This is a genomic window from methane-oxidizing endosymbiont of Gigantopelta aegis, assembly GCF_016097405.1.
Classification (GTDB): Bacteria; Pseudomonadota; Gammaproteobacteria; order Methylococcales; family Methylomonadaceae; genus Methylomarinum.
This window is the reverse complement of sequence record NZ_JAEHGD010000002.1, coordinates 419,903-477,573: the sequence shown is the minus strand read 5'-3', so window position 1 is coordinate 477,573 and position 57,671 is coordinate 419,903. Positions and strand designations below refer to the sequence as shown.

The 57,671-nt window shown below is 44.5% G+C and carries 58 protein-coding genes and 4 pseudogenes (2 of these 62 running past the window's edge); 25 read left to right on the top strand and 37 right to left on the bottom strand.

Features of this window, described 5'->3' with window-relative positions; translation table 11 throughout:
- On the bottom strand, nucleotides 1-136 hold the 5' portion of the coding sequence (locus JEU20_RS13190) for a TIGR02647 family protein (RefSeq protein ID WP_198246730.1). 95 nt of this gene lie to the left of the window's left edge; the window shows 136 of its 231 coding nt (coding positions 1-136); the start codon lies at nucleotides 134-136; its stop codon lies beyond the left edge, outside the window.
- 177 nt (nucleotides 137-313) lie between these two features.
- Here JEU20_RS13190 and JEU20_RS13185 point away from each other — a divergent pair, with 177 nt between their 5' ends.
- The 3 genes from JEU20_RS13185 to olsF all read left to right on the top strand — a co-directional run bounded on the left by JEU20_RS13185 (nucleotide 314) and on the right by olsF (nucleotide 3,848).
- A complete protein-coding gene (locus JEU20_RS13185; RefSeq protein ID WP_245395258.1) occupies nucleotides 314-1,333 on the top strand; it encodes a M14 family zinc carboxypeptidase in 1,020 nt (339 codons plus the stop codon).
- Nucleotides 1,323-2,072, top strand: coding sequence for an alpha/beta fold hydrolase (locus tag JEU20_RS13180; RefSeq protein WP_198246602.1), 750 nt, complete (start codon nucleotides 1,323-1,325; stop codon nucleotides 2,070-2,072). Before JEU20_RS13185 ends, JEU20_RS13180 begins: the two co-directional genes overlap by 11 nt.
- Nucleotides 2,073-2,141: 69 nt before the next feature.
- Nucleotides 2,142-3,848, top strand: a complete 1,707-nt coding sequence (olsF, locus tag JEU20_RS13175; protein WP_198246601.1) for a bifunctional ornithine lipid synthase OlsF — start codon at nucleotides 2,142-2,144, stop codon at nucleotides 3,846-3,848.
- 86 nt (nucleotides 3,849-3,934) lie between these two features.
- Here olsF and JEU20_RS13170 read toward each other — a convergent pair whose 3' ends face one another.
- Together JEU20_RS13170 and JEU20_RS13165 are read right to left on the bottom strand one after the other, a co-directional pair.
- Nucleotides 3,935-4,687, bottom strand: a complete 753-nt coding sequence (locus tag JEU20_RS13170; RefSeq protein WP_198246600.1) for a ParA family protein — start codon at nucleotides 4,685-4,687, stop codon at nucleotides 3,935-3,937.
- Entirely contained in the window at nucleotides 4,684-5,793 is a 1,110-nt protein-coding gene (locus JEU20_RS13165; RefSeq protein WP_198246599.1) for a CHAD domain-containing protein, read from the bottom strand. Before JEU20_RS13165 ends, JEU20_RS13170 begins: the two co-directional genes overlap by 4 nt.
- Nucleotides 5,794-5,941: 148 nt before the next feature.
- On the opposite strand from JEU20_RS13165, the gene JEU20_RS13160 reads away from it, so the two are divergent.
- A protein-coding gene (locus JEU20_RS13160) for an IS5 family transposase (RefSeq protein ID WP_198243554.1) occupies nucleotides 5,942-6,690 on the top strand; the annotation gives its coding sequence in 2 pieces (ribosomal slippage) (nucleotides 5,942-6,509 and nucleotides 6,509-6,690; 750 coding nt in all).
- On the opposite strand, the gene JEU20_RS13155 is transcribed toward JEU20_RS13160, so the two are convergent.
- Both JEU20_RS13155 and JEU20_RS13150 read right to left on the bottom strand, forming a co-directional pair.
- Entirely contained in the window at nucleotides 6,683-7,078 is a 396-nt protein-coding gene (locus tag JEU20_RS13155) for a hypothetical protein (RefSeq protein ID WP_198246598.1), read from the bottom strand. The genes JEU20_RS13160 and JEU20_RS13155 overlap by 8 nt on opposite strands.
- A gap of 299 nt (nucleotides 7,079-7,377) precedes the next feature.
- Nucleotides 7,378-7,578 (bottom strand): hypothetical protein, encoded by a 201-nt coding sequence (locus JEU20_RS13150; RefSeq protein WP_198246597.1) that lies wholly within the window; start codon nucleotides 7,576-7,578, stop codon nucleotides 7,378-7,380.
- A 218-nt stretch (nucleotides 7,579-7,796) separates the two neighbouring features.
- Between JEU20_RS13150 and JEU20_RS13145 the strand changes: the two genes are divergently transcribed.
- Both JEU20_RS13145 and JEU20_RS13140 read left to right on the top strand, forming a co-directional pair.
- Nucleotides 7,797-8,084 (top strand): hypothetical protein, encoded by a 288-nt coding sequence (locus tag JEU20_RS13145; RefSeq protein ID WP_198246596.1) that lies wholly within the window; start codon nucleotides 7,797-7,799, stop codon nucleotides 8,082-8,084.
- A gap of 127 nt (nucleotides 8,085-8,211) precedes the next feature.
- Complete coding sequence (locus JEU20_RS13140) at nucleotides 8,212-10,014, top strand: GGDEF domain-containing protein (protein WP_198246595.1); 1,803 nt, start codon at nucleotides 8,212-8,214, stop codon at nucleotides 10,012-10,014.
- 185 nt (nucleotides 10,015-10,199) lie between these two features.
- Here the strand turns inward: JEU20_RS13140 and JEU20_RS13135 are convergent, their stop codons facing one another.
- From JEU20_RS13135 to JEU20_RS13050, 21 genes are all read right to left on the bottom strand, one after another.
- A complete protein-coding gene (locus JEU20_RS13135; protein WP_198246594.1) occupies nucleotides 10,200-10,961 on the bottom strand; it encodes a DUF3530 family protein in 762 nt (253 codons plus the stop codon).
- Nucleotides 10,958-12,037: an AI-2E family transporter gene (locus tag JEU20_RS13130; RefSeq protein WP_198246593.1), complete on the bottom strand. Its 1,080-nt coding sequence runs from the start codon at nucleotides 12,035-12,037 to the stop codon at nucleotides 10,958-10,960. Before JEU20_RS13130 ends, JEU20_RS13135 begins: the two co-directional genes overlap by 4 nt.
- Before the next feature lie 56 nt (nucleotides 12,038-12,093).
- Nucleotides 12,094-12,420 (bottom strand): cold shock domain-containing protein, encoded by a 327-nt coding sequence (locus tag JEU20_RS13125; protein WP_198246592.1) that lies wholly within the window; start codon nucleotides 12,418-12,420, stop codon nucleotides 12,094-12,096.
- Nucleotides 12,421-12,577: 157 nt separating this feature from the next.
- On the bottom strand, nucleotides 12,578-12,916 hold the full coding sequence (locus JEU20_RS13120) for a (2Fe-2S) ferredoxin domain-containing protein (protein ID WP_198246591.1): 339 nt from the start codon (nucleotides 12,914-12,916) through the stop codon (nucleotides 12,578-12,580).
- 4 nt (nucleotides 12,917-12,920) lie between these two features.
- Nucleotides 12,921-13,685: a ChuX/HutX family heme-like substrate-binding protein gene (locus JEU20_RS15680; protein WP_342590520.1), complete on the bottom strand. Its 765-nt coding sequence runs from the start codon at nucleotides 13,683-13,685 to the stop codon at nucleotides 12,921-12,923.
- A complete protein-coding gene (cobJ, locus tag JEU20_RS15675) occupies nucleotides 13,643-14,233 on the bottom strand; it encodes a precorrin-3B C(17)-methyltransferase (RefSeq protein WP_342590519.1) in 591 nt (196 codons plus the stop codon). Before cobJ ends, JEU20_RS15680 begins: the two co-directional genes overlap by 43 nt.
- A 10-nt stretch (nucleotides 14,234-14,243) precedes the next feature.
- Nucleotides 14,244-14,636 carry a cobalamin biosynthesis protein gene (locus JEU20_RS13110; protein ID WP_342590518.1) on the bottom strand — a complete coding sequence of 131 codons (393 nt, stop codon included), beginning with the start codon at nucleotides 14,634-14,636 and terminating at the stop codon, nucleotides 14,244-14,246.
- Nucleotides 14,633-15,355, bottom strand: coding sequence for a cobalamin biosynthesis central domain-containing protein (locus JEU20_RS13105; RefSeq protein ID WP_198246590.1), 723 nt, complete (start codon nucleotides 15,353-15,355; stop codon nucleotides 14,633-14,635). Before JEU20_RS13105 ends, JEU20_RS13110 begins: the two co-directional genes overlap by 4 nt.
- Nucleotides 15,356-15,452: 97 nt before the next feature.
- Nucleotides 15,453-15,815 carry a hypothetical protein gene (locus JEU20_RS13100; RefSeq protein ID WP_198246589.1) on the bottom strand — a complete coding sequence of 121 codons (363 nt, stop codon included), beginning with the start codon at nucleotides 15,813-15,815 and terminating at the stop codon, nucleotides 15,453-15,455.
- 33 nt (nucleotides 15,816-15,848) lie between these two features.
- Nucleotides 15,849-16,601: a precorrin-2 C(20)-methyltransferase gene (gene cobI / locus JEU20_RS13095; RefSeq protein ID WP_245395257.1), complete on the bottom strand. Its 753-nt coding sequence runs from the start codon at nucleotides 16,599-16,601 to the stop codon at nucleotides 15,849-15,851.
- Nucleotides 16,601-17,881 carry a precorrin-6y C5,15-methyltransferase (decarboxylating) subunit CbiE gene (cbiE, locus tag JEU20_RS13090; RefSeq protein ID WP_198246587.1) on the bottom strand — a complete coding sequence of 427 codons (1,281 nt, stop codon included), beginning with the start codon at nucleotides 17,879-17,881 and terminating at the stop codon, nucleotides 16,601-16,603. Before cbiE ends, cobI begins: the two co-directional genes overlap by 1 nt.
- Complete coding sequence (locus JEU20_RS13085; protein WP_198246586.1) at nucleotides 17,874-18,971, bottom strand: cobalt-precorrin-5B (C(1))-methyltransferase; 1,098 nt, start codon at nucleotides 18,969-18,971, stop codon at nucleotides 17,874-17,876. The genes cbiE and JEU20_RS13085 overlap by 8 nt, the downstream gene beginning before the upstream one ends.
- Nucleotides 18,971-19,645, bottom strand: a complete 675-nt coding sequence (locus JEU20_RS13080; RefSeq protein WP_198246585.1) for a precorrin-8X methylmutase — start codon at nucleotides 19,643-19,645, stop codon at nucleotides 18,971-18,973. Before JEU20_RS13080 ends, JEU20_RS13085 begins: the two co-directional genes overlap by 1 nt.
- A 9-nt stretch (nucleotides 19,646-19,654) precedes the next feature.
- Nucleotides 19,655-20,500, bottom strand: a complete 846-nt coding sequence (locus JEU20_RS13075; protein ID WP_198246584.1) for a sirohydrochlorin chelatase — start codon at nucleotides 20,498-20,500, stop codon at nucleotides 19,655-19,657.
- Nucleotides 20,501-20,573: 73 nt separating this feature from the next.
- The gene (locus JEU20_RS13070; protein WP_281066863.1) at nucleotides 20,574-21,482 is read right to left on the bottom strand and encodes a sensor domain-containing diguanylate cyclase; all 909 of its coding nucleotides are present in this window, start codon (nucleotides 21,480-21,482) and stop codon (nucleotides 20,574-20,576) included.
- 11 nt (nucleotides 21,483-21,493) lie between these two features.
- Nucleotides 21,494-21,874 carry an ISAs1 family transposase gene (locus JEU20_RS15980; protein ID WP_245395068.1) on the bottom strand — a complete coding sequence of 127 codons (381 nt, stop codon included), beginning with the start codon at nucleotides 21,872-21,874 and terminating at the stop codon, nucleotides 21,494-21,496.
- Between the two features lie 48 nt (nucleotides 21,875-21,922).
- Nucleotides 21,923-22,075, bottom strand: coding sequence for a hypothetical protein (locus tag JEU20_RS15975; RefSeq protein ID WP_425356718.1), 153 nt, complete (start codon nucleotides 22,073-22,075; stop codon nucleotides 21,923-21,925).
- A 19-nt stretch (nucleotides 22,076-22,094) separates the two neighbouring features.
- Nucleotides 22,095-22,607 (bottom strand): ISAs1 family transposase, encoded by a 513-nt coding sequence (locus JEU20_RS15970; protein WP_425356717.1) that lies wholly within the window; start codon nucleotides 22,605-22,607, stop codon nucleotides 22,095-22,097.
- Between the two features lie 45 nt (nucleotides 22,608-22,652).
- A complete protein-coding gene (locus JEU20_RS13060) occupies nucleotides 22,653-22,985 on the bottom strand; it encodes a hypothetical protein (RefSeq protein WP_198246582.1) in 333 nt (110 codons plus the stop codon).
- Between the two features lie 4 nt (nucleotides 22,986-22,989).
- The gene (locus JEU20_RS13055) at nucleotides 22,990-23,850 is read right to left on the bottom strand and encodes an HDOD domain-containing protein (protein WP_198246581.1); all 861 of its coding nucleotides are present in this window, start codon (nucleotides 23,848-23,850) and stop codon (nucleotides 22,990-22,992) included.
- A gap of 9 nt (nucleotides 23,851-23,859) precedes the next feature.
- Entirely contained in the window at nucleotides 23,860-24,276 is a 417-nt protein-coding gene (locus JEU20_RS13050; RefSeq protein ID WP_198246580.1) for a protein YgfX, read from the bottom strand.
- A 77-nt stretch (nucleotides 24,277-24,353) separates the two neighbouring features.
- Here JEU20_RS13050 and ygfZ point away from each other — a divergent pair, with 77 nt between their 5' ends.
- The 13 genes and pseudogenes from ygfZ (at nucleotide 24,354) to JEU20_RS15525 (ending at nucleotide 35,145) form a co-directional block, all read left to right on the top strand.
- On the top strand, nucleotides 24,354-25,373 hold the full coding sequence (gene ygfZ / locus JEU20_RS13045; RefSeq protein WP_198246579.1) for a CAF17-like 4Fe-4S cluster assembly/insertion protein YgfZ: 1,020 nt from the start codon (nucleotides 24,354-24,356) through the stop codon (nucleotides 25,371-25,373).
- Between the two features lie 15 nt (nucleotides 25,374-25,388).
- Entirely contained in the window at nucleotides 25,389-26,231 is an 843-nt protein-coding gene (locus JEU20_RS13040) for an HDOD domain-containing protein (RefSeq protein ID WP_198246578.1), read from the top strand.
- A gap of 255 nt (nucleotides 26,232-26,486) precedes the next feature.
- Nucleotides 26,487-27,467 (top strand): COX15/CtaA family protein, encoded by a 981-nt coding sequence (locus JEU20_RS13035; RefSeq protein WP_198246577.1) that lies wholly within the window; start codon nucleotides 26,487-26,489, stop codon nucleotides 27,465-27,467.
- A gap of 95 nt (nucleotides 27,468-27,562) precedes the next feature.
- A complete protein-coding gene (locus JEU20_RS13030) occupies nucleotides 27,563-28,324 on the top strand; it encodes a MotA/TolQ/ExbB proton channel family protein (RefSeq protein ID WP_198246576.1) in 762 nt (253 codons plus the stop codon).
- A 4-nt stretch (nucleotides 28,325-28,328) separates the two neighbouring features.
- Nucleotides 28,329-29,225, top strand: a complete 897-nt coding sequence (gene tssL / locus JEU20_RS13025; RefSeq protein WP_198246575.1) for a type VI secretion system protein TssL, long form — start codon at nucleotides 28,329-28,331, stop codon at nucleotides 29,223-29,225.
- A 1-nt stretch (nucleotide 29,226) separates the two neighbouring features.
- A complete protein-coding gene (locus tag JEU20_RS13020; protein WP_198246574.1) occupies nucleotides 29,227-29,835 on the top strand; it encodes a PilZ domain-containing protein in 609 nt (202 codons plus the stop codon).
- A 256-nt stretch (nucleotides 29,836-30,091) separates the two neighbouring features.
- Nucleotides 30,092-31,753, top strand: a complete 1,662-nt coding sequence (locus tag JEU20_RS13015) for a glutamine--tRNA ligase/YqeY domain fusion protein (protein WP_198246573.1) — start codon at nucleotides 30,092-30,094, stop codon at nucleotides 31,751-31,753.
- A 15-nt stretch (nucleotides 31,754-31,768) separates the two neighbouring features.
- Nucleotides 31,769-32,647, top strand: a complete 879-nt coding sequence (locus JEU20_RS13010; RefSeq protein ID WP_198246572.1) for a fructosamine kinase family protein — start codon at nucleotides 31,769-31,771, stop codon at nucleotides 32,645-32,647.
- 18 nt (nucleotides 32,648-32,665) lie between these two features.
- Nucleotides 32,666-33,118, top strand: coding sequence for an HAD family hydrolase (locus JEU20_RS13005; RefSeq protein ID WP_198246571.1), 453 nt, complete (start codon nucleotides 32,666-32,668; stop codon nucleotides 33,116-33,118).
- A gap of 45 nt (nucleotides 33,119-33,163) precedes the next feature.
- Nucleotides 33,164-33,909 (top strand): IS5 family transposase gene (locus tag JEU20_RS13000; RefSeq protein WP_198246570.1). Its coding sequence is split into 2 segments (ribosomal slippage): nucleotides 33,164-33,272 and nucleotides 33,272-33,909, totalling 747 coding nucleotides; the frame shifts between segments, so codons are not numbered across the junction.
- Nucleotides 33,894-34,244: an HAD hydrolase-like protein gene (locus JEU20_RS12995; protein WP_198246569.1), complete on the top strand. Its 351-nt coding sequence runs from the start codon at nucleotides 33,894-33,896 to the stop codon at nucleotides 34,242-34,244. Before JEU20_RS13000 ends, JEU20_RS12995 begins: the two co-directional genes overlap by 16 nt.
- Nucleotides 34,245-34,276: 32 nt before the next feature.
- Nucleotides 34,277-35,026, top strand: a pseudogene (locus JEU20_RS12990) (IS5 family transposase).
- Entirely contained in the window at nucleotides 35,011-35,145 is a 135-nt protein-coding gene (locus tag JEU20_RS15525) for a hypothetical protein (RefSeq protein WP_281066855.1), read from the top strand. Before JEU20_RS12990 ends, JEU20_RS15525 begins: the two are co-directional and overlap by 16 nt.
- 267 nt (nucleotides 35,146-35,412) lie before the next feature.
- On the opposite strand, the gene JEU20_RS12985 is transcribed toward JEU20_RS15525, so the two are convergent.
- Nucleotides 35,413-36,507 carry a TolC family protein gene (locus tag JEU20_RS12985; protein WP_245395256.1) on the bottom strand — a complete coding sequence of 365 codons (1,095 nt, stop codon included), beginning with the start codon at nucleotides 36,505-36,507 and terminating at the stop codon, nucleotides 35,413-35,415.
- A 48-nt stretch (nucleotides 36,508-36,555) separates the two neighbouring features.
- Here JEU20_RS12985 and JEU20_RS12980 point away from each other — a divergent pair.
- Nucleotides 36,556-37,175: pseudogene (locus JEU20_RS12980) on the top strand (IS5 family transposase).
- Here JEU20_RS12980 and JEU20_RS12975 read toward each other — a convergent pair.
- The 3 genes from JEU20_RS12975 to JEU20_RS12965 all read right to left on the bottom strand — a co-directional run bounded on the left by JEU20_RS12975 (nucleotide 37,168) and on the right by JEU20_RS12965 (nucleotide 41,324).
- Nucleotides 37,168-37,782, bottom strand: a complete 615-nt coding sequence (locus tag JEU20_RS12975) for a hypothetical protein (protein WP_198246568.1) — start codon at nucleotides 37,780-37,782, stop codon at nucleotides 37,168-37,170. The pseudogene JEU20_RS12980 and the gene JEU20_RS12975 sit on opposite strands and share 8 nt — an antisense overlap.
- A 129-nt stretch (nucleotides 37,783-37,911) precedes the next feature.
- Nucleotides 37,912-39,246 carry an HlyD family secretion protein gene (locus JEU20_RS12970; RefSeq protein WP_245395255.1) on the bottom strand — a complete coding sequence of 445 codons (1,335 nt, stop codon included), beginning with the start codon at nucleotides 39,244-39,246 and terminating at the stop codon, nucleotides 37,912-37,914.
- Nucleotides 39,231-41,324, bottom strand: a complete 2,094-nt coding sequence (locus JEU20_RS12965; protein ID WP_198246567.1) for a peptidase domain-containing ABC transporter — start codon at nucleotides 41,322-41,324, stop codon at nucleotides 39,231-39,233. The genes JEU20_RS12970 and JEU20_RS12965 overlap by 16 nt, the downstream gene beginning before the upstream one ends.
- A gap of 307 nt (nucleotides 41,325-41,631) precedes the next feature.
- On the opposite strand from JEU20_RS12965, the gene JEU20_RS12960 reads away from it, so the two are divergent.
- Complete coding sequence (locus tag JEU20_RS12960) at nucleotides 41,632-42,033, top strand: hemerythrin domain-containing protein (protein ID WP_198246566.1); 402 nt, start codon at nucleotides 41,632-41,634, stop codon at nucleotides 42,031-42,033.
- Nucleotides 42,034-42,036: 3 nt separating this feature from the next.
- Here JEU20_RS12960 and bamJ read toward each other — a convergent pair.
- Nucleotides 42,037-42,441: pseudogene (gene bamJ, locus JEU20_RS12955) on the bottom strand (BamJ family beta-barrel-assembly machinery protein); the annotation flags it as partial.
- Between the two features lie 217 nt (nucleotides 42,442-42,658).
- Nucleotides 42,659-43,771, bottom strand: coding sequence for a dimethyl sulfoxide reductase anchor subunit family protein (locus JEU20_RS12950; protein ID WP_214657312.1), 1,113 nt, complete (start codon nucleotides 43,769-43,771; stop codon nucleotides 42,659-42,661).
- Between the two features lie 205 nt (nucleotides 43,772-43,976).
- Between JEU20_RS12950 and JEU20_RS12945 the strand changes: the two genes are divergently transcribed.
- A protein-coding gene (locus tag JEU20_RS12945) for an IS5 family transposase (RefSeq protein WP_245395254.1) occupies nucleotides 43,977-44,727 on the top strand; the annotation gives its coding sequence in 2 pieces (ribosomal slippage) (nucleotides 43,977-44,177 and nucleotides 44,179-44,727; 750 coding nt in all).
- A gap of 16 nt (nucleotides 44,728-44,743) precedes the next feature.
- Here the strand turns inward: JEU20_RS12945 and JEU20_RS12940 are convergent.
- The 4 genes and pseudogenes from JEU20_RS12940 to JEU20_RS12925 form a co-directional block, all read right to left on the bottom strand.
- Nucleotides 44,744-45,421 (bottom strand): annotated as a pseudogene (locus tag JEU20_RS12940) (4Fe-4S dicluster domain-containing protein); the annotation flags it as partial.
- A gap of 33 nt (nucleotides 45,422-45,454) precedes the next feature.
- Nucleotides 45,455-47,656, bottom strand: a complete 2,202-nt coding sequence (locus JEU20_RS12935; RefSeq protein WP_198246562.1) for a molybdopterin oxidoreductase family protein — start codon at nucleotides 47,654-47,656, stop codon at nucleotides 45,455-45,457.
- 378 nt (nucleotides 47,657-48,034) lie between these two features.
- A complete protein-coding gene (locus JEU20_RS12930; RefSeq protein WP_198246561.1) occupies nucleotides 48,035-49,762 on the bottom strand; it encodes a bifunctional protein-serine/threonine kinase/phosphatase in 1,728 nt (575 codons plus the stop codon).
- 1 nt (nucleotide 49,763) lies between these two features.
- The gene (locus JEU20_RS12925; RefSeq protein ID WP_198246560.1) at nucleotides 49,764-51,242 is read right to left on the bottom strand and encodes a NarK family nitrate/nitrite MFS transporter; all 1,479 of its coding nucleotides are present in this window, start codon (nucleotides 51,240-51,242) and stop codon (nucleotides 49,764-49,766) included.
- A gap of 375 nt (nucleotides 51,243-51,617) precedes the next feature.
- Between JEU20_RS12925 and nirB the strand changes: the two genes are divergently transcribed.
- Genes nirB through JEU20_RS12910 form a run of 3 tightly spaced genes read left to right on the top strand, consistent with a single transcriptional unit; the run spans nucleotide 51,618 to nucleotide 55,399 of the window.
- Complete coding sequence (gene nirB, locus JEU20_RS12920; RefSeq protein WP_198246559.1) at nucleotides 51,618-54,155, top strand: nitrite reductase large subunit NirB; 2,538 nt, start codon at nucleotides 51,618-51,620, stop codon at nucleotides 54,153-54,155.
- Nucleotides 54,155-54,487: a nitrite reductase small subunit NirD gene (gene nirD, locus JEU20_RS12915; RefSeq protein WP_198246558.1), complete on the top strand. Its 333-nt coding sequence runs from the start codon at nucleotides 54,155-54,157 to the stop codon at nucleotides 54,485-54,487. Before nirB ends, nirD begins: the two co-directional genes overlap by 1 nt.
- 3 nt (nucleotides 54,488-54,490) lie before the next feature.
- A complete protein-coding gene (locus JEU20_RS12910; protein ID WP_198246557.1) occupies nucleotides 54,491-55,399 on the top strand; it encodes a PhzF family phenazine biosynthesis protein in 909 nt (302 codons plus the stop codon).
- A 72-nt stretch (nucleotides 55,400-55,471) separates the two neighbouring features.
- Here the strand turns inward: JEU20_RS12910 and JEU20_RS12905 are convergent, their stop codons facing one another.
- Nucleotides 55,472-57,671, bottom strand: the 3' portion of a protein-coding gene (locus JEU20_RS12905) for a pyridine nucleotide-disulfide oxidoreductase (protein WP_198246556.1). It continues 1,520 nt past the right edge of the window; the window shows 2,200 of its 3,720 coding nt (coding positions 1,521-3,720); its start codon lies off the right edge, out of view — the gene reads right to left on this strand; its stop codon occupies nucleotides 55,472-55,474.

Below are 57,671 nucleotides of genomic sequence, written 5' to 3'. Positions count from 1 at the left end.
TTTTAAACAAGCGTTCGGCAGCCGCCGCCGCTTGTGGATTCGTCTGGGTATGTACCTTGATGCCTTCCTGGATGGACTCCAGGTTAAACAAAGCCAACAAATTTATTTCATCAATGATTTCCTGACTCAATGCCATTATTCTCTCCATTTGTTTTGTAATAGATGTCTTTTTAAAATTGCTGGCTCACTATACACTGATTTAACACAGGCTTGCCATTAAGAATCCTACACCGTTTTAGTTTTCTGTCACACGCTTGTCATCTTGCCTTGGTAACGTAAGTCAGCATTATTATTTTAGGTTGATATAGATATTGTGTTGCATTCTAACGCCTTACCAGAATTACACCGTCTGCAAACGCTAATACAACAATCATCCCATCCTCAATTATCTTCTCGGATTTTATGCAGCATCGATGATGAAAATGCATCGTGGCCTGTTTACGCAATAAGCCTCGGCAATCCAGACAAGACATTACCAAGTATTACCTTTGTGGGTGGCATTCATGGCTTAGAGCGTATCGGCACGCAAGTGGTATTGGCCTTTCTGGAAACCATTCTGGAACGTTTGAAATGGGACAGACCGCTGACCGATGTGTTGCAATTATTGAATATTCATTTTATTCCACTAGTCAACCCTGTCGGTATGTTGCGACATACCCGTTCGAATAGCCAAGGCATTGATTTAATGCGCAATGCGCCGATTGACAGTGATGAAAAAACGGTCTGTCTAGCCGGTGGCCATCGCCTGTCACCGCTGCTCCCCTGGTATCGAGGTGAAGAAAATCAGCCAATGCAAAAAGAAGCGCAGGCTTTGAGCGACTTTGTCTTACAGGAATTAATTCCTAATCCGTTCAGTGTTGTATTAGATTGTCACTCGGGGTTTGGTTTTCATAATCATATCTGGTTTCCTTGGGCAAAAAGCCGCCTGCAACCGATTCGGCATTTAGGTGAAATCTTTTATTTGCGCCAACTGTTTCAGCAAACCTATCCATACCAGAATTATCGCTTTGAACCTCAGTCTCAACATTATCTGACTCATGGCGATTTATGGGATTACCTTTATTTGCAGTCTTTAAATAGCAGCGGGATTTTTTTGCCACTGACGTTGGAAATGGGATCCTGGCGATGGATTCGCAAAAACCCACTGCAACTTTGCAAAATACAGGGCTTATACCATCCCACCAAACCTCATCGGGTCAACCGGGTTTTACGCGGTCATCTGGTGCTGATGGATTTTTTAATCCATGCCACCGCATCCTGGCAGCATTGGCTAGAACAAGGGGAACGTGAATCCATGTATCAACAAGCGATGGCGCTGTGGTATGAAAAATAAGACGCAAGGCTGTTTTGTTCTGATTCGAGGGCTGATAAGAGAATCACGCCATTGGGGCGATTTTACTGATGAATTACGCAGGACTTTCCCCGATATGCCGGTGTTGACCCCCGATATTCCAGGCAATGGACGGCTGTTTAAGCAATCCAGCCCGCGCAGCATTGCAGCGATGACCGATGCACTGCGCAAGCAAGTCAGCTATCCTGCAAATATTCATTTAATCGCTATTTCGATGGGCGGCATGATTGCAATTGACTGGATGCAGCGTTATCCGAAAGAAATCCAATCAGCCGTGCTGATCAATACCAGCGCACGTCCATTAGCACCGTTTTATCAACGCTTGCGTTGGCAAGTCTATCCGGCCATATTCAAACTATTGCTGCAAAAACCAGATGCGCGCGAACACAGCATTCTGAAACTCACGGCTAATTTAAAACAAAACGCGCCTGATATATTGCGGCAGTGGCGACAATGGCAACATCAATGTCCAGTTTCGCGTGCCAATGCCTTGAATCAACTGCATGCAGCGGCCCGTTTCAAAATCGGCAAACAAAAACCCGCGCCCCCCATTCTGGTCGTCTGCAGCCGAGCCGACCGCTTGGTGGACTATCGTTGCAGCCTGGCGTTGCAGCATCACTGGCACACCGATTATCGTCAACACCCGGCAGCTGGCCACGACTTACCACTGGATGACCCAACCTGGCTCACCGAAACCATTCGGAACTGGCAACATCGCTAGTTTTAATCCCGACATACGCCTGACATATTGAGCGGTTACTCTAAACAAACACCTTTATTGAATAAAACCATGATTGATACCCAAAAAATATTGCAAGACACCTATCCTGAACTAAAGATTGGCAAACACAACAAGGCCGTTCACAAGCTGTTAAAAAAACTTCTACATGAAGATGATTTCAATCGATTTATTCAAAAGCATCAACATCTTAAAGGCTTTGCTTTTTTGGATAACTTACTGCGTCATTTTCAATTCAGCTATCAGGTCAGCGCCGAATCCTATCGCCATATTCCCGCCGAAGGTCGGCTGTTGATTGTCGCTAATCATCCAATCGGTACGCTGGACGGCCTGGCGCTGGTCAAATTGATTCACTCGGTGCGGCCGGATGTACGAATTGTGGTCAACCGTGTGTTAATGCATATGGAGCCGTTGCAGTCGGTTTTTCTGCCGGTCGATGTATTATCCTCCAAAAAATCTCACAAAAAAGCGTATCAGCGGATGATGGAAGCGCTGGAAAATGAAGAAGCATTGATTTTTTTTCCAGCGGGCGAAGTCTCCCGCATCACACCTAAAGGGGTGCGTGATGGCAAGTGGCAAAAAGGCTTTCTGAAGGTTGCACGAAAAACGCAGTGCCCCATTTTGCCGATCCATATCAAAGCCAGCAATTCGGCTGTGTTTTATCTAACGTCCATGCTTTACAAGCCGATGGGAACCCTACTTCTGACGCATGAAATGTTCAACAAAAACGCGCAAGAAATCGTCTTTAAAGTCGGCGCACCCATTCCGTATCAGGCATTCGCAAAAAGCCCGCTGGCCGATAAGGAACTGTGTCAGAAATTTCGTAAACACGTCATCAACCTGGGCAAGAAAAAAGCCAAACCGCTGTTTGAAACCATCGAAACTGTCGCCCATCCGGCCAATACCAAAGCGATTAAAAAAGCCTTGTATCAATCTCGTCTGCTGGGCGAAACTCGCGATAACAAAAAAATCTTCCTGTATCAGTATAAAGATGATTGTCCGGTGATGCAGGAAATCGCTCGCTTGCGGGAACTGACTTTTCGCTGTGTGGAAGAAGGTACGGGACAAGCGCAGGATATGGATGCCTACGATGTGTATTACCAGCATCTGGTGTTATGGGATGATACCGATCTGGAAATTGTCGGGGCATACCGTATCGGCGAAGGCCGGCAGATCATGGAACAACATGGCGTCAGTGGTTTTTACAGCTATACCCTGTTTGATTTTTCCGCATCGTTCCGGGCCTTGTTGCCTTACAGCATCGAACTCGGTCGCAGTTTTGTGCAGCCGCGGTATTGGGGTCAGCGCAGTCTGGATTATTTATGGTATGGCATTGGTGCCTATTTACGCGACAAACCCGATATAAAATATCTTTTCGGCCCGGTCAGTCTCAGCAATGCTTATCCTGAACCGGCCAAAGAAGCCATTGTCAGCTTTTATCAGCATCAATTCGGCAGCGAGCAAAAATTAGCCCAGGCACGACAGCCATTTGTGCCATCAGACACATCCCGGCAATTTGCTGAAGCTGAGTTTTGTCATGACTATAAAACCAGTTTTAAGGTCTTGAATCGGGAGCTAAAAAAACTCGGTGTCAAGGTACCCACCTTGTACAAACAATATGTCGAGTTATGCGAAGATCAGGGCTGTCGTTTTATCGATTTCAATATCGACCCGGATTTCAATGATTGTATCGACAGCCTGGTACTCGTTGAGCTAGATAAAATTACCGCGAAAAAACGCCAGCGTTATATTGGCTGATATGAGGGAATCATCAGGGTTTAGCAGGATGGCGAACGGCAATCGGCGCCCCCATCCTGCGGCCTGTTATCATAAGACCATGTTTTTTAAGGCTTCAACCCTATCGCCTCTTGCACTTCATCCCACAAGGCTTCATACGCCGCATAGGATCGGCTGCGAGGCATAAACTCACCGACAGGGTTATGCTCTAAGCCCATGCGTTCGACTTCACTGGCATAAGGGATAATGCTTTGGCAAATATCCGGGTGTTTTTCCTGCAACGTTGCCATAATATCTCGATGCATGGTTTTGCGTCGATCAGCCATCGAGAAAAAAGGCAATAATTGAAGCTGTTTGAGCTTATTGTCCTTTAGATGTTTCTTTAGCAAATCCAGCGTACGTAATGACAGCGTGGTTGGAATAATGGGCGATAGTAATACATCCGAGGCTGAAAAAACGGCTTCCGACAAGAGCGAAATATTTGGCGGACAATCTAAAAAAATCAACGGATATTCTTGTTGCAAGGGCTTTAATAATTTTTTCAGTCGCGCAGTGGGTTTTTTCGCCTCATCCAGCACCAAATCCAGATTACGAAATGAAAAATCCGCCGGAATCAAATCCAGATTTTCAAAATCGGTGGCCTTGATTAAATCATCCAGGTCGCGCTCCCCAGCAATCACGGCTTTGCTGCCGCCTTTTATTTTAGGTTTTATTCGAAAATAAAAACTGCTTGCGCCTTGTGGGTCCAAATCCCAGATCAAGGTTTTTATCGGCTTTTTTGCGGCAATATAGGCCAGGTTGACAACGGTTGCTGTTTTACCGACCCCGCCTTTAATGTTGTAACATGCAATAACCGTCATGCTTTATCTCCTGATCCTTTGCCAGCAAATAGTTTTTGAAAATGCTTATGGTTTTGTGCGCCCTTGAAACGTTCAAACTGGTGGGCAAAATCGCGCCGTGCTGCGACCTTCAAGGTATCGAGATATTGAATCAAAACGCCCATCGCCAAAATAGTGTTACTATCGGCGCCCTCAGCCAGCATTTCATCGCTAAATTGCTTAATGCTGACTTCCTGTACTTCATAATCCTGAAAGTCCCCTAAAACTGACTGGAAATCTTTTAAGGCTCTGATGCAGGGCTTGATTTTGTCTTCCGGATACAAGGTCTGAAAAAATTCCATTAAATAACGCAGTTTTTTACTGGTTTTGCGTAAATCATGCAAAGATTCTGCCGGAGACTCATCATCGATGAGACTCCCTTCTTTCAGCAAACGCTTGTACATTTTCCAAATGCGCTGGTCGGCCAGGGTTTTAATATCACCCGAGTCTTTCGTTTTAAACAGTTTGGCCGAGTTCAAAAATTCTTCCCAGGCGACGATTTGCTGTTTATAGCGGTCGCTTTGCAGTTGTTCGGCCATTTTTTGCTGCGCCTGCTTTTGTTTTCTTTTCAAGAAATGATAAAACGGCGTCAGTTCATCATGCAGTGTTGGTGGCAAAACCTGTTTATAGTGTTGGTAATTGAGCAAATACACATCCAGATCACGCGTAGGCCCTGTAACCTGCCCAAGCCAGGCAAAAAAAGGTGCATATTGTTGGACAATGGACTCAGGCAATACTTTTTTAAACACGCTGAATGCTGCACGTGTGCGCCTGACAGCCACCCGAAAATCATGCAAAAATTCACTGTCGATATCCTCTATGGTTCCGGCTTCATTCGCTTTCAGACTTTTCAGCAAATGTTTAAAGATAAGCTGGCAGGCCTCTTCAACAGATTGTTTGGGGTTTAGCTTTATATTTAAACCAGACTGATAGTCGCCGGGGATTCGTCCCTGTTGCGCTAACGCGGCATAAAAGATTGCAGAATTCTCCACCGGTTTCAATTTGAAAGCCTGCTCAAGCAATGTCGCTACCTTTCGAGCGGCTTTATCATAGCCTTTTAAAGGATAGAGGGTCAGTTTATGCGGCAAGGTTTCAAATTCTTCTAGTTTCAGACGTAAAACAGTTTTTTCGTCTTTATTGAGAATACTAGGGGCTGTTGCCGTTTTGAAAATCCCCCTTGAAATTCAATAACTCCGCCACATAGATTGTTTATTTTGACTCAAAAACAAGCAAACTATGCCCCGACAAATGCTTACGGATGAACTTTGGGAGAAACTGAAGATAATTATGTTGAAAATGGGAATTTATGACAAACCTTGTCTTCGAAAAACAGTCGAAGGTATTTTTTATCGCTTGCGAGTAGGTTGTCCCTGGAGAGATTTACCCACGGCTTTTGGTAATTGGAATGCGGTATATAAACGATTCAATGACTGGTCTCGTAAAGAAAAACTGATGGGTATTTTTAACGCCTTGGTTGTTGATCCAGACCTGGAATGGGAATTTATTGATGGGAGTATTGTGAAAGCACATCAGCATAGTAGTGGTGCGGCCTGTGAACAAGAAACAGCGATAGGGAAATCTGTCGCCGGGAACACCAGTAAAATTCATATGGCCGTTGATGCCTGTGGTCTTCCTATTCATTTCTCAGTGACAGGCGGCGAAGTTCATGACTGTAAAGAAGCACCGAAATTAGTTGCAGAGCTCCCAAAAGGTGACTATATAGTTGCTGACAGAGGCTATGACAGTGAAGCATTACGTCTTCAAATTAAAGACAAAGGGGCTGTTCCTGTTATCCCAAGAAAAAGAATTCAACTCGGGGAAATGATGAAATGGATTGGTGTCTCTACAAATATCGCCATCTCGTTGAAAATGTGTTTGCAAGACTTAAGCATTTCAGAGCGATCGCCACGCGATATGACAAACTCAAACGAAATTTTGAAGGCTCTATCGCTCTGGCTTGCGCCTTTTTATGGTTACCTATGTGAAATGGCAACAGCCCCTAATCCAATACAACTGATGTGGAAGCTGACATAACGGTAGCAAAGCGCGCATTTCCAGCGGCTTAGTAATCAGGTTTTTGACTTCACCTTCCGGAAACTGACCCGCAAAACGCGGAACTTCGTCCATTTTCTCGGAAGCCAGACAATGCCCTTTTTTTAGATGAATAAGACTGAACAGACGGCTACTTTTGGACTGATTGAATTCGGCGATCATTTTGGCATTAAAAAGCCGCCAGTCGAAACTGTCGTAAAAGGTTTTAAGACTGTAACATTGTTCAATGATCTGAACATTCAGGTTTTTGCCTAGGCGAGAAAAGAATTTTTTAGCCGACAAATTAGCCGGTAATTCAAGATGCAACGGAATATTACTCATGATTGGAACGTATCCTTACTTCAATTAAAAACAATGCCAGCATCAAAACGGGCTTTTGCGACATAAAGATTCTGAATGGTAGTTTATATCAGAATGCAACCGTTCAAGTAATGTTACCGGGATTAAATAAAAAATTGATGACAATCGAAGATATCTTTGTTGCTGGAAAGGTAAAACTTGCTTTTCGCATTGTTTCACCCTTCCAGCCATTGACTACAGCAGCATTTTTTAGACTAACGGGCAAAAAATATATTTTGACAAGCTTTGCCCAACAAAGAAGAAATGGCTGTTGTATTAAATCAAGCTGCTTTTTTGATTACTTTTTTAGCGACTTTGTTAACGGCTTTCTTGTTTTTAGGTGCTTTTTTCAGTGCTTGTTTAGTGATTTTTTTAGATAATGCTTTCACTTTTTTCTTAGCGACAATCTTTTTGGCAACGGCTTTTTTGGCCGCTTTAGCCGCAACTTTTTTGACAACTTTCTTTTTTAATGCTTTAGACATGATTTGACCTCAATAATAAAAAAATAACGGGGTTCGCCATACGCTCAAAGACAAACCGCTCTAACAGTCTCCATCCTAAACATGATAGAAACTCTAAAATTTATTACCATTGGTAATAAATTATGGTTATTGTATTGAAATAAATCTTTTATGACAACAATTAAAATCGCTGCGATATAATATAGCGCCCCATGCACATTAAACCGACAGAGCCTGTTATGACATTCATTGAATTTAAAAAATTACTACTCGATGCGGAAATCAGTGTGCCAAAGTTCAGCCAACTGATTAAAGTAAATGAAAAAAATATTCAGTCTTATAAAAAGAAGGGCAAAGTTCCGAATACCATCGCGGTGATTGCGACTTGCTTTGCCGCCATGCATCAGGCGAATATTGATTACCGAACCTTGATTGATGAACTAGGGCTTGAACTGAAAACCAAAAAAGGCGCTGGCTTCGGGCATAAGAAAAAAAGCCCTAAAGAACCTGTACTGGATCAGGAGTAGTAGACTGCATACATCCGATAGCGCTGATTTATGAGATCTTAACAGCATTAATATTAGCCTGTCATTAACCTGTCATATTATCCTGATATTTTTTTCTGTCTGTTATCTCAAATATTCGGACAATGACATGCAGGACCCCGCTCAAGAACTCGTTCAAATCATAGAAAAACAACAACTCACTTCTCTTTTTCAGCCGATCGTCTCCACCCGTGAGCGCACAATTTATGCGTACGAAGCCTTAATCCGCGGCCCTTCAGACAGCCAATTACATAATCCTGTCAGCCTGTTTAGCCTGGCAGATCAACAAAATTTATCAGCTCAGCTTGACCACGCCTGTCGTAAAAATAATATTGAGCAATTTTCCAAACTGCCTTTTGATGGAAAATTATTTTTGAACATCAATCCGTTGGTATTGATGGATAAACAAGCCAGCCAGGGTCGAACCCTGAATTATTTGGAGCAAGCCGGCATCACACCATCCCGGGTTGTAATTGAACTGACTGAATACCACCCGTTTCATGACTTCAATCTGATTCGGGATGCCTTACTACATTACCGAAAGATGGGTTTTGAGATTGCTTTAGATGATTTAGGTGCCGGCTATTCCAGCCTTCGAGTATGGACTGAATTACTGCCCGATTATGTCAAGATCGATCGCCATTTTATTCAGGATATTGATAAAGACCCCGTAAAACGCAATTTTGTCCGCTCTATTCAAACCATGGCACGAGCCACTAATTGCCGTGTGATTGCTGAAGGCATAGAAACAAAAGAAGAGTTTCAAGTCATGGAAGAACTAGGCGTTTGTTTTATACAAGGCTATTTTCTGGCACGCCCCTCCACAACCCCCCCAACAAAAATTGTCAACGGTATATTACCCGACAAAAAAACTAATAACGCTAAAATACCTAAACTGCATACCGGTCCACGCATTGATAGCATCATGCAAAAGATTGAAGCTATTTCACCGCATACGCCCAACATTGAAGTCCTGGACTTATTTCAAAAAAATAGTGACCTATCCGTTTTACCTCTGGTTGAAAACAACATTCCCAAAGGATTGGTTTATAAGGATAAATTTTTGAGCAAACTCTTTGCTAGTCGTTATGGGATAGACCTCTACGGCCGTCAAACAGTAGACCAGTTCATCGAAACACCCCCCATTATCGTCGATCGTTTTGACACGACCGAGGCCGTCAGTCAGCAAATCACAGATCTGCAACATGACAGTCATAGCGCCTTCATGGTTACTGAAAATGGCGAGTATTGCGGTATTGCTACAGTCATGGATTTATTGCAAATCATCACCACCCAGCAAATCAAAAATGCACAGCATGCCAACCCGCTCACCCTACTGCCGGGTATTACGCCGATTAACCAAATGATTGACAATATGCTGCAGGAGAAACAACAATTCACCCTGGCCTATTTCGATCTGGATAATTTCAAGCCCTTCAATGATATTTACAGCTTCGCCAAGGGAGATGAAGCCATCAAACTGGTTGCAGAAACACTGGTCGCCGCCCGAGACAATGAAAACGATATTGTTGGTCATATCGGCGGCGATGATTTTGTGATGATTTTTACCTCACAAAACTGGGAAAATTGTTGCAAAAAAATCCTGGCTGATTTTGACCGCCAGGCCAAACTGCTATATACCCCAGAACATCAAAAAGCGGGCGGAATAAAAGCCACCGATCGCTCCGGAAAACCCTGTTTTTTTCCATTGCTCAGCCTGTCCATCGGCATTGTCACCGCAGATGCCATGGTTGGTTGCACATCACATCTTGAACTGGCTGATTTACTAGCCGAATCAAAACATCAGGCTAAAAAGATAAAGGGAAGCAGTTATTTTGTGAATCGCCGCCATGCCACTGAGTCAGGAAATTTGATTGTGACAGCATCGGAACCTCTAACGATGCATCATTAAAAAGTGCATGGTAACTACTCGCCCCTTCAGAAACACTGGGTTTAGGGTATTGATTTTTCAGGCTTGTGCAACATCCTTGTTGCACAAGCCTGAAAAATCAATACCCTACGGACACTAAATGATTACCGTGCGAGTAGTTACAGTGCATGTTCTCCTTCACATAGGATTTATGTCTATCAAAGACATTACAAAAATTGACGACTCAACCAACTGTATACCCGCTTAATCAGTAAAACTTCAGTATGTCGCCAGGCGTGTCCGGTATCCGGCATGATAAGCTGCCGAAAATCGGCGTTTTCACGCCCGGCTAAACGTCGTTTTCGCGCTGTCAGTCGCGTTTGCAGCCAATCATTTTCGGCATAAATATCCAGTACCGGTATGTTTAGCGCAGATAGTTTAGTTATAAATTGCTGTTGTTTTTGTTTATCAGCCGGCACAAACGTACTGATAAGAACAAGAGCCTTTATCCTATTATTTTGGGCGGCATAGGCCAAAGCATCGCTTGCGCCCAAACCAACCCCAACCAGAACGATATTTTCAGCTTGATGTTGTCGCAAAAAATTTACAGCAGCATCGATCCGCGCCAGTGTTTCCACGCTCAAGCTTTGATAATCACCCATCGGTGCGCCCTCTTCAAGAATCGGCAATTGCAAAGATAGGCTGGCCCAGCGATGCGCCGGTAATTCTATTCTTAAGCCATGTATCAGCGGGAACTGGTCAGGATAGCCGCCCCGGTCATGCAAAATAATCGCCGCCCCCAGGTTTTTATCTTGCTCTGTTTGTGTGTACAAGGCAATAAATTTACGATCTTTGTGCTTGAGCCAAACGATGTCGCCTGTTTTCAGAGTTTGTTGCACCAAAGCAGCATAGCGCTGTTCCCGTCCAACATCACTGGCCTGAACCTGTAACACAGACAGACACAAAATCAAAAACCAGCGTATCTTCATCGTTTTTGAGAATGGCTGTAAAAAGCGCTGTCTCGATAAAGTTCATGAATATGGCGTAATATCACCATGATGACTGCCGCCACAGGAAGTGCCAACAACACGCCCATAAAACCAAATAACTGGCCTCCCGCCAAAATCGCAAAAATAACAGCGACTGGATGCAAACCGACCTGGTCGCCCACTAACAAAGGCGTCAGCACAGTGCTTTCAAGTACCTGACCCACAGCAAAAACGGCCATAACCGGAATCAGATACATCACATCTTGAAATTGAACAATGGCGGCCAGACAGGCCAAAACAATACCTGTAATAGCTCCCAAATAGGGTACGAAACTGATCATGCCAGATAATATTCCAATCAACAGGGCTAATTCCAGCCCGGTCATGGCTAAGCCGATGGAATAAATTATGCCTAAGGCCAGCATGACGTAAAATTGCCCGCGAAAAAATGCTGCCAGAACCCGGTCAGATTCCCGTGCCAGTTTGGCGATAGTCGATGCATAACGGCGAGGAATTAAATCATGTATTTTAGCGACCAGAATATCCCAATCGCGTAATAAATAGAAGGTAATTACTGGAATCAGAAAAATATTCATCAACCATTGAGCAATCACCGCACTAGATTGTGAAACCGAACCAATAACCGTACTGAGAATACCGCCGGCTTTTTGCCAATGCTGTTTGAGCACCTCAATCAATTCGCTGCTATCAAAAGGCTTGATCTCCATATTCAAAGCCTGCTGAATCCACGGCAACAGTATTTGATTGAGCCATCGAATATAATTGGGTAATTTGCCAAAAAACAAACTGACCTGTGACTCCAGCCCTGGAATGATAATCAGCAATACGGTTATCAAAGACAAGATGATAATCAGAAATACCAGAATAACGGCTAATGTCCTTCCTAGTCGCCAGTTTTTGATTTGAATCATTTCCAGGCGATCGACCAGCGGGTCCCCCAGATAAGCCAGAATTGCGGAAATAACAAAGGGCAACAAAACTGGTGTGAGCAATGAAATCAGCCCAAACAGTAATAATGTGATAACCAGGGCAAGCCATTTTTGTGAATCTGTCATAATGCTGAGGCAAATATAAAAACACCCGGCTGAACCGGGTGTTGTATAAGGAGAAATTAATATTGAGCCAGGTACCAGCCTGCCGCCGTCGCACTGACTAACCCCAGCAGGATTGCAATAATCCATAACCATTTGTAGTTAATGCCTTTTTCTTCGACATTCGCCACCCCTTCAATACGAGCATTGATGGCCTTACGTTTGCCATCGGCGTCTTCTTCCACCTGATAATAAATGGTATCGCCCCGGAATGGGCGTCTAGCCATGCCTGCTAATGCCGTAATATGAATAAATACATCCTGACTGCCATCGTCCGGTTTGATAAACCCAAACCCTCTGTCATCTTTCCAGGTTTTTAAAAAACCTTTATTCTCTTGTCTTACCATTTAGTTACCTCTATTGATCCAAAACACCTGAAAAAACATTTTGTCTCATCACACACAAAAAACGCGCTATGCATAGGTCCGGAAACGCAGACCTGTTATCTTTGTTTTTTCAGATTCACTAAACGCTTAAAACTCTTCCCTGCCCCATCATTCCTGTTTAAACACCTGGACCCTGATGGTAGATCCATTCTTTGACCGGTTGACCACCGATCAAATGTTGCTCGATAATTCTATCTAGTTTTGTCTCGTCAATATCATAATACCAAACGCCATCGGGCTGCACACAAATCAGTGGCCCGGTTTTACAGGTGCCAAAACAGGTCGCGCGCGAGCGTTTGACTCTTAAATCACCACTATTTAAGCCAGCCTGCTTGAATTTATCTCGCAAGCTGTCATACAAACTCTGACCTGCTCCATTTTCTGTACAGCGTTCACCGACACAGACCAATAAGTGGCGTCGGTAATTCATCATTGTCGGTTTAATTTTTTCTGTCATCTGTTTACGCCTCCATCTCTTGCCAAGTATGCCGATAGGCATTGAGCGTCTGCTCAGTAAATTCCCCATCCTGCTTCATCAATAATAGCCTGAAAACCAAACTGCCTTTGTCATCGACAAAATGAACGCCATAGGATTTTCCCTCACGCCAACCAAGCCACACGCGATCGATTTTCTGATGATTTATATGTAAATGAAAGGCATCATTTTCAATATTGAGCCAATCACCGCGCTGCTTAAAATCTTTGGCTTGCAAAAACAATTCAGTCACAGCACCGGCTTCGGCTCTGACGATGGCACGTAATCGTCCCCACGATTGCATTTCCTGCCACAAAGTATCTTGTTTACTCTTTATAACCTGACGTGCATGCCAAAGGCCTGCGTCCTCACCTGCAGCAATTGCCTCCAGAACAGCTCCCACTGGTACCGAAAAATATTCAGCCGCTTTTTCCAGCGTTACGTCATGTTCGGCCAGATATTGACGTAAACAAGCCTGCCAGCCCTCAAGCCCCATACTCAAGGAACGCCCGGCCTGCTCACCCGACCTGGCTTCGCCGGTCAAGCTCTGGTATTTATTGGCGTAACCGCGCGGCGTAATCATCAGTCCCTGTTGAACGAAGGTCGAGGAATTTCCAATCAATACCGTCGTCAGCATTCCAATTTCACAGTCTGACATTTCATCTAAGCGTACCATTTGAATCGACTGCCGCTTGCGATAAGCCGATTTCACAATGGCGACTGGCGTGGCCGGGTCACGATAGCGCAACATGATTTTTGCGCCTCGACAATCTGCTGGGTACGCCGGCCACTTTTGGGATTATAAAGAGCGACGACAAAATCGGCACGGGCTGCAGCCTCCAAGCGCTGGGCAATCACCGGCCATGGAGTCAACAAATCAGACAGTGAAATTGAACAAAAATCATGTGTCAGTGGCGCGCCAACCAGCGAGGCACAAGCCGATAATGCCGTACAGCCAGGTACGATTTCAACCTCAATATCCCCACCAGGCTGCCAACCGGCTTGCAATAAAACCTCATAGGTTGGCCCTGCCATGCCATACACCCCAATATCGCCAGATGAAATCAGCGCCACCGTTTTACCTGCCTTGGCCTGCTCATAAGCTTCGATACAACGGTCAATCTCTTCGGTCATGCCTTTTTTGACCACTTCCTTACCTTCAAGCAAATCCTTAACCAGCTTGATATAGGTGGTATAGCCAATGACAACATCGGAATCGGCAATCGCCTGCCGGGCTTTAAATGTCATATGCTGTTCTGCGCCTGGCCCAAATCCGACCAGATAAATTTTTCCACTCATACTGTCTTTCTCATCCTGACGATTGAAACCGTGGCATTCTTATTGTCTGCGCCACGATATTTGTATTTTCCAATAACAAATCGGATTGGTCGGTCGCCGCCGCTAAAATAGCCGCAGCTTCAGACACTGATGGCGTACCCATGTATTTCAACACCACAGCCGAAGGACTCGGCACCTCAACCCGGGATAACTGTTCTGCACTAAAAAAATGTAGAGGCCAGGTGTATTTTTCAGCCAATTGTAAAATGCAGTTCTCATCCTGTTTTTTATCGATTGTAGCGAGCTGCTGAACCTGACCTTTCGTCTTGCCGGTAGTGGCTAACGCTTGCTCAACTGCAGTTTCCAAAGTTTCAAGCGAGGTTCCTCGGTCACAACCAATACCCAGCGTCAAAGCTTCTGTCATGGCCGATAGACCACCAGCTTTTCGTCTAACTGTTGCCATAAAGCCGGTTCGATGTCGCGTTCTGTTACCCATAAAATGGCTTTAAAACGATCCAGATCGACATCTTCGAAGCGTTCAAATAAATGAATATTTTCAGGTAATGGCGTTGAACGTGTCCACCAATCAGGGCTGCCCGCTTCCTGCACAAAAGCCACTGGCTCTTCATTCACCACATGCGCGGAAACCCGAGTAATATTGATTTTTGGTGCTTCCACTTTCCACCCCAATTCCCGCCCTAAAATATCGACTGGAATTGTCTTGCCCACATCGGAAGCCGTTGTCAGCACCGCTTGAGCACCCATTCGTTCCGCCAGCATTTCGGCACAGGCATTCGCCCCGCCGACATGCCCAGACAATACCGGAATCACATACTGTCCGGCATCATCGATGACAATAACCCCCGGGTCTTCATCTTTAGACTTTAAAAACGGCGCGATCAATCGAACAACGGCTCCTAAGGATACAAAAAATACGATTTGATCATAATCTAAAAATAAATCGGCGATTTGATTGCGGAATGGGCCTTGATAGGTCTTCACCCGGTTTTCCGCGCCGTCAATGGCCGGAGAGAATCGTTCAGATATCAGAATTTCAGCTTGAGGAAGCTGCCTTGCTAGTGCTGCAACTTGTGCAGCACCATGTTTGGTGATTGCCACCAATGCGATTCGGGGGGTATCCATGTTTTACCAACCTAAAAAGCTTTATTATAACCTAGTAAAACAGTCGGATAAATGTGCGACAGGCAGAATGCGATAATTCTGCCTGTTCAACAAAGACTTATACTTTTTTGTCGATAATAACTTTATCGTCTATCACTAATTTAGATACACCACCAACTTTCAGGTGTAAAACACAAGTTGCTTTTTTAAAGTTATCACCAGGCTCCCCATCCCATTCCATCATGACATAGGTGGCTTTGTCGGTATCGGTACGGGTTGGGAAATAAACCTGGCTACCCGTATGTTGTTTGATCAATGCTGGGCATTTTTTATTCGCCATTCCCTGCATAGAAGCCAATGCGCGAATCATAGAAGCGGCTTCTCTTTCTTCGTTCGTTTGTTCTTTATTCGCACCAACCAATAAAAATGCAATGACAAAAAAACCGACGATTGCCGCAATCATTTGCTGTGTTTTATTCATTATATTCTCCTCTGTTTATAACTTGGACGCAGTTTATATCGTTTTCTTACGACAGCCACGAATCATTTCACCGCGTTTGCGTTGGGTATTATGCACCAATATTAACGAAAGGTAATTAACTTTTTTACCCTTCAGTGATTGAATATTATGGACTATTTTTTCTTCGCTTGAGCCAGCTTTCTCAATAAAACAGGCCTGATCCGATAATTGACGCCGATCCAGCAACGCTAAAATATCATCGAGCAAGGGTTTAACCTTCAACAAAACCAGCGTATCAAAATCGTCTAACAGACGCTCTATCATCTGCAAACCATAGCCTGCCGGTATAATTGCAACCGTATCATCGGTATCGGCCAGCGGCATGTCAGCTCTGGCCGCCGCTGCATTAAACGATGTCACTCCAGGAACGGTCACTACCTCGGCATCCTCATCCAACGCCATCACGGTTTTAGCCAAATGCTGAAAGGTTGAAAACGTCGAGGCATCGCCTTCAACCAGAAAAACCACATCGCGCCCCTCCCGCAACTTGTCAACCACCACCTCGGCTGCTTGCAGCCAATATCGCGCCAAAATATCCATATCATGCGTCATAGGAAAAACCAATGCCTGAGATGATTCGGGAATGGGCAAACCACTCGCCTGAACGATGGCTAAGGCATAACTTTTACCACCTTTTTTACGCACCGGATACACCCAATCGGCATCAGAATTCAACAACTCCCAGGCTTTACGGGTAATCAGTCCTGGGTCGCCCGGCCCTAAGGAAACACCATATAGAACAGCCATTAGCATTTCTCTTTAGTCACGCTGACAATCCAGACCGGGTTCTCGGCCTGCATGCGCTGCATATGTAAAATGGGTTGACTGCGATTGGCTTGTAATTGAATAAAATTCCAACGCCATTCGGTTTTTTTTAAGATTTCTATTGCCGTATGCATATTTTCCAGGGTCACAAAATTCATCACCAGCCGGCCACAGTCATGCAAACGCTGCATACAATACTCAATCAAGTTTGCCAACTCGCCCCCGGAACCCCCAATGAATACGGCATCGGGATCGGGCCAATCGTCTAAGCCTTCAGGGGCTTTAGCCTGAATCAAGGTATAATTATGAATATCGAAATCACGTGCATTTTGTTGAGCAATATCGGCATCTAAACTGTTTTTTTCCACCGCATAGACATGCCCACGATGGGCGATTCTAGCGGCCTCTATCCCTACAGATCCCGACCCTGCCCCAATGTCCCAGATGATACTGCTCGGGTCAAGCTGCATATTGGCCAGCGATACAGCGCGAACCTCCCGTTTGGTAATCAGCCCCTTATCCGGTTTGCGCTGTTTGAAATCGGCGTCATCGGAGCCAAATACAGGCCGCATCTGCACTGCCGTTTTCCGTTGTAACAACAAGACATCGTTACCATTGAAATCAAGTTGTGCAATGTCTGCAACCGAATAACCCTGAAATAGCTTTTCACTGACTTTTAACAAATCTTCGGCAACCTGCAAGGTAAACTCCTGATCCAGTCCTTCAGCCAGCAGCAGCCGCGCAATTCGGGCTGGGTTATTTTCAGGACTGGTCAGAATCGCCAGCTTGTCATAGTGAACAATATCTTGCAGCAAGGCATACAAACCATGCCGCGCATCGGCACCGACCGTCCATTCGCCTGCATCTTTGCTATGTACCGAACAAATTTTGAAGGTTTGCCACGGTATTGCAAAGCGTGCGCAGGCCAGTTGAATGGTCGAAACATTGGGGTAAAAACTTAAAACTTCCGAACCCAGTTTTTTAATCAAATAGCTGCCGATGCCATGACACAAAGGATCGCCTGTCGCCAATACCACAACATTTTTTTGCTGCTGCATGGCCTGGCTGATCCAGTCTGGAACGGCGCTTAGGCTACCGGTCAAATCACGTCGTTCGGCTTGGGCGATACGGTCTTTAAATAAGTCCAAGGTGCGAGCGGCAGCGATTACCAGGTCAGCGGCGTGTATCCACTCCAATGCCTCTGCGCTTAATCCTGCCGTGCCATTATCTAAAACACCAATGACGGCGCAGTTTTTAGCCATGATAATCCACCAATTTCTCCCCTTCGAAATCACACATCAGAATACGGTATTGGAAAATGCCCGGGTAGCGTCCTTCCAAGGTTGCAACGACACGTCGACAAAGCTCCTGGTAGAAGGCCTCGGCCAAACCCAATGCTTCCAGTCTCTCGCCTGCAAAACGGGCTGTTTCGCCCTGCCTGATTTCATCACACACCGTCTCATCGGCACCGGCAACGGCAGCCATTTGTGCTAACAAGTCTGTATTAACCGGGTTGCGGCGTGCATGAGTGATGATTTCACCTTGTGCAATTTTGCTTAATTTTCCCACCATACCACCAATAATAATCTGCTTGATACCATGTTGCTGCGCGGCATCTAAAGCTGGCCCAAGAAAATCACCCATCTGTACAAAACAGGCTGAATCCAGATTTGGTAATTGGCGCATGGTAAATTTTTCGGTACGCCCGCCGGTGGTTAAAACAACACATTCCTGCCTTTGATTGGCAGCCACTTCGATACCCTGCACGACACTTGCCCTAAAAGCCGCCGTTGAATAGGGATGGACGATACCGGTAGTTCCTAAAATGGAAATCCCCCCGATAATACCTAAGCGGTCATTCAGGGTTTTTTTAGCCATTTCCTCTCCCCCGGGCACCGAAATAGTGACACGAAGGGCGTTGTTTTTCAGCCAAGATGCGGCGACTTCGTTAATATTCTCGATGATATTTCGGTATGGCACTGGGTTGATGGCAGGCCCACCCACATCTAGCCCCAGGCCGGGCATAGTGATAATGCCAACGCCTGTTCCACCCTCAATGCGGATATCTCCCGCTGCCGCATCAATCACTGCCACATCAGCAGTCAAATGGGCTTTATCTGTGCAATCAGGATCATCACCGGCATCTTTAATCACGACAGCATGAGCTGTAGCATCCTTCACCCACCCATCAGTCACCGGAAAGATTACCCGCTGCCCATTAGGCAGCAACGATTCGATCTGCTCTGGCACCTGACCCTGTAATAACCCGGTCATCGCTGCCCGCGCTGCGGCCGCAGAACAGGCCCCGGTAGTAAATCCTTTGCGAGTGCCTTTCTTCTTTTTGCTACGCATTAACGGGCGTGTTTTTGTGCCTGCTCGGCCAATGCCAATAACGCATGAATCGCAGCCACAACTAAGGTAGAGCCGCCTTTACGGCCGTCTGTGACAATCCACGGCACCTCATTTAATTGAGCGCTATCGGCTTTTGACTCGGCTGCTGAGACAAATCCGACTGGCATGCCGACAATCAAAGCCGGTTTAAGTTGTTGCTGCCGCACCATTCGGTTTACTTCCAACAATGCGGTAGGCGCATTGCCGACGGCGACAATACTGTTTTCAAGCAATCCCTTACTCTGCGCCTTGCGCATTGCTTGTACGGCGCGCGTAGTATTTTCAGCTCTGGCAGCGGCAATGACATCCTCATCGGCAATGAAATGATAGGTTTTAACACCAAAATGGCTTAATCGTGGTTTGGACAAGCCCACACAAATCATTTCGACATCAGCAATAATATTTGCACCATTTTTGATCGCAGAAAGACCTGCGGCAACGGCATCGGGATGAAACTGTGTTAGACCGTTAAATTCAAAATCCGCTGTCGCATGGATCATACGACGAACGATCTGCCATTCGGCATCATTATAATCATGCGTACCAGCTTCCTTATCAACGATGGCGAAAGAGTCATGCTCTATTTTCTGACCGGCCCGGGTCAACTGTTCAGTGACGCTATTACGAGTTTGCATTTATCATACCTATGTGTGGTCGTGTTCATGATGGTGCCCGGCACCGTGCTCCTCAGCAAATTGCCGATATTGACAACCATCACATTCAAGCATTTGTGAGGATGTGTTTTCTGTTAAATAGCCCACTTTGTCATCCAACATGGCATAAATTTCGTCGGCAAAACCTAAATATTGCCCTAAACCGATACGCAGTGTTGGATATTGCTGACGCAAACACTCGATTTGCTGATGAATCCGATTTATCAAGGTGCCAGTGTAGAGATAATACGGTAACACAGCAATCTGCGTCATACCCAGCCTGACCTGACGCTGAACCGCCTGTTCCAGCCTGGGATAGGTAATCCCGGTAAAGGCAATGTCGACGAGTTCATGGTCGGTTTCTTCCCATAACCAGCGTGCCAGTTTTGCTAGTTCGCCATTCGCGACTTTATCGGAAGAACCTCGACCTAATACGATCACCCCCGTCGTTTTCGGATCGGGCATATACAGCGAAGCCATAACTTGGCTGAGACTTTGTTTCAGTAATTTCAACAGTGTCTCATTCGCCCCTAGATGCCGAGCTAAAATAAATTCAACTTGGGGGTGGCGTTGCCGCGCTTTTTGTAAATGAGCAGGAATTTCCATTTTGACATGGCCCGCCGCATTTAAGATTAACGGGATGACGATAACACGCTGAGAATCGATTGCCGCCTTATCGAACCCTTCATCCAATAAAACATCCGCGAATTCAATAAAGCAAACGTCAATGCACCAATCAGGATGCTGCTGTCGCCAGTTTTGGGCAAATTGTTCAATTTCTTGGTTGCCGTGCGCGTCACGGGAGCCGTGACCGACGAGTAAGATGGTGTCTTTCAAGAGCCTTTATCCGTTTAAAAAAACGGCTATTGTATCAACTTGAACTGTCTGGGTTAAATTTGTTCCTCAAGCATCAGACATTGTCAGGCTGACAATAGCGAACCACACAATTGCGCCCTTGTTTTTTAGCTTGATATAGTGCGGTATCGGCATAATGAACAACATTGTCGATAGACATTTCGCTCTCTGTCTTATCCGTCGAATAACACGTTGAATCCAGACAAAACAGGCCAATACTGACAGTAACCGATAACGGCGGATTTGTAATGTCTAATTTTAACTCAGCAATTTTTTTACGAATGCGTGTGGCAAAGTGGATACCATTGTCACACGAGGTATTGGTAAAAATAATGACAAATTCCTCACCGCCAAAACGCACTAAAATATCACATTCTCGAACTTCTTTTTTTAACGTATCGGCAACCGTAACCAACACATCATCGCCTACTGCATGACCATAGGTATCGTTGATTTTTTTAAAATGATCCAAATCAAGTAACAAGATGCACATAGGCTCATGATAACGATAAAACCGTGCCAGAACGACCGAAGCATGATTATAGAAATGACGCCGATTGAATAATCCGGTCAGATCATCTTTAACCGAAATATTTTGATAATGTTCTTTCAAGCGTTTGACATCTTCATAAGATTGTTGCAACTTTGCAGTTCTTGCGGCGATTTCCGCATCCATTTTCTGAAACAGGCGAAAATTACTGATCAGCTGCCCTAAAATATTTTTATAGATTTCCAGCAATCGAATATGCCATTCAGTAAAAAAATACGGCTCGGGGTGCGAAACATTCAATACGCCGACCAACTCTAAATTACCAGCAAAAACGGGCACACTGATAATCGAGCCAGGTAGTTTTTGCCCTGTCCCATCATTCTCTTGTTTTAAGCGCTCGTCTGTTTGGCTATTATGGCAATGTTGCAAAGCTCTCGTTTGAGCGGCCAAACCAATCAGCCCTTCACCGACCAGGGCAATCGGGTTTAAATTACACCAAGAATCTTGAGTAAATAATCATTATCCCACCCTGCCATCATTCGCTTGGTTTTTACACCGACTTTGGCCGTTTCCTCGGCTTTTATTAAATTTAAGGCCATGTGTCGAATGACAGCTAAGTTTGAAGCACTATATCCTTTGCGGGTTCGGTTGCTATCCTCATCAAAAGCAAGATCAAGAACCCAATGCAAGTTATTTTCAATCGCCCAATGAGCGCGAACAGCATGCTCTAACTTGTTTGGATCGTTTGCGCTTAAACTGCTTATAAAATAGCGTGTTTCCTCGGTTATTTTTTCATCCACTTCTCTTGTGGCTGTGACGGCAATAATACTTTTTAATCCTGACCAGGAATGCTCCTTTTTAACCATTCAATCTCATCCGTGACACGAACAGAACGCGTTTCAATTCGCCCATGCTCACCATTGACGGTTTTTGTGGCAATTTCTGAGCGATAAAGCGGATGTAAAATAGGCCTTTACATCCTCATGTAAGGTGCCATGATTTCCTTTTAAACTCAAAACATAGTCACCGCCTTGGTCGATAATCTGTTTGGCTATTTTCTTTGGCACCCCATTGCATCAATTGTAATCAAAGCGCCTGCAATATCCAAACGCGACAGAAGTTTGGGTATGGCCGTAATTTCATTGATTTATCATCCACTTTCGCCTGACCTAAAACCAAACTGTTTTTCCGCGACCAGGCGCTCACCATATAGATGGCTGACTTATTTGAGGCTTTATCAATACTGCGCCTTAAGCATTTGCCATCCATTGCAATAATATCTTCTTCAACCAAGTCCGCTAGATCGGCCACCCAGTTTGAGAAGCATTGACTAAATTGTTCCGTATCTATGGCGGCAAAAACAGCACCCAACGTATCATGTGAAGGGATTCCATTTTCTAAACCAAGCTGTTCAGTGAACCAGCTTTCTTTAGCCTTTCCAAATTTTTCAATGGCCACCCAGTTATCGGCTCCACAAATAGTCGCACACAAGGTGATGAAAAATATATCAGTGAGTTGATGCTTCTTTCGCCGATCTACTCTTGGATCAGCAATCGTTGAAAAATGGTGGATAATTGAGGCCGTTGGGGTAACTGTCATTTATAATCAAAATGATAAAACCAATACCTTATCTAAATTATAATTTCAACCCTTTTTTAAACCCGATTGCCCTGCTTCACCGACTTTAAACTCTTGTGGCGTTGCAAAAAAATCGGTATCATCCACCGCCTCCAAATAACTCAATCCCGCAACATTGACCAATCGGTCGTTATCGACCAGCTTAAAGAAAGAACAGCGCTCCATATCTTGGTTATGCACCAGTGTACTGAGGGCTTTTTTTATCAAGACTTCTTCATCAGCGTCCAGGCAACTGATTTCAGATAATTGTTTAACGGCGGATAAAGCATCCAATAAGTCGACAAAAACATTTTCCAAATGATCAGGTACTAATTTTTTGGATGCTTTATCATCTGTCATGACGCTACCCTGTAATAATGGCGGCTAATTCCTGAATCTCGGCCTTTCGCATTTCGAGGTCTTGTAAAACCTCAGAAAAAGACTGCTCTGTCCAGGAAAACCGGTTGAGCTCCTGGCTATATAGCGTTAAATCATCAATCTCGCCCGCAAATAGCTGCTGGGTTAATTTTCGTCCTAAACGCAACAAAAGTACCAACATGGCATCTTCTGCGTCCCTGGAATTAGACGCTAACGCCTTTAATGGCCGGGAATAAATTTCCGGCAAATGCCAGCGGCGTAGTAACAAATAACCTAATTCGTAATAGTTCATGCCAAACCTAAGGTTAATGTGTTCATTGATACAGTCCAGGTTTTTTTCGCAGGTCGAAAAAACAGCATTCATTTCTTTCGGCCACACAAACACAGCCGCCAAAATCCCGATCTCGGTCATCAAAGCCGTACTATAAACCCGCGTTGCCGACAAACTCTCATCTGAATGCTTTGACGCCAATTTTTGTGCTAAAAAGGCTTGCGTCAGAATGAAATTCCAATAAAATTCCGCATCAAATTCAGGGCACGCCTTGGTATCAAATTCAATATTTAACGCAATACTCAACGCCAAGCTTTTAACCAGATTAAAACCCAGCACTTGAATAATCGCAACCTTTAAATCCGTAATCGGCGTTGTACGACCAAAATAGGACGAATTGGCCAATCCCAATAATCGTGCCACCAAAACCGGACAGGAAGACAGAACAGCCACGAGCTCATCGACATCAACATCCGGGTTATTCACCGTATTGATGATGCGAATATTATTTTTAGATAGTGGCGGTAAATTTTTTATCGCTATTACCAGAGATTGGTGATCGGAATTTGTTGTCACATTTACCTCTCAATGCGTTACCTTTAAAAGAACATTCAATCGCCTGAACATATCTTGCTTCATACTATCTCCACAGATTATCAGCCGTTTTATTTCGTGCTCAAGCTGTAACGTCACAACGACAAAAAAAGGCGAAAAGCGCGTGATCATTTTGATCAACACCGGTTTACTGTGTTTCCCATCCGAACTGAAAAACCAGCCTTTATCATCGCGAAAATATAAAAAGCAGAGGCTTTTAGTATAACGGTTACGCTGAAAAATTAAACTAATCAAAACTAAAATCAATAGCATAGCTCTTGTTTCACCCGTTAATTGCGCCTGCCAACACGCGATTGCGGCTAAAAAATGTATTCCATACAGGCTATTTCTCAGCCATTTAGAGTGACCTATTTTAAACACAGCCTGGGATTCAACAGGTTTTTTCATAATTTTCTCACCGGTTTCTCATGCTTGAAACTCTGCTGATATAATCTCCATTCCTATCCTACCTAAATGGTTTATTGATGAATAAAGATTGGCTTGATTATTTACAATCTCAAGGAGCACAACCGATACACACCGATATAGGCGCAACCCTGGACTTTCCGGATTCAGATGCTTGCGACAGCGACAAAACATGCCTTTATCCAGTGACTCATCTGGATATTATTGAAGCTAAAGGCGCTGACGCTGCTACGTTTTTACAGGGACAACTGACCTGTGACACAAACGATATTACACCAAGCCAAAGCCGTTTTGCCGCTTTTTGCAATCCAAAAGGCCGCGTCATCAGCCCAATGTTGATTTTACGCGCGGCCGACCAGGATAATACCTTTTATTTATTGGTTCCCACGACACTGACCGAAAAAATCATACAACGCCTGTCACTGTATATTTTACGCGCCGATGTCAGTCTGACGTTGCGTTCTGATGCGTATTGCCTGACAGGATTGACCCTGCCCGAGCCATCCATGCTGCCAATCCCTTTACCTGACAAGCGCTTTGAAACATCTTGTCACAACACACTGAGTGTCATTCGCCTACCTGGCCATAACCCCCGTTATCTGATCATCGGTAACACACATGCCAGTATTGATTTTTGGAAGCGTTGTTCAAATACACCCCATACCCGTGCATCATCAGCCCTGTGGCGCTATCTTGATTTATCTGCTGGTCTCCCCTGGTTTGAAGCGGATCAATCAGAACAATATATTCCACAAATGCTAAATATTGATAAACTAGATGGCATCAGCTTCAATAAAGGCTGTTATACCGGACAAGAAATTGTGGCCCGAACCCATTACCTTGGGAAAAGCAAACGTGAAATGTTTCTGGCAGAATGTCATAAACCTGCTAACCTTAAAGCTGGGCTGACGGTAGGCGACAAAAACAAGCCAGATATGAGCGGAAAAGTTTTAGCCTGGCAGTCTGTTAATGACAAAACACGTCTACTATTAGTTATGCCCAGCGAGCTCAATCAATCAGATACATTGGTTTTAGAGGCGCCCCCCTCGGAAAAACTCACTATTATTCCATTTGAATAACGGAAAGACACAGTAATGCAATTTAGAACTGTCCAGGATTTTCTTAATCATGTTCAAACCGAACTCGATACCAAACGGCTCATTTTACCGACCCTGCCAGATATCGCCTTAAAAGTCAGAGATGCAGTTTCAAAAGGCGACATTACGGCGAATGAGCTCGCTAAAATGATCGTAACCGACGCCGCACTGTCCGCTCGTTTGATACAGGTAGCCAATAGCCCGCTGTATCGTGGTACCAATGAAATCACATCTATTCAAATGGCCATTACCCGGCTGGGAAACACGACCATCCGATCCTTGGTCACCAGCCTGGTCATGCAACAAATGTTTACGCCAACCTCAGATTTACTGGAGGAATATTTTCGCAAAAGCTGGGAAGAAAGCATCAATGTTTCTGCAATCAGCCGTGCGCTATGTGCTATGACCCCTCATCTCAACCCTGATGAAGCGATGTTGGGCGGCTTAATCCATCAGATTGGCAAATTGCCCATTTTATCGCTGGTTGAAGACATTCCAGAATTCAGAGACAGTCCCTCGCGCCTGGGAAAATTGCTGGAAAAAGCGCATGCGCCTATCGGTAAAATCATCATGCAAAACTGGGATTTTCCTGAAGAGCTAAAATCTGTGGCCTATGAATATGTTAATTTTCAACGCGACTCAGGCCCTAAAGCCGATTATGTCGACGTGGTTCAGGTCGCTTTTTTGCAAAGCATTGCTGGCACAGATCACCCCGCCTGTCGTATTGACTGGAATTCAGTTCCAGCCTTTGAAAAGCTAGGATTGCTGGCCGATGCTGAAATTCTGGAAATCGAAGGTGTTGCTGAAGAAATTGAGATCACCCAAGCCATGTTGTCATAAACAAATTGCGTTTACCTGAATCCGTGATTTCAATGCGGATAACAGAGCGTAAGATATTGGTTTAGCACGGGATTTTAAAAAATCTTAGCTTCACCATTAGGTTAAGCGGGTATTTTTTAAGCCCGTGATGAATCAAGAGCTTACGTTCTGTGCCGTAGTGAAGTTACGGATTCAGGGTTTATTCCGGTCGGTATTCGCAACAGCGACATTGTCGTATAATCGCTTGGATTCATACTCTAAACCGGATAACTGACCATGATTGATCCTAAAGCCGCTCGTCGATTTCGCCGTTTAGGCCTACTGACCATTTTTGCCGTTTATTTTCTGATTCTAGTCGGTGGCATTGTCCGAGCTTCCGGCGCCGGCATGGGTTGCCCTGATTGGCCGACCTGCTTTGGCCAATGGATACCCCCTACAGACGAATCCCAGCTTCCCCCTGATTATCAACACATCTACGCCGATCGCGGTTACCAAAACACCACCTTTAATCCAGTTAAAACCTGGACAGAATATCTGAATAGATTGACCGGCGTAAGCATTGGTATTCTGATTTTTCTGACCGCCTGGTCATCCAGAATCTATTTAAAGTCCGATAAAACCATATTCTATTTATGTCTGAGCCTGTTCTTTCTGGTTGGTTTCCAAGGCTGGCTCGGCTCGGCCGTAGTCGCTAGTAACCTCAAGCCTTTCATGATTACCTTGCATATGTTGTTGGCTTTATTGATTGTCGCATTATTGATTTACGCTATTGCGCGATCGCAAAAAGACCTTCTGGCACAGTTGGAAACCGGCCAGTTATCCCCCGCCATATTGACTCTGTTAACTGTCGTCATGGGCTTGACGCTGATTCAAATCGCCTTAGGAACACAAGTCAGAGAAGCAGTCGACTTTCTGGCCCATCACAGTCAAACGACCAACCGTTACGAATGGCGCGAGCAACTTCCGGCAATCTTTTATATTCACCGCGTTTATTCTATGCTGATTTTATTTTTTAATCTTCTGATCAGCTGGAAGATCTATCAGGCCACCCCCCATAACAATCTTTTGAAAATACTCAGCATAAGCCTGTCGGCCCTGGTCATCGTCGCTATTTTAGCCGGCATCACGCTGGATCGTTTTGGAATCCCGCCGGTTGTCCAACCGATTCATTTGCTGGTCGCCAATTTAATTTTCGGTATCCAATTTTTTCTGTATATCGCATTGAAATATGCTTTAAAAAGCCATGACGAAATTTAATATTTTTCAGAGAAGTGCTCTGCAAAAATAAAAACTTCGACTAAAATTACTGTATTCATCCGCCCTGCCGGGCATATTATTTAAAGAGGTTTGTTGTGGATATTGCATCCTTAGTTGGCTTTTTACTGGGTATTGGCATTATCGTCGCCGCCATTGCAACCGGCGGCGATGTCATGCTGTTTGTTAATGTGCCCTCTTTGCTGATCGTTATCGGCGGTACATTTGGTGTCACCTTAATGAGGGTTCCATTATCCGATTTTTTGCGTTCATTTGGCATACTCGGCAAGGCTTTTTTCAATAAAAACAAAGACCCTAACGAGCTTATTGAAGAAGCGGTTCGCTTAGCTGACGTTGCCCGCAAGAATGGCTTGCTGGCACTTGAAGGCGAAGAAATCTCTGATCCCTTCATGAAAAAAGGCATCACCCTCTGCGTTGATGGTCACGAACCCGCTTTCGTCAAAAGCATGCTGCAAAAAGAAATTGACCAAATGGTTTCGCGTAATGAAGCCGGCCAGGATATGTGGAAAGGGGTCGGCGATTTAGCACCGGCAATGGGTATGATCGGCACCCTAGTCGGCCTGGTGCAAATGCTGGCGAATATGTCAGACCCTGCCAGTATTGGCCCAGCTATGGCTGTCGCCTTGTTGACAACATTATATGGTGCAATGGTGGCAAACTGTTTCGCCTTGCCGATGGTTGACAAACTGGCCTACGTTTTACTCTATGAACGAACCAATAAGGAACTGGTCTTAGATACCATTTCCGGTATTCAGGAAGGCATGAACCCGAAAGTGCTGGAAGCCTTGTTGAACTCATATATCTCTGAGAAAAAACGCAAATCTGATGATGGGGAATAAGTAGATGGCTGATGATTGTCCCAAATGCCCACCCGCAGGCGCACCATTATGGTTAGCGACATTTGCTGACCTAATGTCTTTATTGATGTGTTTTTTTGTGCTGTTGTTATCGTTTGCCACCATGGATGCCAACAAATTCAAAAAAATGGCTGAATCCTTGGAAACCGCATTCGGGGTTCAACGTGACATTCCAGCCACAGAAGTGCCTATGGGTACCAGCATTATTGCTCAGCATTTTTCTCCTGCCCAAACAACCCCGAGCGTCTTAGAAGAAGTCAAGCAATCGACTAACCAACAAAGTACACAGCTAGATGTTAGCATTGATGATGTTGAGAAAATCAAACAAAAAATCATGCAGCAAAAACAGGATGAAATTCAACAACAGGCCGAAGCTATCAAAGATTCCTTGAAAAAAGAAATCGACCAAGGCCTGGTTACCGTTGAAACCGATGGTCTGCGTATTATTATTCGCATTAACGAGAAAGGCTCTTTTCCATCCGGCAGCGCCATATTAAAAGCGGGTTTTGACCCAGTGATGGATAAAATCACCGAATCGGTCAAACGCGCTAAAGGCCGGGTCGTGATTGCAGGCCACACGGATAACATTCCAATGTCCAGCGACTGGTACCGGTCCAACTGGGAATTATCCGCCTCAAGAGCTGTTACCGTTGCGCAATATATGCTGGCAAAAAAAGGCATGGACCCAAAACGTATTGTGGTTGAAGGCTTGGCGGACACGCAACCACTGGTTCCTAACGATACACCTGAAAACAGAGCTAAAAACCGTCGTGTCGAAATCATTATCGAACAGGATGATCCGACCCTAAAACTGGATAAAGAAAAAATAATTCAACTCAAAGACGAATTATTACCCGATAAAGAAACTGCCCTTGCAAAATAACATGACTAACACTACACATGAACGACGTCGGTTTTTCCGGATAGAAGATACCATCAACTTATATTATCGAATTATTGATGAACAGCAGCTGCAGCACTTAAGCCAAGTCTCCAATGATATTCTCAGCACCTGCTCTTTAGCCTCAGCCCTGGATGTCTTGTCCCAGGAAGCCCGCGTTATTGCGCCGCGGGTTGAACGATCGGCGCCGGAAGTATTTGAATATTTAAAAATTCTGGATGACAAAATAGACCTGATCGCTCAGGCTATCATGCGGCAAAGTACAGACTTGACCGAGCATCACAGCCGCAATGCCAATCTAAGCGCCACAGGTATTGCCTTTGAGGCCGAGGAAGCACTAGAGCCCGGTACATTACTGGAAATAAAAATGATGCTAACATCGTGCATGGCTGTCATCATCGCCTATGCCAAAGTCATTTACTGTAAACCGCATGACAGTTCGGATTATCCCTATTTCATAGGCGTCGATTATTTAAACCTTAAAGATGAAGACAGGGAATTGCTGATTAAGCATGTTGTGAAACGCCAAATGGAACAAATCCGCCAAATCAAGCATCCAGGCAGCGACAGCCAGCCTCCTAAACCTGAGTAATCGCCTGGCATGGCAGTTTCATTGCTTTACGGAAACCGTCATAACCCGTTAGAATACCGCACCTTTTAAAAGATAAAGGCCTTGGCGTGATAACACAACTATCACGCAGGCCGCATAGCGCAGAAGCGTTTCTCCTGCGCTTGCGCCTAGGAGGATGTCGGGTTTAGGAATTCGTGATGAGACGAGTGGAAAATCGACAACCTCCTAGATATTGCATCACTTTTATCACCTTTCGCTAACGAGCACTGATAGTTCAATGACTACACCCGAAGCAACAGCACCGTCTAACTTTATTCGTCATATCATCGAAGCCGATCTTAAAGCCAACAAAAACAACGGCAAGGTCAAGACCCGCTTCCCCCCTGAACCCAATGGCTTTTTGCATATTGGTCACGCCAAATCGATCTGCCTGAACTTCACGCTCGCCGAAGAATACAATGGCACCTGTAATCTGCGCTTCGATGACACCAATCCTGAAAAAGAAAGTATCGAGTTCATGGAAGCTATCGAAAAAGATATTCTGTGGCTGGGCTTTCAATGGCATGAAAAACACCACGCCTCGGATTATTTTGAACAACTGTTCGATTACGCCGTTCAGTTAATCAAACAAGGCGATGCCTATGTCGATGATTTAACTCCGGAGCAGATTCGGGAATATCGAGGCACCTTGACCGAGCCCGGCAAAGAAAGTCCGAATCGTAATCGCCCTGTCGAAGAAAGCCTGGATTTGTTCTACCGTATGCGTGCCGGCGAATTTGCCGATGGCGCCTATCTTTTGCGCGCCAAGATTGATATGGCTTCGCCTAATATCAATATGCGAGATCCGGCATTGTATCGTATTCGCCGTGTGCATCATCAACGTACGGGTGACAAATGGTGCATCTATCCGATGTATGATTTTACCCACTGTCTTTCCGACGCCATTGAAGGCATTACCCATTCCATTTGCACCTTGGAATTTGAAGACCACAGACCGCTGTATGACTGGGTTCTGGATAAACTGAACACCCCTTGCCATCCACAACAAATCGAGTTTGCCCGATTGCAACTCGAATATACGGTGATGAGCAAACGCAAGCTCAATCAGCTAGTAACTGAAGGCCATGTCAGTGGCTGGGATGACCCGCGTATGCCGACGCTGGCCGGTATGCGCCGCGCCGGCTTCACACCGGCTTCGATTCGCGATTTTTGCGAACGCATTGGTGTCACCAAAAAAGACGCCTGGATCAAAATGGATGTGCTGGAAAGCTGTATCCGCGAAGACCTGAATGAAAATGCACCAAGACGTATGGCGGTCTTGAAGCCGTTGCGTCTGGTCATCGAAAATTATCCCGATGAGGCGGAAGAAATATACGACATTGCCAATCATCCGCAAAAACCGGAAATGGGTACTCGTAAAGTCCCTTTTAGCAAGGTGTTATATATCGAACAAGATGATTTTGCAGAAAACCCACCGAAAAAGTTCAAACGTCTGGTTGAAGGCGGCGAGGTTCGCTTACGCGGCTCCTATGTTATTAAATGTGAACGGATAATTAAAGATGAAGCCGGCGACATCATCGAACTGCGTTGCAGCTATGATCCGGCCACATTGGGCAAAAACCCTGAAGGCCGCAAAGTTAAAGGCGTTATTCACTGGGTCTCGGCCAAACATGCGATTCCGGCGGAAATTCGTCTGTATGACCGCCTGTTTCGGCAACCTAATCCGGATGCCGAAGCGCATTTTCTGGATGCACTGAACCCAGACTCACTGCAAATTTTAGAAAATTGCTGGGTTGAAGCCAGTTTGGCCAAAGCCGAAAAAGAAAGCCGTTATCAATTTGAAAGAACCGGCTATTTTTGTGTCGATTCGGTCGATAGCAACGATCAAAAACTGGTTTTCAACCGCACCGTGACACTGCGTGATACCTGGGCGAAATAATCCTTTAAAACCGCTATGCCACTGGAAAACATTCTCCTAACATTAGCACAACAAACCGGCCGCCACCTGCAAAACAGCACACTCACAGCCATTGGTGGCGGCTGCATTAACCGTGCTTACCGTCTTAAAAATACCAATATTGACTGGTTTATCAAGATCAACAGTCCGTCTTTAAGTACCATGTTTGAGGCCGAAGCCGCCGGCTTGACCGAAATGGCCTCACTCAAAGCCATTCGGGTTCCTGAGGTTATTTGTTATGGCCAAACTGATCAATATAGTTACCTGGTGCTTGAATATATTCCGCTACACCCATTAAACTCAAAAAGTGCCGCCTTAATGGGTGAACAACTCGCTGCCCTGCATCGCCTACGACAGCCCTACTTTGGCTGGTTCATGGACAATACCATTGGCAGCACACCCCAGCACAATACCCAACATGATGACTGGCTTGCGTTCTGGCGCAGCCAACGTCTGCTAAAGCAACTGGAATTTGCACAACGCAACGGCTATGGCGGAAAACTGCAAAAACGTGGTGAATTACTGGCCGAGAAACTCGCCACTTTTTTTAGCGATTATTCACCGTTTCCTTCCTTGCTGCACGGCGACCTGTGGGGTGGTAATGCTTCGGCCGATGAGAGCGGTCGACCGGTTATCTACGACCCTGCCTGCTATTATGGCGACCGGGAAGCCGATATTGCCATGACAGAATTGTTTGGCGGTTTCGGCGCTGATTTTTACAGTGCTTACAATCAATCGCTGGCACTTGATGCTGGGTATCTGACCCGAAAAACTTTGTACAACCTTTACCACATCCTGAATCATCTCAACCTGTTTGGCGGCGGCTATTTACATCAGGCTGAATCAATGATTGAATCCTTACTGGCGCAATGTTAAAAAAACCAGGAGGGAATCATGCAAAAATTATCACATATCCGAGGTATTTTGTTTGATTTAGATGGCGTGCTCTATATTGGAAATCAAGTTATCGATGGTGCCCGGGAAACCATTCAGGAAATTCGTCAGCGCGGCTTTATCTGTCGATTTATCACTAATACCAGCACCTTATCTCGCCATAGCCTACAGCAAAAACTAAAGGATTTAGGCTTTAATATTACCGAATCGGAAATTCTTAGTGCGCCACAAGCGACACAGGTCTATCTACAACAATTTGATGATCCCGTATGCCGGCTTTTATTGGCCGATGATGTTAAACAGGATTTTCAACACCTTAAACAATCAGACCAACAAGCCGACTTCATCATCATTGGCGACATTGGTGAAAAATGGTCTTATTCTCTACTCAACAGCGTTTTCAATCAGCTAGGGGCTGTTGCCGTTTTGAAAATCCCCCTTGAAATTCAATAACTCCGCCACATAGATTGTTTATTTTGACTCAAAAACAAGCAAACTATGCCCCGACAAATGCTTACGGATGAACTTTGGGAGAAACTGAAGATAATTATGTTGAAAATGGGAATTTATGACAAACCTTGTCTTCGAAAAACAGTCGAAGGTATTTTTATCGCTTGCGAGTAGGTTGTCCCTGGAGAGATTTACCCACGGCTTTTGGTAATTGGAATGCGGTATATAAACGATTCAATGACTGGTCTCGTAAAGAAAAACTGATGGGTATTTTTAACGCCTTGGTTGTTGATCCAGACCTGGAATGGGAATTTATTGATGGGAGTATTGTGAAAGCACATCAGCATAGTAGTGGTGCGGCCTGTGAACAAGAAACAGCGATAAAATCTGTCGCCGGGAACACCAGTAAAATTCATATGGCCGTTGATGCCTGTGGTCTTCCTATTCATTTCTCAGTGACAGGCGGCGAAGTTCATGACTGTAAAGAAGCACCGAAATTAGTTGCAGAGCTCCCAAAAGGTGACTATATAGTTGCTGACAGAGGCTATGACAGTGAAGCATTACGTCTTCAAATTAAAGACAAAGGGGCTGTTCCTGTTATCCCAAGAAAAAAGAATTCAACTCGGGGAAATGATGAAATGGATTGGTGTCTCTACAAATATCGCCATCTCGTTGAAAATGTGTTTGCAAGACTTAAGCATTTCAGAGCGATCGCCACGCGATATGACAAACTCAAACGAAATTTTGAAGGCTCTATCGCTCTGGCTTGCGCCTTTTTATGGTTACCTATGTGAAATGGCAACAGCCCCTAATGGACGGTGCAAAATTGATTGCCATTCATAAAAACCGATACTGGCAAACCGAAACGGGATTGAAGATGGATATTGGTGGATTCGTTACCGCCTTAGAATACGCCAGCGACCAACAAGCCATGCTCATCGGTAAACCCGCCACCGCCTTCTTTCAGGCCGCTTTGCACGATATGAAGCTTGCACCTGAACAGGTTGCCATCATCGGCGATGATATTGAGTCAGATATTGGTGGTGGGAAAAAGGCAGGAATCAGCGGTATTTTAGGGGCTGTTGCCGTTTTGAAAATCCCCTTGAAATTCAATAACTCCGCCACATAGATTGTTTATTTTGACTCAAAAACAAGCAAACTATGCCGCGACAACTGCTTACGGATGAACTTTGGGAGAAACTGAAGATAATTATGTTGAAAATGGGAATTTATGACAAACCTTGTCTTCGAAAAACAGTCGAAGGTATTTTTTATCGCTTGCGAGTAGGTTGTCCCTGGAGAGATTTACCCACGGCTTTTGGTAATTGGAATGCGGTATATAAACGATTCAATGACTGGTCTCGTAAAGAAAAAAACTGATGGTTTTTAACGCCTTGGTTGTTGATCCAGACCTGGAATGGGAATTTATTGATGGGAGTATTGTGAAAGCACATCAGCATAGTAGTGGTGCGGCCTGTGAACAAGAAACAGCGATAGGGAAATCTGTCGCCGGGAACACCAGTAAAATTCATATGGCCGTTGATGCCTGTGGTCTTCCTATTCATTTCTCAGTGACAGGCGGCGAAGTTCATGACTGTAAAGAAGCACCGAAATTAGTTGCAGAGCTCCCAAAAGGTGACTATATAGTTGCTGACAGAGGCTATGACAGTGAAGCATTACGTCTTCAAATTAAAGACAAAGGGGCTGTTCCTGTTATCCCAAGAAAAAAAGAATTCAACTCGGGGAAATGATGAAATGGATTGGTGTCTCTACAAATATCGCCATCTCGTTGAAAATGTGTTTGCAAGACTTAAGCATTTCAGAGCGATCGCCACGCGATATGACAAACTCAAACGAAATTTTGAAGGCTCTATCGCTCTGGCTTGCGCCTTTTTATGGTTACCTATGTGAAATGGCAACAGCCCCTAGTAAAAACAGGGAAATACAGAGCGCAGGCGGTTAAAAAAGCACCGTCCAACCCGACCTCATTATCCCATCTATCACCAACCTGCCGGATCATTTGCCATTAAAGGCCGGTGAAGATATTTAATGTATCGAATTATCGTCATACCCAATGATTTATTGTAATTACTCGCACGGTAATCATTTAGTGGGCGTAGGGTATTGAGTTTTTCAGGCTTGTGCAACATGGATGTTGCACAGAGCTACATGGATGTATCTACGCGTCCTGAAAATCAATACCCTACGCCCAGTGTTTCTAAAGGCGTGAGTAGTTACGATTTATTTTTTGTCACGGATAAGGCGAAAAAAGGGGCAGCTGCGGTGATGAGACTCTATTACCTAACTTCTTCCACAGACTGCGCTAGATCGACCCGGCCATAACCTAATAGTGTTCCCGTTGCATAAGCTAAGTCGATCAGCGCCACCTGATAAGCGGCTATGGCTTTCACTTCTTTGATTTGTGCCTGCCCTAATTTGGTCAATGTCATTAAAACCTCTGTCATGTTTCTAAGCCCTTCGTTAAATTGCTTGAGTTCTGCCGTATAATTCACGCCCGCCAGAATAACATTTTGTCGATTGGCAATAATCAATTGCCAGTTTTGAGCAACCTGATCCAAAGCATCATAAATCTCCCGGCGCACGGTCAGAATTTTCAGATCACGTGTAGCCAGGCGCTGTAACCGTTGCTGTACTGCCCGGGACAATCGTGAACGGCGTAGTTCATTGGTCAAGGGAATTTCCATTTTCAGCCCAAGCGCCCAATTATCGTATTGACCGTTAAATGAATTAGAAAAAGCATTATCAAAGCCATCTCCTCGCGCTTGTGTACCATAGCTGTAATCCAGCATAAAGAGCGGTAAGGTCTGATTTTCCAGGTAATCAATTTTTGTTGCATCGGCCGCCAGTTTTAATTCCATTTCCAATAACTCCAGACGACCAGACAATGCTTTTTCGACCAACGTATTACGCTCAAAGTCAAATCTAAGCAATGTCGGTGGTGTTGTGGTATTGAACACAACGGATGTATCAAGATCATAGCGCTCATCATTCAGCAACAGCATTAATTTGCGCTGAGCCATTTTCAATTTGGTCTTGGCAACAATCAAACTGGCCATCCGTTCAACAACCCCCATTTTTGCACGATTAATCTCTATCGCGGCAGTCAACCCTTCCTTGACACGACGCTGCACCATAGCCAGGTTTTGCTTGGCGATTTTGTATTGCTGATGCTGAATTTCCAATTCTTCCCAAGCCACATAGAGCGCCCAATAAGCCTTATCAACAGCGGCAAGTACTCGAATACTTTGCAAGCGTGTTTTCAAATCAACAATATTTTGCTGGTAACGGGCAATACGGATACCTGCAACATTCACATCGATACCCGCGTTGCGTAATAACGGTTGACTTTGAAAATCCCCCTTGAAATTCAATAACTCCGCCACATAGATTGTTTATTTTGACTCAAAAACAAGCAAACTATGCCCCGACAAATGCTTACGGATGAACTTTGGGAGAAACTGAAGATAATTATGTTGAAAATGGGAATTTATGACAAACCTTGTCTTCGAAAAACAGTCGAAGGTATTTTTTATCGCTTGCGAGTAGGTTGTCCCTGGAGAGATTTACCCACGGCTTTTGGTAATTGGAATGCGGTATATAAACGATTCAATGACTGGTCTCGTAAAGAAAAACTGATGGGTATTTTTAACGCCTTGGTTGTTGATCCAGACCTGGAATGGGAATTTATTGATGGGAGTATTGTGAAAGCACATCAGCATAGTAGTGGTGCGGCCTGTGAACAAGAAACAGCGATAGGGAAATCTGTCGCCGGGAACACCAGTAAAATTCATATGGCCGTTGATGCCTGTGGTCTTCCTATTCATTTCTCAGTGACAGGCGGCGAAGCCAAGAAAAAAAGAATTCAACTCGGGGAAATGATGAAATGGATTGGTGTCTCTACAAATATCGCCATCTCGTTGAAAATGTGTTTGCAAGACTTAAGCATTTCAGAGCGATCGCCACGCGATATGACAAACTCAAACGAAATTTTGAAGGCTCTATCGCTCTGGCTTGCGCCTTTTTATGGTTACCTATGTGAAATGGCAACAGCCCCTAATAGAAAAACGCATGCCCGCAAGATATTGCTCCGATGGTACATGCCGATCAGTCAGTTTGCTGTTAAACGGTGTGCTGATGGTAACCTTTCCACCGGTACGCAGAGGAATAACAACGCCTGATTCAAAGTCCAGTTGCTCAGTAGATTGCGCCAATATATTGAGTTTGGCCACATCATTATTCAAAGGCGAATTTGCATTCACAGAGGTAAAGCTCACCACATCACCATCCAGTTTAGGCGTATCTTTATTGGAATATTTCACATTCGCAAAGATCAGATCATCGAATTTAGCCTGCTCTTCACCGACATAAGTCGCAGCGATGCTAGGTTCTATAAGCGCTATTTTTAAATCCAAATTATTGGACAATGCCATGGCACGCGCTTCGGCAATTGAAAGCTGTCGGTTTGTTTCGGGCGGTTTTAGCGGCGTTGTTAGAAAACTTGATGACGGTAAACTTAAATCTAATGTTGTATACCCCACTTCATTTTCAGCAATCGCCGCATCCAATGTTTGCGGTGTGGATTTTGAAAGCCTTGCTAAAGGTAATTTTTCTTCAGTTTTTAGACGTTGGACGACCTTTTCAGTCAATTCCGGTTTAGGGGAGGTATTAAAATAAGACACACACCCCGACAATAAAAAGAATACACTAGAGATAACAGTAGACCGGCAACAACGTAAAAATTGCAGCGCGACAGGTAGCAAGAAATATCTCATGGACTATTGATAGCTAGACTGACGAGTTAAATCTTTATTCGGATGCTCAGGCGTCAACATAGGGGGAAAACCATTTAGTTGCCGCCAGATTTCATAACCGATACTCACCTCTTCTAACAGAATCCACGCCTTTACTGCGCCACCCTGACGCAAAAAACGTGATGATGGCCAAAGATGATCGCTCTCATCCGGCACAATCAAAACCCGAAATTTCCCCTGACCATTATCGCTAGCATCGACAAACGCAACCGTTCCTCCAAAAGTTCCTACCGCGACTTCCGGCCAGCCGACAAATTGTACCGCAGGCCAGCCTTCAAACATCAACCGAGCATGATGGCCGGGTAAAATCAAAGGCGCGTCGTTACCTGAAACCCAAACTTCAACGGCCCGATGACTCGTATCCGGTACCAACACCAGCAATGGATCACCTTGTTTGATAAAATCACCCTGTGGATTTTTTAACAGGCGTAAAACAGTACCGTCTTGCGGTGCTTTAATCCACTGTGTACTTTGGCGTGCAATATTTAATTCATTACTCACTAAGCTATTACGGATATCTTCAAGTTCACTGCTTATTTTATTCAATGTTGCCGTGGTCGAATCTATTTTAGCCTGGGCATTGGCTCGAAACTGCTTGATATCAGCCTCCGCGCCATTCTTTTCTGCCTGAGTCGACTGTAAACGAGCCTGAGCACTGTTCAGTGAACGCCTAGCGATAATGGCATCCCGTTCGGCCAATTCATAATCGCGTTGCGATACCAGACCATCATCAAGCAAACGTTGTAATCGTTGTTTCTGCAGTTGCGCCGTATCATAGCTAGCACGTGCCGATGCCAGGTTTTCAGCCGCAGAACGCATTTTTTGCTCTGCCATATCTAATTTATATTGCGCCGTTGCCACCTTCATATCACGTACTGTTTCCAATCGCTCGATTTGCATTTGATAGGCCTCAAACTCCTGTTGCTTAGCGGCTAATTTAGCTTGATTGGCAGCGTGCTGCTGATTCAGTCTTTCTAGCAGTTTCGGGTCTACATCATTGACTTCGACCAGCAACTCACCTTTTTTGACTTGCATACCTTCTTTGACAAACCATTTCGCAATCCGCCCCGAAACCGGGGATTGAATAGTTTGTTGTCTCCCGGCTGGCACATAAGCAGAAATATAGCCACTACCATTGACATTTTGTTGCCAAGGTAAAAACAGTGTAAAAATTGGCAATAGAACAAACAGCCAGGCAATATAAAACACCGACTTACCAACGATACCGGGTGTCTGGCTGGCACTAATAACGGAAAACTGAGATTGATTAGTCTGACTGATTTTCATGGATTGTGACACGGTAACTCAATCGTACGCTGGCAAAGTTCTGCAATATTTCTAGCACTGGTCAGCACCAGTAAAGTCCAATTGGCTTGTGGATCAAAAAGAATATGCCTCGCCTCACTCTGACTAAAATTCTGCCACTCATCCAGTAAACTATCGACAATGATCAAACGAGGCCGGCCAACAATCGCTCTGGCAATCAACAGTTTTCGAATTTGCGTAGTTGATAAAGGCGCCCCCATCGCACTAAGTCGGGTATAGATGCCTTCAGGCGTATGATCCATTTCAAACATTAGACGCTTAAGGACATCCCGCACATCGGTCACACTGATCTCAGGGTGCCCTACACGAACATTTTCCAAAATAGAGTCTTCCAGCATTTCGCTAGAACTAATCACGGCAATTTGCTTACGCAAACTATCCAGTTGTAATTCTCTGATATCAATCTGATTAATTTCAATACGTCCTTCAGTTGGTAGTCGCAAGCCCGTCAATAAACGCGCCAGCGTTGATTTGCCGCTCCCCAGCTCACCATATAAAGCCACTTTTTCACCAGGCTCAACACTGAAATTCACAGCTTGTATCGGAGTAGAATGGTTCGGGTATTGAAAAGAAAGATTATAAACACTGACGGCCAGTGGCTTATCCCAAGTAACCTGCTCACCATTTTCGCGTTCCATCGGCAAATCCAACAGATGCCCTAATTTATCCACCCCCGCCATCAGGTCATAATAACTTTCCAGATGCTTCTTCAACCTTGTAAATGAGAGCAAAACACCAGAAACAATAATTTCGGCCGCCACTAACTGCCCCAGGCTAAGTTGAGCATCCATGACTAATAAGCCGCCAATCGCCAATATCGCGGTACTAGCAATCGCATACAATGCATACAGACTGATATGTTGTTTGATTAAAATTCGGTAATGCCGCTGACGCGCATTCAGATAATCATAAGCCAGTTCATCAGTGCGCTCCCTTGCCAATTCAGGGCCGCCGGAAAATTTGAAAGTTTGTCCGTTTCTGGCCAAGGTTTCCAGCCAGGCAACGACTGAATATTTAGCGACTGATTCCTCAATAGAGGTCTTTACACCATTGCGTCCCTGATAAAAAACGATCACAGCCAACCAAATGATAATCATGACATCGAACAACATCAGTAATGGATGGTAGGCCGCAAGTACCAGCAAGCCAATGATGCCTTGCAATACAGTAGAAAAGCCTTCAAGCAACAAAAAAGCACCGGCTTTTTGTACGGTCAACACATCAAAAAACCGATTAACCAGCTCTACACCATTTTTTTCTTCATATAACTCCCATTTTACCTTCGGCAAACGATAAGATAAGTCAGCAGCCATTCTGACGAATACGCGGCGTTGCATCAGCTCAACGATATACGATTGCAATACCGAAACGGCACCATAAAACGTTAGAAAGATGAATAACAACAATGACAAAACGACCAGGGGTTGGTGCATATTCCCCATAGCGACCGTGTTAACCAACGACTGAACCGCAACCGGCGTTGCCAGACTAAGTATGCCTGAAGCAAGCGCAAGGACAATCACACGCCACAAATCGGTTTTCTCGACTTTCATCATCGAAAATAAACGCTGTAAGGGCGGTAAATGATGTGTATCCTGCTGTGTTGAGACTTCCATGGGAGCCGTCATTTCAACACTAAACCAATCGAGTAGTTGATCTGATTTGGTTTGTAATAACGTGCAGAGCTGATTGATTTTCAACAAGCGAATCTCAACATCGTTATCTTTAATCACAGCAACTTTGATCCGCCCTCGGCTAAATCCCGACAAGACTAACCAGCTTGCATCTTCCAGCGGTATCATTAATGGCGTTAAATTTCCTGATGCCATCACGGCTTGTTCTACATTAACAGTGACTTCTCCGACAATAAGGCCCAAACTATTTCCCAATTTGCATAAACTTTGGAATAAATCGCCTGTCGCCATTGTCTGATCATGACGCATGCCTTTTTCATGAGCAGAACTCCCTATCTCAGATAATAAATAATCAAATAGCGTCCAAACAATATGCGTGTTAAGTGGTGATGTTACAGAATAGTTATCGTCGGCCATCGAAAATAGAAGCTTAATGATTTGTGAGTTAAGAGCTATAAAACAGAAGTCAGTTCAATTTTAAAGTTTAAAATATTGAGAAAAACGGCCAGGCATTATTTGCAAGCATCCGATGCAGAATTGGCAAAATACGTTTTGCCCCATGTCATTGCAACACACAGCCTATCGATACATAACCTGTGGCCATTTGGATCAGCGCGCGCAGTATACTGTTTAGAGGTGCGGAATGTCAGGTATATCATTTGACAATCGAAAATGGATACTGTAGAAGATCTGATGGCCCCCCTATAAACCTTAAAACTGAGCCATGCAACAGTCACTCTATATCAATCTTACTGAACACCATCAAACCGGTTGCTTGATCCTTGATGAACAGCATCATGGCATAACGGCGACAATAAATTCCTTGTATTATTTCATTCAGAAAGGTTATGGTTTAGAGGCCTTAAAACCGACATTAAAAATTCTGAATGAATACCTCATATTTCATATCAAAACAGAAGAAATGATTCTAGAAGATCAAGGCCTCATTCTGGATGATAAGGAGAAACGCAGGCTCAGCGATGAAACCAAAAAATTCCAACGCATAGCGCAGGAAGCGATTATGCACCGAGAGCCCGATTTATTACTCACCTTTTTGAAAAACTGGTGGTGCCATCATCAAAAACGGCACCGTGATGTCTGGAATATCTATCTTGAGAAAAGATAGACATCAATTTACCTTGAGTAATTCGACCTCAAAAATCAACGTTGAATTCGGTGGAATAATGCGTCCTGCACCGCGTTTACCATAAGCAAGCTCGGCTGGAATATAAAATTTATAATGCCCACCCTCCTGCATTAACTGCAAGCCTTCAGTCCAGCCTTTTATCACCGCATTCAATGGAAAAGTGGCCGGCTCTCCACGATCATAAGAGCTGTCAAACACAGTCCCATCCAATAACATGCCCTTATAATGAACAGTCACTTTATCACTCGGCAAAGGCTTTTTTCCTTCGCCTTGTTTAATCACCTCGTATTGCAAACCACTTGCCGTCGTTTTAATACCTGCCTTCTTCGCATTTTCAGTCAAAAACGCTGCTGCTTCCGCCTTATTTGCACGACTTTCTTTGGCTTTAAACTGAAGAAAAATCAAAAAGCCTCCAATCAGAAGCACTAAAACTGCGATTATTTTAATATTCATTGAATGATATCCACATTATTTCAAACAAAGACCATTATCCTAACTCAAAATGACTTTGCAGGGGAACATATGAACAGGGGCAACGTAAATAAGGGCAATTCGTGAATTGCCCCTACGGAGTTGAGCAAAAAATCAGGCTATCTTACTTACGTTATCGCGACATGAAGATGGCCTTAACTTGTTCAAGTTTCTGCTCTAATGTCGTTTCCTTGATTGTTTGTATTAACTCATTGACTTTAAAAGGATGATGGCGCTCATAAACAACACCATGTTGTGGATTATCGGCCAGTCCAATTTCTCGCGCATGCTCAACAAAGCCCTGGTTCTTCCAGAAAAAAGCGCCGGGCATGGTTGTCGGAATAACCGTGACGAAAAATAAGGAACGACTGAATAACACACTGATTGATAAACTCAGTGCTAAGACCAGCGTTAAAATCAGGGTTACTGCATTATCCCCGGAATACATCGCTAAATAAAAGCCCAATAATAAACTCATGCCGAGTAAAACATTCCGCGCTATCCATGCATTACCAAAGCGCGTTGTTTGCCAGTAAAAAGATGCCGCACCTTCGTGTTCGGCCTCTTTCATATCACGGCTATGAAAAAAGTGTCCGACAGCTTCAAGCGCCACCCCAAGGCTCAGCAGCTTAAATAAAACGGAGAAAAGCTCGGTTGTTTGTTCCAATGGCATAACGGCCATCGTCGTCAGAATAATAATCAAGGCACCAAGGCTCAACATATTGCCGAAAAATGCTGTTCCCGTCTGCCAATGGTTCCAAAAAGGGCGTGCGGGAATCCGGTAGAGCTTATACATAAAATATAAACCAACTGGTCCGCCAACCAAGGCTATCACCGTAAACACCATTGCAATCCAATCGGTATAAACCGTATCAAACAGACTGAAAACCGTTGTCCCCAATAATCCGGTGTAAAACAGGGTGACACCAGCAATTTCTCGGCTTACAGGTGATAATTTTAAATTATAAAAACCTCGATAAAAACGATGTGGCTTACCCAAATGCATATTGAGCTTGTATAAGCCGACTGTCGTCAAAATGACCAACACGCTCAACAAGACCATTTTAGTTGACCACAGCTGTAATAACGAAAAGCCCGGTATGGACAACCAGTCTCCCAGCACAAGCAACAAAAAGGCACCGACCGAAGCCTGGGTGAACAACGTGAAAATGACATGCGCACTTTCATGACTACCGAGTAATTTTTTCAGGTTCCAATGCCTTTCATCACCTTCTTTTTTATCCACTGTCGGCTTGTACGGCTCATTTTTCTTATGTTTATGGTATTTGAGCGGTATCACATCCGTTCGGGTCATTTCCCGATGTGTTTGTTTTTTTGATTGAAAACGAATATTAGGATGGGTAGGGGCTGTTGCCGTTTTGAAAATCCCCCTTGAAATTCAATAACTCCGCCACATAGATTGTTTATTTTGACTCAAAAACAAGCAAACTATGCCCCGACAAATGCTTACGGATGAACTTTGGGAGAAACTGAAGATAATTATGTTGAAAATGGGAATTTATGACAAACCTTGTCTTCGAAAAACAGTCGAAGGTATTTTTTATCGCTTGCGAGTAGGTTGTCCCTGGAGAGATTTACCCACGGCTTTTGGTAATTGGAATGCGGTATATAAACGATTCAATGACTGGTCTCGTAAAGAAAAAACTGATGGGTATTTTTAACGCCTTGGTTGTTGATCCAGACCTGGAATGGGAATTTATTGATGGGAGTATTGTGAAAGCACATCAGCATAGTAGTGGTGCGGCCTGTGAACAAGAAACAGCGATAGGGAAATCTGTCGCCGGGAACACCAGTAAAATTCATATGGCCGTTGATGCCTGTGGTCTTCCTATTCATTTCTCAGTGACAGGCGGCGAAGTTCATGACTGTAAAGAAGCACCGAAATTAGTTGCAGAGCTCCCAAAAGGTGACTATATAGTTGCTGACAGAGGCTATGACAGTGAAGCATTACGTCTTCAAATTAAAGACAAAGGGGCTGTTCCTGTTATCCCAAGAAAAAAGAATTCAACTCGGGGAAATGATGAAATGGATTGGTGTCTCTACAAATATCGCCATCTCGTTGAAAATGTGTTTGCAAGACTTAAGCATTTCAGAGCGATCGCCACGCGATATGACAAACTCAAACGAAATTTTGAAGGCTCTATCGCTCTGGCTTGCGCCTTTTTATGGTTACCTATGTGAAATGGCAACAGCCCCTAATTTCAGGGGTTGGAAAACCTGGAATTTCAGTCAACGCCTGATCACGATTTTCCGGAATATTTTCCACCACACCAAAATCCAGCGCATTACCTAAACACGCAGCCACACAAGAGGGTTTTAACCCTACTTCTAGGCGATCAACACACATATTACATTTACTGACCTGACCTTTGACGGGGTCCAGCTGCGGTGCGTTATAAGGACACACCCAGGTACAGTAACCACAGCCAAAACAAATATCTGGGTCTTGCAGCACGGCACCATATTCGGCAAACTTGGTATATGCCCGCGTTGGACAGCCTTTCAAACACACCGGATCATCACAATGATTACAGGCCATGGAAATATTGATCCGCTGATAATCCGGGTAGGTTCCGCCTTCGACAAACCCTACTGAACGAAATGACAAATGCGCGGGATTATCATTTTTTTCGCTACAGGCCGTTTCACACGCATGGCAACCGATGCAGTTATCGGCATTGAAATAAAAGCCATGTTGTTTATAGCGATTTGGATTGTCACCAATGCCTTCATCGCCATTGATGTTGAGAGATTCGCCAAACAATTTTTCACCCGGATGGGTTAAATCAATCGCTTTACCATAACGGTTTTTTTCCGCTGTGGTTTTATCTTGTAAAAAAGCATATTTAGGTTCGTCGTCGCGTATTTTAATCATGACCAAAATTTAAGAGTATATGGGGAAATAGCATTAATAGGCGCGTGCTTCTTTATTGATCAATGCCGCCTGTTCCTGATCGATATGTTCGATACGTACAGCCGCTTGTTTAAATGCCGGTTGCCGAGAATACGGATCCAGCAATCCTAACGTCAAACGATTCACACAATCATGGAAATGAAATGGAATAAACACCATGTTACGCGGTACTCGATGGGTTAACATCACCATCACAACCGCATCGTTCCGTCTTGATACCACACGAACATAGTGTTGATGCCGGATGCCGAGTTCTTCGGCCGCATCAGGGTTCATCTCCATAAATGGCGTTGGACTGAACTTATTGTTATTACCAATTTTCCCGGTGCGTGTCCGGGTATGGAAGTGTTCAACCAGGCGGCCGGAATTCAGCCAAAAAGGATAGTGCTCATCCGGCACTTCATTATTATCAATAAACGGTAAAGGAATCAGTTTGGCCCGCCCATCCTTGAAACGGAATGTCGCAGGCTCTGTATACAAGCGTTTCCCGCCTTTAGGTGGCGCAATACCACGCTTGGCCTGCTCTTCAGTATAAGGCCACTGAATCCCCCGATTTTGTTCAATCAAGTCATACGTCATGCCGGAAATATCGACTAACCGTCCTTTGGATAATTGCCGCATTTCATTGAAGACTTCTTCCGGTTTATCCGGAAAGCGCATTTTACGGCCTTGCTCAAACTGCTGGGCAACAGCATTGAAAATATGTAAATCTGTTTTGGTATTCGCATAAGGCTTCTTGATTTGCCGAGTCAGATTGACACGCCGCTCTGTATTCGTAAAACAACCTTCTTTTTCCGCCCAAATAGCCGCTGGCAAGAAAATATGGGCATATTGCATTGTTTCTACATCCTGGTAAGAATCCTGAACCACCAGGCATTCCAATTTTTCCAGGGTTTTACGAATACGTGCGGTATTTGCCATGGAGGTCATCGGATTGGTGCCAACCAGCCACAGACCTTTGATTTGTCCGGTTTCAATTGCTGGAAAAATATCCGTCTGGGTCATCCCGCGTTTTTTAGGAAAAAACTCAGGATCAACACCCCAGAATTTCCCAATTTCCTCCCGGTCTTCAGGATTTTCTAACAAACGATACCCGGGGAGACCAGAACACGAAGACCATTCCCGTGTCCCCATCGCATTACACTGTCCTGTAATCGACAGGCTGGTTCCACCTTTTTTACCGATGTTACCCGTCAACAAACTCAAATTATTGATACCGACAACACCATCACTGCCGTGCGTACTTTGATTGATACCCATGGTCCAGATCTGCATGGCGGCATTGGCTTTAGCGTATAAGCGTGCAACATGTCGAATGGTATCTTCATCGATACCACAAATTTTTGCCGCCGTGGTCGGGTCATAATTTTTGACCTCGGCCGCCAATGCTTCAAAGCCATTTGTATTGGCTTCAATATAAGCACTGTCTTCCAGACCCTCATCCAAAATGACATACATCAGTGCATTTTGCAGCACAACATCAGTGCCCGGCCGGATAGGCAAATGCATATCGGCATTTTGCGCTAGCATGGTGACGCGTGGGTCCACCACAATCAATGGAAAATGCCGTTTTTCCTGGGCTTCTTTCATACGCCAGTAGATAATCGGATGCTGTTCCGGCAAGTTTGAACCCCAAGCAATCAAACAATCTGTATGCGAAAAATCCTCATAACACCCGGGCGGCCCATCAGAACCAAACGATCGCTTATAGCCTGACACCGCCGATGCCATGCAAAGCGTCGTATTGCCATCATAATTATTGGTTCCAATCACGCCACGGGCGAGCTTGCCCAGTGTATAGAAACCTTCGGTCAAAATTTGTCCGGTAGACACAATGGCAAAGGCATCACGGCCATATTGTGCTTGAATACGCCGAATTTCATCCGCCATTTTTTTTGTGGCTTGCGGCCAATCCGTTTCTTCCCAGTCGTCGTAAAAATTATTACGGATTAAAGGTGTTTTACCGCGACCCGATGAATCAAATAATTCGTGTTCAAAAATGCCCTTCAAACACAGCTTACCCTGATTCACATCTGCACCGCCTACACCGCGAGAAGAAACAGGCTCACCATCTTTATTGATGCCAATTTCAATAGAGCAACCGGTAGAGCAATAACTGCAGGTTGCATAACTCCATTTTTCTACCTTTTTATCGGTGATCGAAATCGGATTTTTTTTATATCGGCCAAATAACATAATGTTCGAATAGTCACGTTAGGTTCAAATAAAAAAGGCGCTTATATCATTCGATTGAAAAATATAAACGCCAAGCCCTAGTCTGAAAACAAAGGGAGCACAAAATATCAAGCACTTTCTATGCCATATTTAATATTCAAAAACAAATGGACTTTTTCCATCGTCAGACATGACAGCTTTTTATAATATAAGATATTGATTTTTAATATTTAATCAATCTACACTTGCTCGGATTTTTACAGACACGATGACTAAAGCATTAGCTAAACTCACCAACATAAGCCCTAGACTGTTTAAAACAGAAAGAATCCTACATCCCCAAACAGGTGCATCTGCCATATATAAGGGCGCGACAAAAGAAAATTTGCATCGATCCAATCAACGGACAAACAACAAATAAGCCAGAAATATATTCAGAAGTAACAATATCGCTGACACGCCTTTCCAGAAACGTAAGGGATTTCGTTCAATAAGCGGCAAAGTATCGGCAGATTTTAAAAACTCCTGGTTCGGCTTTTTTAAATCATGCAAAAATTCCGACAGTTCTTCATATCGCAATTGCGGCGAAATAGCGGTCGCTTTCTTGAGCGCCCCATCTATCCATTGCGGCACCATGCTGTTTTTATGAAAACTGGGCACATAGCGTAATTTAGAAAGCTTGACCTTATCGGGTTTTTCGGGAATATCGCGCCCAAAGGGTAGCGCATTATTCAGCATTTCATAGGTAATCACGCCCAGCGAATAAATATCGGATTTAACCGTACCACGCTGCCCTAAATGATACTCCGGTGCCGTGTAGTTAAGCGTCCCCAAAACATTTTCATCCTTAGCCTCAAGTGGCGTCAATTCAGTGATACCGGCAATTTTCACTGACCCGAAGTCAATAATCTTCACCCTGCCGTTTTTATCCAGCATAATATTTTCGGGTTTTAAATCCTGATGCAGCATTTCCATGCGGTGAAAAGCTCTAAGCCCTTTGGCAATCTGTTCCACTATTTTCCGCACAGTCCGAATTTCAGGCTTTGGATTTTTATCCATCCATTCGCGCAGCGTTTCACCTTCGATATATTCGGTGACATAGTAAATACAGCTTTTTTTACGATCAGAACTTAAAACCTTGAGTACATTGTCATGCCGAATACGTTTGCCTGCCCATTCTTCGTGCAAAAAATGCTCAATATAGTGCGTATCATCTTCATATAATACCGACGGCGTTTTTAAAATAACCCGTTGTTCTGTTTGTGTATCGAAGGCCAGATAAATCTGCGTACGGGTACTGGCCTGAAGCTCATCTTCAATCCTGTAACCGTCTAAAACCATACCGACTTCCAGAGGTGGCGGGAATGGCAAATTGGCATGGCGACGCATGATCTCATCTTCTTTAGCCAGCGGTAACTGCTCAACTTTAAGAATCTGACAGGTCAAGTTGTCATCGCTGTTATTTTTGCTTGCCATGTCCACCAGTTTTTGGCAGCAGGCATCAAGATCATCGATCTCCTGAACACATTTTTTTAAGGCTTTTTCACTGATAAAATCATGTACGCCATCAGTCGTCATGATAAATAAATCGCCAATTTCCAATGGAAACGATTTGTAATCCACTTCAAGCCGCGGCTCAATCCCCATTGCCCGGGTCAAATAGCTCTTTTCTTGTGATAGATTGACGCGGTGATCCCGCGTCATCAACTCCAGATTACCTTTTCGCAAACGGTATATGCGTGAATCTCCAATATGGAAAATATGCCCTGTTGTTGATTTACAAACCAAAATACTGAGCGTGCTCACCAACCCTTTATTACTCTCAAAATGTCGATGCCCCTGGCTATATAACCAGGAATTAGTCGCCGACAAAATTTTCTGCCCTGCATTTTTAACCGTCCAGGTATCGGGCGTGCTGTAATAATCACTCAAGAAACTAACAACACAACATTGACTGGCTTGTTTGCCATCCTCACAACCACTCATGCCATCGGCGATAACGACCGCTAGCCCTTTATGCGTCAACTGCGGTTCATCCGGAATTTTAGAGCCGTAGCTATCTTCATTATCGGCCTTGATACCCTTGTCACTATAAACCCCGGTACTGACTTTCAATCGTGTATCCATATCAATCCAACTCGATCATTTCAACCGTGCCATCTTCCAGAACTTCAGCCATATGACCTTTAGGCTCTTCAATAAACTGAACGACAAGCAAAACCAGAAAAGAAAAGGCGGCAATCACCTTAAAGAAAATATCGGCGGATACAAATGACAGTATGGTTAAAAATAACACACCACCCACATTACCATACGCGCCCACCATACCTGCAATTTGACCTGTCATACGACGCTTGATCAACGGCACCATGGCAAATACTGCGCCTTCCCCAGCCTGAACAAAAAATGAGCATACCATGGTGGTAATCACCGCAATAGCCACCGGCCATTCTGGTGTGATTTGTGACAGCGTAAAAAAGCCAAGCATGGCGCCGGCAAGCAATAAGGTTAATGACATTTTTCGGCCAAAGCGATCACTGAACCAGCCACCACCAGGCCGGGCGACCAAATTCATGAAAGCGAACCCTGAAGCCAACAAGCCCGCCTGGACCATAGTAATCCCTTGAGATTCATGAAAAGTCTGATAAAAGAAGATTGGCAACATGGAAACCACGGCTAATTCCGCACCAAATGTCGCCATATAAGCCAAGTCCAAAATAGCGACCTGCTTGAACTTGTATTTATGAATCTCCTCAATCGGGTGGCTTAAATGCGCTTCATTGATATGAATGATTTTATAAACATTATAAAAAAACAAAACCCAGATGAAGGTATAAATACACCATGATGCTATTTCAGATAACAACCCAACACCGGCAGGCGATAACTTCCAGGTTAATAGGGTCAGCGTAGCATAGAGTGGAATCGTCATTACAATATAAAAAAATAAGTCCCAAATACTGGTCACTTCCATCGCACCGGCTTTTTTAGGCTTAAAGTAAGTTGACCCTTTCGGTGTATCACTGACACTGAAAAAATAAATGACAGAATAGACTAAAGCAATGATACCCGTCGAGGCGATAGCATAGCGCCAACCTTCATCACCACCAAACAATAAGGCCAATCCGGGCAAACTCATGGCAGCGGCCGCCGAACCAAAATTACCCCAGCCCCCATATATACCTTCAGCAATACCGACTTGCTTGGCAGGAAACCACTCCCCGACCATCCGAATACCGATAACGAAACCGGCGCCAACAAACCCCATTAGAAAACGTGCCATCGCCAGCTGCTCATAACTTTCCGCAAAGGCAAACATAAAGCATGGAAAACTCGCAAGTGCCAGCAGCGTTGAAAAGGTCCGCTTAGGTCCAAACTTATCGACCAAAATACCAATTATGATCCGAGCAGGTATAGTCAACGCCACATTCAAGATTAAAATTGTCTTGATTTGTGATTCGTCCATATTTAACGTTTTTGCAATCATAAGCATTAACGGCGCATGACTGAACCAGACCATAAAACTGATAAAAAAAGCAATCCAGGTCATGTGCAATATTTTTATCTTGCCCGTAAAGGAAAGTAGATTAAACTCTTTTGACGACATTATTCTCGCTCCATTATTGATTGAGGTTGTATTCCTGATTTCGAAACAAGAAAGCACTTTCTGTGCCAGGCAACCTCAATACACGGTATGTTATACGCTTCGCATATAAAATCCGGGATTCTGGTCGCCCCTTTATGAGGCAAAGCGCACCACAATAAGGCAAATCAAACGACACCTTTAAGCATTTAATCCCACTCAAGCATCCCTTTTGTCGTTTTTAACTCGCTCCTGCCGATTAAGAATAGATAAAACACATCTTATTAGCCCGCGAATTATCTAATCTTTAGAGGCCATCCATTTATAGTTCAAAGGCTTTCAACTATACTGGCATGATAGATGCTTAAGAGTTTTTATTATGATCTACTGGGGTGGAATATGCACGTAAAACAAACATTGGTTGTCATTGGTAATGGAATGGTTGGCCAGAATTTTTTGGAATCATTCGTTGAAAGTGAAGCCAGAGAAAAATTCAATATTGTCACATTTTGTGAGGAACCACGACCTGCTTATGACCGGGTTCATCTAACAGAATACTTCAGCGGCAAAACAGCTAACGACCTTTCCTTAGTCGCTGATGACTTTTTCGAAAAAAACAACATCACCGTATATATCGGCGATAAAGCCGTCGAAATTGACCGAAAAAATCGCCAGGTTATTTCTGAAAAAGGCGTTATCGTTCACTATGACAAAATAGTCCTGGCAACAGGTTCTTATCCTTTTGTCCCACCTGTACCCGGCCATGATCGTGAAAACTGCCTGGTTTATAGAACAATTGAGGACTTAGAAGCCATTACAAAAGCGGCAAAGAATTCCAGTGTAGGCACTGTCGTGGGTGGGGGATTATTAGGGCTTGAAGCCGCCAAAGCCTTAAAAGATTTGGGACTGGAAACACATGTCGTGGAATTTGCCCCACGTCTGATGGCCGTTCAATTAGATGAAGGCGGCGGCTCCATGCTGCGAAAAAAAATCGAGGACTTAGGGGTTGTTGTTCATACCAGCAAAAACACTACGAACATTGGTGATGGCTCCTCTCATGTCCACAAAATGACGTTTGCCGATGGTGAAGAACTGGAAACCGATATCGTTTTGTTTTCTGCGGGTATTCGTCCGCGTGATGACATCGCACGCGCCTGTGGTCTGAAAACCGGCCCACGTGGTGGAATTATCATTGATAATCAATGCAAAACATCAGATCCTGATATTTATGCGATAGGCGAATGTGCATTATGGGAAGGTAAAATATTTGGCTTAGTGGCGCCGGGCTATACCATGGCTAGAACTGCCGTCGCTGATTTAAACAACGAACAAGCCAGTTTTACCGGTGCCGATATGAGCACTAAACTGAAACTGATGGGCGTCGATGTCGCCAGCATTGGTGATGCTCACGCTAAAACACCAGGTGCTTTAGTCTATACCTACCTGAATGGCGCTTCGGAAGTTTACAAACGTATCGTTGTCAGCCACGACAAAAAATATCTGCTTGGCGCGGTGTTAGTCGGCGATGCCTCCGGTTACAGCACATTACTGCAATACTGTTTAAATAAAATTGAATTACCCGAACATCCAGATTCCTTGATTTTGCCGCACCATTCCGATGAATCTGTCGGCTTAGGGCCTGATGCCTTGCCGCCTTCAGCTCAAATCTGCTCTTGTTACGATGTATCTAAAGGTCAGATTGTCGAGGCCATTGAAAATGGCTGCATGACGGTACCTGACCTTAAAGCCCAAACGCAAGCAGCAACCGGCTGCGGCGGCTGTAGCGCCCTTTTGAAGTCGGTACTCGATTGTGAGCTGACAAAAGCGGGTATTGAGGTCAATACCGATATTTGTGAACATTTCCCGCATACTCGGCAAGATTTGTATAACCTCGTCATGGTTGGCAAAATCAAAACCTTTGATGAATTGTTACAAAAACACGGGCGCGGTCGTGGTTGTGAAGTCTGCCGCCAAGCCATCGGCTCTATACTGGCCTCTTATTGGAATGAGTATATTCTAAAGAAAGAACATATTGGCCTACAGGATACCAATGACCGTTTTCTTGCCAATATGCAGAAAGATGGCACCTATTCGGTAGTACCTCGCGTCACAGGCGGTGAACTCACCCCTGATATGTTGATTGCATTAGGTGAAGTCGGCAAAAAATACAATCTTTACACCAAGATTACCGGTGGCCAGCGGGTGGATTTATTTGGCGCCCGGGTAGAACAACTTCCCTTGATTTGGAAAGACTTGATTGATGCTGGTTTTGAAAGCGGCCATGCTTATGGTAAATCATTACGTACCGTTAAATCTTGTGTCGGCAGCACCTGGTGTCGATTTGGCGTTGATGACAGTGTTGGCCTGGCCATTGAACTGGAAAATCGCTATAAAGGCCTGCGTGCGCCGCATAAAATAAAAATGGCCGTATCAGGATGTACGCGTGAATGTGCCGAAGCACAAGGCAAGGATATCGGCGTTATTGCGACCGAAGATGGCTGGAATCTCTATGTCTGCGGTAACGGTGGAATGAAGCCAAGACATGCCGATTTGTTTGCAACTAATCTGGACAAAGAAACATTGATTAAATATATCGATCGTATTCTGATTTTTTATGTCAGAACGGCCGACCGTTTACAACGTACATCAGTCTGGATGGAAAATATGGAAGGTGGCCTGGATTACCTGAAATCAGTTGTCATTGATGATAAGCTAGGGATCGTTAACGACCTTGAAAATCAAATGCAGCATATCATCGATTCATACCAGTGCGAGTGGAAAACCACTCTGGAAGATGAAGAGAATCTTAAATTGTTCCGCCCCTTTGTAAATAGTGACCAGACCGATGACAGCATCCTATTTGTTGAAGAGCGTGGACAAATACGTCCAGCCAATGAATCCGAACGCAAACATTTTAAACTGACGGAGGAAGTCTAATGAGTCGATGGGTGGATGTTTGCAGTATTGATGATTTATTACCTGAAGCCGGTATCAGCGTCTTAGTCGATGGCCGACAACTGGCGCTATTTTATTTCCCTTTGAGCAATGAGCTTTATGCGATTGATAACTACGATCCGTTTAGCCATACTTATAGCTTATCACGCGGCCTGGTTGGTGATATAAAGGGGGAGCCGATGGTTTCGGCCCCCGTTTATAAACAGCATTTCAGCCTGAAAAGTGGTCAGTGTCTGGATGATGAAACGGTTAAGGTTGAGAGTTATCCTGTACGCATTGTCAACGATCGTGTTGAAGTTTCAATTCCGGAGTAAATAATGACTTACCAATATTATATCGCCGATGTTTTCACTCAAGAGGCATTCAATGGCGCTCAGATTGCGGTTCTCCCGGCAGCTGATGGTCTAACAACAGAACAAATGGCCGCGATTGCAAAAGAAATCAATTTGTCTGAAACCGTTTTTGTTTTTCATCCGGAAAATGCTGAAAAGTACCGTAAGATGCGTACATTTTCAGCATTGGGCGAAGAAAAAGATTATGTCGGTCACCCTATTGTTGCGACCGCCTATGTCCTCGGTCATTGTGGCGATATCCACTTAAGCGAGGGAATCAATCCATTCGTTTTCGAACAAAACAGTGGGCCGGTAGACGTAAACATCAGCGCTAAAAATGGCAAACCCGTTTTTGTCCAGTTCGCCAACAAGGTTTCCTCCGTCATTGACCGTTTTGTCCCTAACGATGAAGAGTTAGCCGATTTATTGTCACTCAAAGTTTCCGACCTGGATCATAAAAAATATTCACCGCGTCTAGTTTCCTGCGGCCTACCCTATCTGATCGTTCCGGTCTGGCAATACAAAAGCGTTCGTCAGGCTCGCTTTAACTATATCGCCTGGAGCCAATCCACAGCGCCCCAAACAGCCGCCCAGGAAATTTTGCTGTTTGCACCAAAATCGCCGAATGCTGATTTTAATTTACGTTTGCTCGGCCCTAAAATCGGTCTACATGAAGACCCTCCCGTTGGTAATGCCTTACCGGCTTTCGCCGCTTATTTATGTTCATTTGAATTCACCCAACAAGGCACCCATGCGTTTACCGTAGAACGAGGCGATGAAAACACGCGCCGCAGCATCATCAATATCGAAATGGACAATAAAGGGGGCTCACAATTGCCGATTCGAGTAGGCGGTGAAGGCCTTATTTTTGCCGAAGGCAAAATATTTATCTAACATAGCCCATTCGACAACTCCTTTCCAGTTGAAATGAACAGCTTACATTTCAACTGGAGAGACCGTTTAAATTCAAACGGCTGGACCTATAGCCTCTTCATTTTCATCCATCAAATAATCCAACCATAAGCTCGATAGTTTTTCCTGTACGGTATTCTGCCGCAAACGGGCATTTAAATGTGGAAAATCGACTTCATCCAAATTCTGATCTTGATTAAAACAGGAATAGACAAAGAATTCAGTACCTGTTTCCTTATCGATATGCTTACACAAACATTGAGCACAGATACCTTTCATCATACATTGCATGGGCGAATTGATGGAGCCAATAGCCTTGTGTTCCTGTAAATAAGGCTTCAAACGGCCATAACGGGCTTCTTTGACCGCCGCCATCATTCTATCGGAACCAATCACTATAATTTCATTGACTTCATTCAACGGAATATTGATTTCGCCCAGCTCACCTTTGGCATAACGTTCTATGCTTTCCAGAATATTCCCGATGCAACTCAAATCTTGTGGCCGAGTTGTGGGTAACGGTTTGACACCTTCGCCCGGGTCAACAGACCAGATAATCACATCTGCAGCCGCCTCAATGTCTTCTACTTTAAAAACATCATAGTCATGTTTATAGCCTGCAAAATAAACGACTCGATTTCCGGCAGCCCGCATGGCCTTGCCAATGGAAAACAGTACGGCATTCCCCAAGCCGCCGCCCACCAGCATAACGGTTTTATTGTTTGGAATTTCCGTAGGCGTACCGGTGACCCCCATGAGAACAACCGGGTCACCCGCTTTCCAGAACCGACAGAGCTTGGTTGAGCTGCCCATTTCCAATGCAATCAATGAGATCAGCCCTTGCTCTTTATCCACCCAGGCACCGGTCAAGGCAATACCTTCACTGGCAAGCACGGTATTGCTGACGATTGGCGCATAGGTTTCATAGTTTTGCAATCGGTAAAACTGTCCCGGCTCAAAATGTTTAGCTTGCATTGGCGCTTTAACGATAACTTCAACGATGGTCGGCGTCAGACGTTTAACCTCTTTTATGCTGGCCAGAAAAGCGTTATCCAGTTTTTCCTGAAATTTCTTCAGTTCCGTATCACGTTTAGCTTGGTTTGCCGAATCAAGCTGCTGGATTTCATCTGCAAATAATTCAACCACATAGGGATAGCCATCTTTGGCACTGGCCATAGCCTTAACAACATTGCCGGCATAAACCGGATGACTGTCGCCATAATAAGTAATATAACGTCCATTTTTATGGTACGAAGTAAATGGCGCAGGGTTACCAACTTTCGGCAACCAGGTGTCATCCATCGGCGTTAATCGTCGGCTATTCGCGTCAGCTTCAGGCTGATACCGCTGAAAAAAATTACCATCCATTTCAAAAACACCGGGATGTTCATTTTGGTAAATGGTATTGGGTGAAGTACCGGCTGCCACATATAGACTACGTAACGGTACATCTATTTGTTCCCCCCCCACCCATTGGCCATCTTCGTGGTGCATTTTTTCAAACCGGACTGCTTTCAAATGCTGGTATTCATCGACCAGTGCCTGTTTCGGATTCATGCCTTCAGCCCAGGCGATACCTTCTTCCAGAGCCTTTTCAATTTCTTCATGATTTTGGATATAGGCTGGCGCATTTTTCATGCCCTTGCGATAAAACAATGTAACGCCGCCCCATTTATCTATCAATGATTGGAAATCAGGCGCTTCTCCTGCCCTTTTAGCGCGTTCTCGTTCAGCACGAATCGCTTGGCCATGTCCCAGAAATTCTTCCAGAATTTTCTTTTCCTCTTCATCAAATCGAGCCAACACAGCCTCTTCGCCATATTTTTCTGCAAGGATTTCATATCGTTTCAAAATTTTTTCAACCTGGACTGGATAATACGCCAGCAATTCTGTTGCCGTATCCGTCGCTGTCAAACCACCACCAATGACGCCAGCGGGCAAACGAACTTGCAAATTTGCCATTGAAGCCGTTTTTGCAGCCCCCGTTAATTGTAAACCCATTAAAAAATCCGAAGCTTTACGAATACCCCGAACCAGGTTGTTTTTCAGCCCAATAATGGTGGGTTTACCCGCACCTACAGCCATGGCAATATGATCAAAGCCCATTTCCCAGGCATCTTCAATGGTGACTGTGCCTCCAAAACGAATCCCCCCATACGCTTTGAAAGTATTACGCCGAGCCAGGGTCAGATAAATGACTTTTAAAAAATTTTTATCCCATCGCACGGTAATACCGTATTCAGCAACTCCCCCA

Excerpts from the sequence above, each read along its gene's own strand:
- JEU20_RS13180 (WP_198246602.1), top strand. The coding sequence starts at position 1,323 with ATGAAAAATAAGACGCAAGGCTGTTTTGTTCTGATTCGAGGGCTGATA.
- olsF (WP_198246601.1), top strand. The coding sequence starts at position 2,142 with ATGATTGATACCCAAAAAATATTGCAAGACACCTATCCTGAACTAAAG.
- JEU20_RS13170 (WP_198246600.1), bottom strand. The coding sequence starts at position 4,687 with ATGACGGTTATTGCATGTTACAACATTAAAGGCGGGGTCGGTAAAACA.
- JEU20_RS13155 (WP_198246598.1), bottom strand. The coding sequence starts at position 7,078 with ATGAGTAATATTCCGTTGCATCTTGAATTACCGGCTAATTTGTCGGCT.
- JEU20_RS13150 (WP_198246597.1), bottom strand. The coding sequence starts at position 7,578 with ATGTCTAAAGCATTAAAAAAGAAAGTTGTCAAAAAAGTTGCGGCTAAA.
- JEU20_RS13145 (WP_198246596.1), top strand. The coding sequence starts at position 7,797 with ATGACATTCATTGAATTTAAAAAATTACTACTCGATGCGGAAATCAGT.
- JEU20_RS13140 (WP_198246595.1), top strand. The coding sequence starts at position 8,212 with ATGCAGGACCCCGCTCAAGAACTCGTTCAAATCATAGAAAAACAACAA.
- JEU20_RS13135 (WP_198246594.1), bottom strand. The coding sequence starts at position 10,961 with ATGAAGATACGCTGGTTTTTGATTTTGTGTCTGTCTGTGTTACAGGTT.
- JEU20_RS13130 (WP_198246593.1), bottom strand. The coding sequence starts at position 12,037 with ATGACAGATTCACAAAAATGGCTTGCCCTGGTTATCACATTATTACTG.
- JEU20_RS13125 (WP_198246592.1), bottom strand. The coding sequence starts at position 12,420 with ATGGTAAGACAAGAGAATAAAGGTTTTTTAAAAACCTGGAAAGATGAC.
- JEU20_RS13120 (WP_198246591.1), bottom strand. The coding sequence starts at position 12,916 with ATGACAGAAAAAATTAAACCGACAATGATGAATTACCGACGCCACTTA.
- JEU20_RS15680 (WP_342590520.1), bottom strand. The coding sequence starts at position 13,685 with ATGTTGCGCTATCGTGACCCGGCCACGCCAGTCGCCATTGTGAAATCG.
- cobJ (WP_342590519.1), bottom strand. The coding sequence starts at position 14,233 with ATGAGTGGAAAAATTTATCTGGTCGGATTTGGGCCAGGCGCAGAACAG.
- JEU20_RS13110 (WP_342590518.1), bottom strand. The coding sequence starts at position 14,636 with ATGACAGAAGCTTTGACGCTGGGTATTGGTTGTGACCGAGGAACCTCG.
- JEU20_RS13105 (WP_198246590.1), bottom strand. The coding sequence starts at position 15,355 with ATGGATACCCCCCGAATCGCATTGGTGGCAATCACCAAACATGGTGCT.
- JEU20_RS13100 (WP_198246589.1), bottom strand. The coding sequence starts at position 15,815 with ATGAATAAAACACAGCAAATGATTGCGGCAATCGTCGGTTTTTTTGTC.
- cobI (WP_245395257.1), bottom strand. The coding sequence starts at position 16,601 with ATGGCTGTTCTATATGGTGTTTCCTTAGGGCCGGGCGACCCAGGACTG.
- cbiE (WP_198246587.1), bottom strand. The coding sequence starts at position 17,881 with ATGGCTAAAAACTGCGCCGTCATTGGTGTTTTAGATAATGGCACGGCA.
- JEU20_RS13085 (WP_198246586.1), bottom strand. The coding sequence starts at position 18,971 with ATGCGTAGCAAAAAGAAGAAAGGCACTCGCAAAGGATTTACTACCGGG.
- JEU20_RS13080 (WP_198246585.1), bottom strand. The coding sequence starts at position 19,645 with ATGCAAACTCGTAATAGCGTCACTGAACAGTTGACCCGGGCCGGTCAG.
- JEU20_RS15980 (WP_245395068.1), bottom strand. The coding sequence starts at position 21,874 with ATGGTTAAAAAGGAGCATTCCTGGTCAGGATTAAAAAGTATTATTGCC.
- JEU20_RS15970 (WP_425356717.1), bottom strand. The coding sequence starts at position 22,607 with ATGACAGTTACCCCAACGGCCTCAATTATCCACCATTTTTCAACGATT.
- JEU20_RS13060 (WP_198246582.1), bottom strand. The coding sequence starts at position 22,985 with ATGACAGATGATAAAGCATCCAAAAAATTAGTACCTGATCATTTGGAA.
- JEU20_RS13050 (WP_198246580.1), bottom strand. The coding sequence starts at position 24,276 with ATGAAAAAACCTGTTGAATCCCAGGCTGTGTTTAAAATAGGTCACTCT.
- ygfZ (WP_198246579.1), top strand. The coding sequence starts at position 24,354 with ATGAATAAAGATTGGCTTGATTATTTACAATCTCAAGGAGCACAACCG.
- JEU20_RS13040 (WP_198246578.1), top strand. The coding sequence starts at position 25,389 with ATGCAATTTAGAACTGTCCAGGATTTTCTTAATCATGTTCAAACCGAA.
- JEU20_RS13035 (WP_198246577.1), top strand. The coding sequence starts at position 26,487 with ATGATTGATCCTAAAGCCGCTCGTCGATTTCGCCGTTTAGGCCTACTG.
- tssL (WP_198246575.1), top strand. The coding sequence starts at position 28,329 with ATGGCTGATGATTGTCCCAAATGCCCACCCGCAGGCGCACCATTATGG.
- JEU20_RS13020 (WP_198246574.1), top strand. The coding sequence starts at position 29,227 with ATGACTAACACTACACATGAACGACGTCGGTTTTTCCGGATAGAAGAT.
- JEU20_RS13015 (WP_198246573.1), top strand. The coding sequence starts at position 30,092 with ATGACTACACCCGAAGCAACAGCACCGTCTAACTTTATTCGTCATATC.
- JEU20_RS13010 (WP_198246572.1), top strand. The coding sequence starts at position 31,769 with ATGCCACTGGAAAACATTCTCCTAACATTAGCACAACAAACCGGCCGC.
- JEU20_RS13005 (WP_198246571.1), top strand. The coding sequence starts at position 32,666 with ATGCAAAAATTATCACATATCCGAGGTATTTTGTTTGATTTAGATGGC.
- JEU20_RS12995 (WP_198246569.1), top strand. The coding sequence starts at position 33,894 with ATGGTTACCTATGTGAAATGGCAACAGCCCCTAATGGACGGTGCAAAA.
- JEU20_RS15525 (WP_281066855.1), top strand. The coding sequence starts at position 35,011 with ATGGTTACCTATGTGAAATGGCAACAGCCCCTAGTAAAAACAGGGAAA.
- JEU20_RS12965 (WP_198246567.1), bottom strand. The coding sequence starts at position 41,324 with ATGGCCGACGATAACTATTCTGTAACATCACCACTTAACACGCATATT.
- JEU20_RS12960 (WP_198246566.1), top strand. The coding sequence starts at position 41,632 with ATGCAACAGTCACTCTATATCAATCTTACTGAACACCATCAAACCGGT.
- JEU20_RS12935 (WP_198246562.1), bottom strand. The coding sequence starts at position 47,656 with ATGTTATTTGGCCGATATAAAAAAAATCCGATTTCGATCACCGATAAA.
- JEU20_RS12930 (WP_198246561.1), bottom strand. The coding sequence starts at position 49,762 with ATGGATACACGATTGAAAGTCAGTACCGGGGTTTATAGTGACAAGGGT.
- JEU20_RS12925 (WP_198246560.1), bottom strand. The coding sequence starts at position 51,242 with ATGTCGTCAAAAGAGTTTAATCTACTTTCCTTTACGGGCAAGATAAAA.
- nirB (WP_198246559.1), top strand. The coding sequence starts at position 51,618 with ATGCACGTAAAACAAACATTGGTTGTCATTGGTAATGGAATGGTTGGC.
- nirD (WP_198246558.1), top strand. The coding sequence starts at position 54,155 with ATGAGTCGATGGGTGGATGTTTGCAGTATTGATGATTTATTACCTGAA.
- JEU20_RS12910 (WP_198246557.1), top strand. The coding sequence starts at position 54,491 with ATGACTTACCAATATTATATCGCCGATGTTTTCACTCAAGAGGCATTC.